Origin of the sequence: Kitasatospora sp. NPDC059827 (assembly GCF_042731675.1) — a bacterium.
In the GTDB taxonomy this organism is placed as follows: Bacteria; Actinomycetota; Actinomycetes; order Streptomycetales; family Streptomycetaceae; genus Kitasatospora.
On record NZ_JBHWIV010000005.1, the window covers coordinates 69,877 to 117,184 of the forward strand.

The 47,308-nt window shown below is 75.0% G+C and carries 30 protein-coding genes (1 of these 30 cut by a window edge); 18 read left to right on the forward strand and 12 right to left on the reverse strand.

What is annotated here, in order from left to right:
- Nucleotides 1-940, reverse strand: the 5' portion of a protein-coding gene (locus ACFV8H_RS04995; RefSeq protein ID WP_380396563.1) for a class I adenylate-forming enzyme family protein. 644 nt of this gene lie to the left of the window's left edge; 940 of the gene's 1,584 nt are visible here — the first part of the coding sequence; the start codon lies at nucleotides 938-940; its stop codon lies off the left edge, out of view.
- 567 nt (nucleotides 941-1,507) lie between these two features.
- On the opposite strand from ACFV8H_RS04995, the gene ACFV8H_RS05000 reads away from it, so the two are divergent.
- From ACFV8H_RS05000 to ACFV8H_RS05050, 11 genes are all read left to right on the forward strand, one after another.
- A complete protein-coding gene (locus ACFV8H_RS05000) occupies nucleotides 1,508-2,848 on the forward strand; it encodes a KamA family radical SAM protein (protein ID WP_375887229.1) in 1,341 nt (446 codons plus the stop codon).
- Nucleotides 2,841-4,556, forward strand: a complete 1,716-nt coding sequence (locus ACFV8H_RS05005) for a class I adenylate-forming enzyme family protein (protein WP_380396564.1) — start codon at nucleotides 2,841-2,843, stop codon at nucleotides 4,554-4,556. Before ACFV8H_RS05000 ends, ACFV8H_RS05005 begins: the two co-directional genes overlap by 8 nt.
- Before the next feature lie 108 nt (nucleotides 4,557-4,664).
- Entirely contained in the window at nucleotides 4,665-6,539 is a 1,875-nt protein-coding gene (locus ACFV8H_RS05010; RefSeq protein WP_380396565.1) for an FAD/NAD(P)-binding protein, read from the forward strand.
- Between the two features lie 166 nt (nucleotides 6,540-6,705).
- Nucleotides 6,706-8,097 (forward strand): adenylosuccinate lyase family protein, encoded by a 1,392-nt coding sequence (locus tag ACFV8H_RS05015; protein WP_380396691.1) that lies wholly within the window; start codon nucleotides 6,706-6,708, stop codon nucleotides 8,095-8,097.
- A gap of 10 nt (nucleotides 8,098-8,107) precedes the next feature.
- Nucleotides 8,108-9,376: an MFS transporter gene (locus ACFV8H_RS05020; RefSeq protein ID WP_380396566.1), complete on the forward strand. Its 1,269-nt coding sequence runs from the start codon at nucleotides 8,108-8,110 to the stop codon at nucleotides 9,374-9,376.
- 69 nt (nucleotides 9,377-9,445) lie between these two features.
- The gene (locus ACFV8H_RS05025; protein ID WP_380396567.1) at nucleotides 9,446-10,993 is read left to right on the forward strand and encodes an amino acid adenylation domain-containing protein; all 1,548 of its coding nucleotides are present in this window, start codon (nucleotides 9,446-9,448) and stop codon (nucleotides 10,991-10,993) included.
- Nucleotides 10,994-11,009: 16 nt separating this feature from the next.
- Nucleotides 11,010-11,243, forward strand: coding sequence for a phosphopantetheine-binding protein (locus tag ACFV8H_RS05030; RefSeq protein ID WP_360237721.1), 234 nt, complete (start codon nucleotides 11,010-11,012; stop codon nucleotides 11,241-11,243).
- Entirely contained in the window at nucleotides 11,240-12,559 is a 1,320-nt protein-coding gene (locus ACFV8H_RS05035) for a flavin monoamine oxidase family protein (RefSeq protein ID WP_380396568.1), read from the forward strand. Before ACFV8H_RS05030 ends, ACFV8H_RS05035 begins: the two co-directional genes overlap by 4 nt.
- Before the next feature lie 110 nt (nucleotides 12,560-12,669).
- On the forward strand, nucleotides 12,670-13,140 hold the full coding sequence (gene paaI, locus ACFV8H_RS05040) for a hydroxyphenylacetyl-CoA thioesterase PaaI (RefSeq protein ID WP_380396569.1): 471 nt from the start codon (nucleotides 12,670-12,672) through the stop codon (nucleotides 13,138-13,140).
- Nucleotides 13,137-13,844 (forward strand): TIGR03086 family metal-binding protein, encoded by a 708-nt coding sequence (locus ACFV8H_RS05045; protein WP_380396570.1) that lies wholly within the window; start codon nucleotides 13,137-13,139, stop codon nucleotides 13,842-13,844. The genes paaI and ACFV8H_RS05045 overlap by 4 nt, the downstream gene beginning before the upstream one ends.
- A complete protein-coding gene (locus ACFV8H_RS05050) occupies nucleotides 13,841-15,118 on the forward strand; it encodes an MFS transporter (RefSeq protein WP_380396571.1) in 1,278 nt (425 codons plus the stop codon). Before ACFV8H_RS05045 ends, ACFV8H_RS05050 begins: the two co-directional genes overlap by 4 nt.
- Here ACFV8H_RS05050 and ACFV8H_RS05055 read toward each other — a convergent pair.
- Nucleotides 15,079-16,044, reverse strand: coding sequence for a LysR family transcriptional regulator (locus tag ACFV8H_RS05055; RefSeq protein ID WP_380396572.1), 966 nt, complete (start codon nucleotides 16,042-16,044; stop codon nucleotides 15,079-15,081). The genes ACFV8H_RS05050 and ACFV8H_RS05055 overlap by 40 nt on opposite strands.
- A gap of 476 nt (nucleotides 16,045-16,520) precedes the next feature.
- Between ACFV8H_RS05055 and ACFV8H_RS05060 the strand changes: the two genes are divergently transcribed.
- From ACFV8H_RS05060 to ACFV8H_RS05070, 3 genes are read left to right on the forward strand one after another with little or no spacing between them, the layout of a single operon-like run.
- Entirely contained in the window at nucleotides 16,521-25,889 is a 9,369-nt protein-coding gene (locus tag ACFV8H_RS05060; RefSeq protein ID WP_380396573.1) for a type I polyketide synthase, read from the forward strand.
- Nucleotides 25,890-25,946: 57 nt separating this feature from the next.
- The gene (locus ACFV8H_RS05065) at nucleotides 25,947-32,723 is read left to right on the forward strand and encodes an amino acid adenylation domain-containing protein (RefSeq protein WP_380396574.1); all 6,777 of its coding nucleotides are present in this window, start codon (nucleotides 25,947-25,949) and stop codon (nucleotides 32,721-32,723) included.
- Nucleotides 32,720-33,898: an acyl-CoA dehydrogenase family protein gene (locus ACFV8H_RS05070; RefSeq protein WP_380396575.1), complete on the forward strand. Its 1,179-nt coding sequence runs from the start codon at nucleotides 32,720-32,722 to the stop codon at nucleotides 33,896-33,898. Before ACFV8H_RS05065 ends, ACFV8H_RS05070 begins: the two co-directional genes overlap by 4 nt.
- Nucleotides 33,899-33,970: 72 nt before the next feature.
- Here the strand turns inward: ACFV8H_RS05070 and ACFV8H_RS05075 are convergent, their stop codons facing one another.
- On the reverse strand, nucleotides 33,971-34,549 hold the full coding sequence (locus tag ACFV8H_RS05075) for a TetR/AcrR family transcriptional regulator (RefSeq protein WP_380396576.1): 579 nt from the start codon (nucleotides 34,547-34,549) through the stop codon (nucleotides 33,971-33,973).
- Between the two features lie 88 nt (nucleotides 34,550-34,637).
- On the opposite strand from ACFV8H_RS05075, the gene ACFV8H_RS05080 reads away from it, so the two are divergent.
- Together ACFV8H_RS05080 and ACFV8H_RS05085 are read left to right on the forward strand one after the other, a co-directional pair.
- The gene (locus tag ACFV8H_RS05080; protein WP_380396577.1) at nucleotides 34,638-35,084 is read left to right on the forward strand and encodes an anthrone oxygenase family protein; all 447 of its coding nucleotides are present in this window, start codon (nucleotides 34,638-34,640) and stop codon (nucleotides 35,082-35,084) included.
- Nucleotides 35,085-35,177: 93 nt separating this feature from the next.
- The gene (locus ACFV8H_RS05085; RefSeq protein WP_380396578.1) at nucleotides 35,178-35,642 is read left to right on the forward strand and encodes a DUF4267 domain-containing protein; all 465 of its coding nucleotides are present in this window, start codon (nucleotides 35,178-35,180) and stop codon (nucleotides 35,640-35,642) included.
- Between the two features lie 75 nt (nucleotides 35,643-35,717).
- On the opposite strand, the gene ACFV8H_RS05090 is transcribed toward ACFV8H_RS05085, so the two are convergent.
- From ACFV8H_RS05090 to ACFV8H_RS05130, 9 genes are all read right to left on the reverse strand, one after another.
- Nucleotides 35,718-36,257: a cysteine hydrolase family protein gene (locus ACFV8H_RS05090; protein WP_380396579.1), complete on the reverse strand. Its 540-nt coding sequence runs from the start codon at nucleotides 36,255-36,257 to the stop codon at nucleotides 35,718-35,720.
- Between the two features lie 44 nt (nucleotides 36,258-36,301).
- Entirely contained in the window at nucleotides 36,302-37,330 is a 1,029-nt protein-coding gene (locus ACFV8H_RS05095) for a 3-oxoacyl-[acyl-carrier-protein] synthase III C-terminal domain-containing protein (RefSeq protein WP_380396580.1), read from the reverse strand.
- Nucleotides 37,331-37,445: 115 nt separating this feature from the next.
- On the reverse strand, nucleotides 37,446-39,086 hold the full coding sequence (locus ACFV8H_RS05100; protein WP_380396581.1) for an FAD-dependent monooxygenase: 1,641 nt from the start codon (nucleotides 39,084-39,086) through the stop codon (nucleotides 37,446-37,448).
- 102 nt (nucleotides 39,087-39,188) lie between these two features.
- The gene (locus ACFV8H_RS05105; protein WP_375887277.1) at nucleotides 39,189-40,196 is read right to left on the reverse strand and encodes a 3-oxoacyl-ACP synthase III family protein; all 1,008 of its coding nucleotides are present in this window, start codon (nucleotides 40,194-40,196) and stop codon (nucleotides 39,189-39,191) included.
- A 223-nt stretch (nucleotides 40,197-40,419) separates the two neighbouring features.
- Nucleotides 40,420-40,887, reverse strand: a complete 468-nt coding sequence (locus ACFV8H_RS05110; RefSeq protein WP_375887278.1) for a MarR family winged helix-turn-helix transcriptional regulator — start codon at nucleotides 40,885-40,887, stop codon at nucleotides 40,420-40,422.
- Between the two features lie 67 nt (nucleotides 40,888-40,954).
- On the reverse strand, nucleotides 40,955-41,440 hold the full coding sequence (locus tag ACFV8H_RS05115) for a MarR family winged helix-turn-helix transcriptional regulator (protein ID WP_380396582.1): 486 nt from the start codon (nucleotides 41,438-41,440) through the stop codon (nucleotides 40,955-40,957).
- A gap of 102 nt (nucleotides 41,441-41,542) precedes the next feature.
- Nucleotides 41,543-42,514 (reverse strand): aldo/keto reductase, encoded by a 972-nt coding sequence (locus ACFV8H_RS05120; RefSeq protein ID WP_380396583.1) that lies wholly within the window; start codon nucleotides 42,512-42,514, stop codon nucleotides 41,543-41,545.
- A 95-nt stretch (nucleotides 42,515-42,609) separates the two neighbouring features.
- Entirely contained in the window at nucleotides 42,610-43,560 is a 951-nt protein-coding gene (locus ACFV8H_RS05125; protein ID WP_380396584.1) for an aldo/keto reductase, read from the reverse strand.
- A gap of 170 nt (nucleotides 43,561-43,730) precedes the next feature.
- On the reverse strand, nucleotides 43,731-45,293 hold the full coding sequence (locus tag ACFV8H_RS05130; protein WP_380396585.1) for an MFS transporter: 1,563 nt from the start codon (nucleotides 45,291-45,293) through the stop codon (nucleotides 43,731-43,733).
- Nucleotides 45,294-45,606: 313 nt separating this feature from the next.
- Between ACFV8H_RS05130 and ACFV8H_RS05135 the strand changes: the two genes are divergently transcribed.
- Nucleotides 45,607-46,401 (forward strand): AfsA-related hotdog domain-containing protein, encoded by a 795-nt coding sequence (locus ACFV8H_RS05135; RefSeq protein WP_375887290.1) that lies wholly within the window; start codon nucleotides 45,607-45,609, stop codon nucleotides 46,399-46,401.
- A 79-nt stretch (nucleotides 46,402-46,480) separates the two neighbouring features.
- Nucleotides 46,481-47,170 (forward strand): HAD family hydrolase, encoded by a 690-nt coding sequence (locus ACFV8H_RS05140; RefSeq protein ID WP_380396586.1) that lies wholly within the window; start codon nucleotides 46,481-46,483, stop codon nucleotides 47,168-47,170.
- Nucleotides 47,171-47,308 lie beyond the last annotated feature (138 nt).

Consider the following 47,308-nt stretch of genomic DNA (forward strand, 5'->3'; position numbering starts at 1 on the left):
CCTCGTGCGCGGCGGCGAGGCGGCTGGGCGCCGCCGACGTCCCGCTGTAGCTCAGGCTCCGCAGGCCGGCCAGTCCGGCCGACCAGGCGTCGCGGTGGCCCAGGTCGTCGATGTGGTCGAGCAGCCGGTACAGCTGGGTGGTGGCCATGAAGGTGCGGGTGACGCGGTGCTCGACGACGGCGCGCACCACCTGCCGCGCGTCGAACTCCGGCAGCAGCACGACGCTGCCGCCCACCGCCAGGGCGCCGTCGACCAGGAGCCCGGCGCTGTGGCTCAGCGGGGTGCTGAACAGCGCCGTGATCTCGGGGGCCTCCGCGGGGGTGTCGACCGCGATCCGCACGGTGCCCTCCCAGGACCGCAGCGACTTGCGGATCCCCTTGGGGCGACCGGTGCTGCCGCTGGTGAACATGATGACCGCCAGGTCGTCGGGCTCCCCGCACGCCGGGGCGACGGGCCCGGGGTCGTCGGTGGGCGCCGTCCCGGCGGACCCGTCCTGTCCGGGGCCGACCAGGACCGCCCCGGAGCGCTCGGCCAGTTCGGCGGCCCGCGCCGCGCTGGTCCGGTCGGCGTACAGCACGCTCGCCCCGGTGTCCCGCACGATGCCGAGCTGGTCGGTGAGCGGCAGCATGGCCGTGCTGGTGCCCGGGTTGGTGGAGCGCAGGTAGCAGACCGCGGCGCCGGCCAGGTGGGCGGCGTGCCGCACGCCGAGCATGTCCGGGCTGTTGGGCGCGGTGAGCACGGCGACCACGGTGCCGCGCCCGACGCCGTTCGCCCGCAGGGTGCGGTAGGTGCCGGTGACGGCCCGCAGGTAGTCCGCCGCGGTCAGCTCCGTACCCGGGTAGCGCAGCACCACCTTGCCGGGGTGCGCCGCCAGCGCCTCCAGTACCTCGGGCACGTAGCCGCCCGCGTCCGACCACCAGGCCCCGCCCGCAGTCACCATGCCGCCCTCTCCTCACCGCCCCGCCGAACCCGGCGGTCAGCCGTTGACCTGACACCTGGAGTCTTCTGGTCGCCGACGGCGCGGAACAGGCGTGTTCGGGCAGGTCGGTGGTGCGCCCGGGCGGGCTGTACTACGGGGGTACCCGAACGGGTAGGCCACCCGGTGGCGGCGGCCGCGCTGCCCGTCGGGAGCTCCCCGGGAGGGCGGGAGTGGGCGAATGTGAACAGTATGTGCTGTCGCTCACGGAGGGGGGAGCGGCGCAGAACCGCTGACCTGCAACGATCTGGTGGGCTGATGGATCGATTCGGGAATCGTGCTTGATCGCCGCTCCCGGACGGCGCAGGATCAATCCCGGCAAGGCACCGAGCTGTGCCGTGACACGGGGGATTGAGCGAGCCGTATCTCCTCGGCTCCGAGCGACTTTCACTCACTTTCCTGACGGGATTTCCGACGGGCGGCTTCGGGCCGCTCCTTCCCATGTCACGACCGCGCCGGTTTTTCCCACTACACCGATGTTGCGGGGGAAGTGTGTTGCAACAGCCTTACTCATATCGGTACAGAGCCCTGGTGGAGCCCGACTGGCGGAGGATCCCCGGTTGGCGCGAGGTGACCGAGCAGGAGTGGCACGATCCGCAGTGGCAGCGTGTGCACTGCGTGAAGAACGTCCGCCAGCTCCGGGCGGCCTACGGCGACCTGCTGTCCGAGGAGTTCTACCTCGACGTGGAGCGCGACCAGGCGGAGCGGGCGACCATGTCGCTGCTGCTGCCGCCGTACGTGCTCAGCATGATGGTGCCGCACGCCGAACCGGACGCCGAGAGCATGTACGCGGACCCGGTGCGCCGGCACATGCTGCCGGTGTTCTCCGACCGGGACCCGGAGTGGCCCTCGCACCCCTACGCCTCGCGGGACTCGCTGCACGAGGCGGAGATGTGGGTGGTCGAGGGCCTGACCCACCGTTACCCGACCAAGGTGCTGGCCGAGTTGGTCTCCACCTGCCCCCAGTACTGCGGGCACTGCACCCGGATGGACCTGGTCGGCAACTCGACGCCGCAGATCCTCAAGTTGAAGTTCACGGTCAAGCAGGCCGACCGCCACGACGCCATGCTGGACTACCTGCGCCGGACGCCTTCCGTCCGCGACGTGGTGGTCTCCGGCGGCGACGTGGCCAACGTGCCGTGGCCCCGGCTGGAGTCCTTCGTCTCGGCGCTGCTGGAGCTGGACCACATCCGGGACATCCGGCTGGCCTCCAAGGCGCTGATGGACCTGCCGCAGCACTGGCTCAGCGACGACGCCCAGCGCACCATGGGCCGGCTGGCCGCCACCGCGCGCGAGCGCGGCGTCAGCCTGGCCGTGCACACCCACACCAACTCCGCGCAGCAGGTGACCCCGCTGAACGCGCGGGCCGCCCGGAGCATGCTCGACCTCGGCGTGCGCGACGTGCGCAACCAGGGCGTCATGCTGCGCGGGGTCAACGACACCCCCGAGTCGCTGCTCGACCTGTGCTTCGCGCTGCTCGACGGCGCCGGGGTGATGCCGTACTACTTCTACCTCTGCGACATGATCCCGAACGCCGAGCACTGGCGCCTCGCCCTGTGGGAGACCCAGGCGTTGCAGCAGGCGGTCATGGGGTACCTGCCGGGCTTCGCCACGCCCCGGCTGGTCTGCGACGTGCCGTTCGTCGGCAAGCGCTGGGTGCACCAGACCGAGCACTACGACCGTGAGCGCGGCATCTCGTACTGGTCCAAGAACTACGTCACCTCTCTGGAGCAGGACGACCCGTACGCGCTCGCCAAGTCGTACGAGTACTACGACCCGATCCAGACCCTCGGCGAGGCGGGGCGCGAGTGGTGGCGCTCCCACGTCGCAGTGTCGGAAACCGTCCCGAGCACCAGGAGCTCCCATGAGTGACCTCAGCCCCATCGCGCCGCTCCCGGTGCGGCAGAAGTTCCTGGTCGATCCCGACCTGGGGGCCGGCAACTTCCTGGAGTACGCCCTCAAGTACAACCCGAACACCGACGTGCCGCTGGTCTACAGCCACCGGACGGACGAGCGCGGGCAGGTCGCGCTGCGCGGGTACAGCCTGAACGAGCTGGCGGCCATCCGCGACCAGTACGCCCGCTGGTACTGGGCGAACGGCGTGCGCCCCGGCGAGCCGGTCGCGCTCTACATCGCCGAGGGCCTCCAGCCGATCCTGCACTTCCTGGCGCTCACCGCGCTCGGCGCCGTCCCGGCGCTGGTCAACGACGCGATGCCGATCGCGACGGCCAAGCGCTACCTGGACCACGTCGGCGTGGTCGGCCTGGTCGCGGACGACCCGCGGCTGATCTCGGCGGCCTACAAGCCCGGCCAGCCGCGGCCCCGGTTCATCGTGCCGTCCGCGGAGATCCGCGCGCACGACCCCGAGTCGGGCACGCTGCCGGACGTCTACCCGTTCCGGCACACCGCCGAGGACGTGGTGGGGCTGATCCACTCCTCCGGCACCACCGGCACCCCCAAGTCCACCATGGTGGCCCACCGCCAGTTCTGGGTCGGCAAGGAGACGCGCATGGTGCGCTTCCCGGCCGAGCCGTACGACCGGCTGCTGTCGCTGATGCCGCACACCCACGCCGGCGGTCTCAGCTACCTGCTCACCACGATCCTGCTGGGCCTGCCCACCCTGACCATGGGCGACTGGCGGCGCACCGCGGTGGAGCCGGTGATGAAGGCCTTCCAGCCCACCATGGTCGCCTCGTTCGCCCGCACCTTCGTCGAACTCGCCACCGGCGAGGCCCCGGTGGAGGCCGCCGCCAAGGTGCACACCTGGTTCAACACCGGCGACTCGGCGCACTTCGGCCACATCCGCCGGCTGGTGCGGCTCGGTGAGCGCCCCTCCGGCCTGATCCAGCCCTGGCTGCTCCCCGAGGGCGCCGCCGGCCAGGCGGTGCTGCCCGGCTCCCGGTTCGTCGACGGCCTGGGCTCCTCCGAGATGGGCATGGCGCTGTTCGGCCAGGTCACCACCCCGGAGACGCCCCGCGACGACCGCTGCGTCGGCCTGCCGGTCGAGGTGGTCGAGCACGCCGCCGTCCTGGACGACGACGGCAACGAGGTGCCGGACGGCACGGTCGGCTACCTCGCGGTCAAGACCCCGTCCCGCACTCCCGGTTACTGGAACGACCCGGAGCTGACCAGCAGCTTCGAGCTGGCCGGCTACTGGCTGACCGGCGACATCGCCCGCCGCACCGAGGACGGCCGGTTCTACCACCTGGACCGCACGGTCGACGTGATCAACACCGCCGCGGGCCCGGTCTACAGCCTCCCGCTGGAGGAGGTGCTGATCGCCGACTGCGAGGACCTGGTGATGGACTGTTCGGTCATCGGCGTGCCCGGCGCGCTCGGTGACGGCCAGCAGCCGATCGCCGTGGTCCGGCTCCAGCAGGGCGCGCTCGGCACCGACCCGGCCAAGATCCTCGACGCGGCGAACAAGGCCATGGCGGCGGCCGGCCTGGCCGAGCTGGCCGCGGTCTTCGTGGCCGAGCAGGAGGGCGACTTCCCGACCGGCCCCACCGGCAAGGTGCTCAAGCGCGAGCTGCGCACCCGCTACGCCACCGCGCTGACGGCCGATGCCGCCCAGCAGTAGTCCGGCTCCACCTCCACTCCTTCACGGCTACCAGGAAGAGCTATGTCAGGAGAGAAGCAGACACGTGTGATCGGCGTCATCGGCGCCGGTCCCCGGGGGCTCTCCGTCGTGGAACGGTTAACCGTCAACGCGACGGAGGGCGGCCACCCGGTCGTGATCCACGTGGTGGATCCGTTCGTCGGCAGCGGCGGTCGGGTCTGGGACATCACGCAGCCGACCGAACTGCTGATGAACACGGTGGCGTCGCAGGTCACCATGTTCACCGACCCGAGCGTCACCTGCGAAGGCCCGATACGTCCGGGACCGAGCCTGTACGAGTGGGCGAAGCTGGACATCGAGCTGGAGCCCCTCGAGTACCCGGGGTGGGTGAGCGAGGAGGCCGCGGCGCTCGGCCCGGACTCCTACCCCTCCCGGGCCTTCTACGGCCACTACCTGGTCTGGGTGCTCGACCGCCTGATCAGCACGGCCCCCGACCACGTCTCGATCCGGCTGCACCGCAACACCGCGGTCAGCCTGACCGAGGCCGAGGACGGTTCGCAGATCGTCACCCTGGACGACGGCAGCGGACTGCTGCTGGACAGCGTCGTCCTGGCCCAGGGGCACCTGGACATGCCGCCGAGCGCCGGCGAACTGGGCCTGGAGGGCTACGCCCGGGCCCAGGGCCTCGGCTACCTGCCGCCGACCAACCCGGCCGAGGCGGACCTGGACTTCGTCGCCCCCGGCCAGCCGGTCGCGCTGCGGGGGCTGGGGCTCAACTTCTTCGACTACCTGACGCTGCTGACCGCCGGCCGCGGCGGCACCTTCGTCCGGGAGGGCGAGCGGCTGCGCTACCGCCCGTCCGGCCGGGAGCCGTTGATGTACGCCGGCTCCCGGCGCGGCATCCCGTACCACGCGCGCGGCGAGAACCAGAAGGGCGCCTTCGGCCGCCACTGGCCGGGCTCCCGCACCATGGAACGGATCAACGTGCTGCGCGAGCAGCGCCGGCTGGGCGCGGAGGTCGAGTTCACCCGGCACATCTGGCCGCTGGTCGACCGCGAGGTCACCGGGGTCTACTACCACGCGCTGATCTCCGAGCGGCGCGGCGGCGAGCAGGCCGACGCCTTCCTGCGGGAGTACGGCGACCGGCCGCCGGGCGCGGACGACGAGGAGCTGCTCGGCAGGTTCGGCCTCGGGCCGGCCGACCGCTGGGACTGGGACGCGATCGCCCGGCCGTACGGGGAGCGCAAGTTCCTCGGCCGGGTCGAGTTCCAGGACTGGCTGCTCGGCCACCTGCGGCAGGACCTGGTGGAGGCCCGGCGCGGCAACGTCGGCGGGGCGCTGAAAGCGGCCCTGGACGTCATGCGCGACCTGCGCAACGAGGTCCGCCTGCTGGTCGACCACGCCGGGATCACCGGCGAGTCCTACCGCGACGAGCTGCAGTCCTGGTACACCCCGCTCAACGCCTACGTCTCGATCGGTCCGCCGCCCAGACGGATCGAGGAGCTGATCGCCCTGGTCGAGGCGGGCGTGGTGACCATGCTCGCCCCCGGCATGCGGGTCACGCCCGCACCGGCGGGGGCCGGGTTCACCGTCGACTCCACGTCCGTCCCGGGCGGGGAGGTCGAGGTGACCGCGCTGATCGAGGCGCGGCTGCCCGAGGTGGACATCCGGACCACCGAGGACCCGCTGGTCCGCAACCTGGTGGACCGCCGGGCCTGCCGGCCGTACCTGATCCCCACCGGCACCGACGGGCACGTCGAGACCGGCGGGCTGACGGTCACCGAGCGCCCGTACCGGCTGGTCGACGCGGCGGGCCGGGTGCACCCGTACCGCTACGCCTTCGGGGTGCCGACCGAGACGGTGCACTGGGCGACCGCGGCCGGGATCCGGCCCGGGGTCGACTCGGTGATCCTCGGCGACGCCGACGCGATCGCCCGGGCCTGCCTGTCGGCCGAACCGGGCCAGCGCTCGCCGTCGGCGGCGCGGGTGCGGGTCACCCTCTGAGCGCCGGGCTCCACCGCACCACCCGGTGGCCCCGGCCGCCGGTCGTACCGAAAAGTCCCCTGAGAAAGTCCTGAGTTGAACCATCCAGAAGGAGGACCGCGCAGTGCCCGAACAGGCCGCGTCCGATTCGACCGTACGCCGACCGAGCGGCAGTGACCGCGCACCGGTGAGCGTCGACGCCGGACTGCTCTCACCGGTCTGGGCGGGCACCGACGCGCTCCGAACACTGGGCGACGAGGCATGGGTCGCCGCGATGCTGGAGACCGAGGTCGCGCTGGCCCGTGCCCAGGCGTCCCTCGGCGTGATACCCGCCGACACGGCGGGAGCGATCGCGGAGGGCGCCGCGAGAGCCCGGATCGACGTCGCCGAGCTGGCCGCCGAGGCCCGCGGCGCCGCCAACCCGGTCGTCGTCCTGGTCCGGGAACTGACGGCGGCGGTCGCCGCCGTCGACCCCGCCGCCGCCGGGTACGTGCACCTCGGCAGCACCAGCCAGGACATCCTGGACTCGGCCGCGATGCTGCTCGGCGCGAGAGTGCTGGCGGACATCCGGCAGAACCTCTCCCGGGTGGCCGCGGCGCTGGCGAAGCTCGCCGACGAGCACCGCAGCACCCCGATGGCCGCCCGCACCCTGGCCCAGCACGCCGTCCCCACCACCTTCGGGCTGAAGGCGGCCGGCTGGCTGGACTCGGTGCTGGACACCCTTGAGCGGGTCGACCGCACCGCCGCCCTGCTGCCGGCCCAACTGGGCGGCGCGGCCGGCACGATGGCGGCCTACCAGGAGTACGCCAGGGCCACCCCGGCCGACCGGCCCGGCCACGGGATCGAGCTCGCGGCGCGCTTCGCCGCCGAACTCGGCCTGCGCGAGCCGTCCGCCCCCTGGCACAGCCTGCGCGTCCCGCTGAACGACCTCGGCTGGGTGCTCAGTTCCGTCACCGGGACGCTGGGGAAGTTCGCCCTGGACGTCCAGGGGATGTCCCGCACCGAGGTCGGCGAGGTCGCCGAACCGGCCGCCGCGGGCCGCGGCGTCTCCTCGGCGATGCCCCAGAAGCGCAACCCGGTGCTGGCCACCCTCATCATGGCGGCCGCCCGTCAACTGCCCGCCCACGCGCTGATCCTGGCCCAGAGCATGGTGGCCGAGGACGAGCGGGCGCCCGGCGCCTGGCACGCCGAGTGGCAGCCGCTGCGCGAGGCGCTGCGGCTGGCCTCGGGCGCGGCGTACACGGCCGTGGAGCTCGCCGAGGGCCTGGAGGTCTTCCCGGAGCGGATGCGGGAGAACCTGGCGCTCACCGGCGGCTCGATCGTCTCCGAGCGGCTGAACGTCGCCCTCGCCCCGCTGCTGGGCAAGGCCGAGGCGAAGAAGCTGCTGGCCGAGTGCGCCCGCCGGTCCGCCTCCGGCACCGCCTCGTTCACCGAGGTGATGGAGGCCCGGGCGGACCTGGTGGCCAAGCTGCCGGCCGGCGTCACCGTCCAGGACCTGCTGGCCCCCGAGGGCTACCTGGGTGCCGCCGAACAGCTGGTGGACCGCGTGCTGCGGCGCCACCAGGAGAACCACGCGTGAAGGAGCCAGCATGAGTGACCACCTCTCCCCGGCGGTGCGCCCCCGCGGGCTGCACGGTCCGGTGGCGTTCTGGCTGATCGCCACCACCCAGTGCCTGCTGCTGTTCGCCTCCAGCGCGCCGTCCCCGCTCTACGTGGTCTACCAGGCGAAGTGGGGCTTCTCCTCGATCACCCTGACCGAGGTGTTCGCGGCCTACGCGATCGCGCTGCTGGTCGCGCTGCTCGTGGTCGGCGGACTGTCCGACTACATCGGCCGCAAGCCGGTGCTGCTCGGCGCGCTCGTCGTCGAGGTGGCCAGCATGGCGCTGTTCATCCGCGCCGACGGCGTCGCCTGGCTGATGGCCGCCCGGATCGCGCAGGGCCTGGCCACCGGCGCCGCGACCGGGGCGACCAGCGCCGCGATGCTGGACCTCGCCCCGCAGCACCGGCCCCGGCTCGGCCCGCTGGTCAACAGCGCCGCGCCGATCGTCGGCCTGGCGCTGGGCGCGCTCGGCGCGGGCCTGCTGGTCCAGTACGCGCCGCACCCGCAGACCCTGGTGTACGCCCTGCTGCTCGCGGCCTTCGTGCTCTGCGCGCTGGGCGTCCCCGCGCTCGCCGAGACCTCGCCGCGCCGGCCGGGCGCGGTGGCCTCGCTGACGCCGCGGATGGGCATCCCGCGCGCGGCCAGGCCGATGTTCCTGGTGGTGGTGCCCTGTCTGTTCGCGGTCTGGGCGCTGGGCGGCCTCTACATGTCGCTCGGCCCGTCGATCGCGGCCGGCATCCTGCACATCTCCAACCACGTCATCGGCGGCCTGGTCATCTTCGCGCTGACCGGGACGGGGGCGGTCGGCTCACTGCTGCGCCGCAACCACCCGCCGCGGCAGACCATGACCCTCGGCTTCGTGGCCTTCTTCATCGGGGTCGGCGCCACCCTGGGCGCCCTGGCCACGGCCTCCACCCCGCTGTTCTTCGTCGGCACGGTGATCGCCGGGTACGGCTTCGGGACGGGCTTCCTGAGCGCCTTCCAGACCGTCGGGCCGCTGGCCGGACCGGACGTCCGCGCCGAACTGATCGCCAGCATGTACGTCGTCTGCTACCTGGGGTTCAGCCTGCCGGCCGTCGCCGCCGGGGTGGCCGTGGGCCACATCGGGTTGAAGTCCACCGCGACGGTGTACGGCATCGCCGTGATGGTGCTCGCGGTGGCCGCCACCGCCGGTCTCCAGGTGCAGCAGCGCAAGGAGCAGCGCCGGCAGAACGACGGGAGCGAGCCGGTGCCCGTCTCCGGGTCGGCGCGCCGTTGACCGACCGTCCACGCCCCCCGCTCACGTCCAGGTTCACGTCCAGGTTCACGTCTACCCGAGGTGCTTCCCATGACTGACGACAACCGGCCGGCCGGCTACGACCCGGCCGAGGTGGACGTCCTCCGCCGGTTCCTGCTCACCGCCCGGCGCGACCCGGACGCCGTCGCCGTCGTCGACGACACGTCGACCGTGACGTACGGCGAACTGGAGCGCCGGGTACGGCGGATCGCCGCCCGGCTCGGCGCGGACCGCGGCACGGTGGCCGTGCTGACCTCCCGCTCCGCGGACACCGTGGCGGCGCTGCTCGGCGTGCTCGCGGCCGGCGGCACCTACTGCCCGATCGACCCGGCGTTCCCGCCGGAGCGCACGGCCGCGCTGCTGGCGGCCGCCGAGGTCCGCGGCGCGATCGCCGCGGACCCCGGGCGGCTGCCCGCCGGGCTGCCGGTGCTGGACCCGTCCGACGCCGCGGGCAGCGAGGAGCCCGAGGGCTTCCCGGAAGGCCGGCTGCCCGAGCCCGACCCGGCCGCCCCCGCCTACCTGCTGTTCACCTCGGGCTCCACCGGGCAGCCCAAGCCGGTGGTCACCCCGCGGCGGGCGATCGGCGCGTCGGTGGCCTCGCTGGCCACCCTGTTCGCGGTCGCCCCCGGTGACCGGGTGCTCCAGTTCGCCTCGCTCAACTGGGACACCTGCTTCGAGGAGATCCTGCCCGCGCTCACCGTCGGCGCGACCCTGGTCTTCGACGCGGACGCCTACTCGGCCTCCTTCCCGCGCTTCCTGCGGATGGTCGAGCGGCACCGGATCACCCTGCTGGACCTGCCCACGGCGTTCTGGCACGAGTTCGTCAACCACCTGACCGAGGAGCGGGCCGCCCTGCCGGAGAGCCTGCGCACCGTGGTCATCGGCGGCGAAGCGGCCCGGCCGGCCCGGATCGACGACTGGTGCGCGCTGCCCGGCGCGGACGCCGTCCGCCTGGTCAACACCTACGGCTGCACCGAGACCACCCTGGTCACCCACGCGATCGACCTGCACGGACCGCTCGCCGGCCCGGCCGTCGCCGCGGGGGCCGCCCGGGTCGTCCCGATCGGCCGGGCGCTGCCGCACGTCCGGGAGCAGATCGGCGAGGACGGCGAGCTGCTGATCGGCGGGGACGGGCTGGCGCTCGGCTACCGGGGCCTGCCGGAGGTCACCGCCGAGCGGTTCGCCGAACTCGACCTGCCCGGCGCGCCGGGGCGCTACTTCCGCACCGGCGACCGGGTCCGCCGGGAGCCGGACGGCGTCCTCGTCCACCAGGGCCGCCTGGACGACGAGCTCAAGGTCCGCGGCATCCGGGTCAGCCCGGGCGAGGTCGAGGCGCAGATCTGCGCCCACCCGGACGTGGCGGCCGCCGCCGCCACCGGCGCCGCGCTGGGCGACCACACCGTCCTGGTCGCCTATGTGACACCCCGTCCGCACGCCGACGCCGACACCCTCGCGGCCGGGCTCGCCCGGTACCTGCGCACGTCGGGACCGAGCCACCTCGTACCGTCCCGGATCACCGTGGTGCCCGAACTCGTCCTCACCGCGAGCGGCAAGGTCGACCGGCGCCGGACCCACCAGATGTACACAACCAGCAACTGACGCAAGGAGAATGACCGTGTCCACCGTTGGTACCGTCGACAGCGTGATCGGCATCTTCGGCCGGGTCCTGGAATCCGACCAGGTGACCGCCGACTCGGACTTCTTCGACCTGGGCGGGGACTCCCTGCTCGCCACCCGGGTGCTCAGCGGGGTCGCCCGCGAGTTCGGCGCGGAGTTCGGCATCGCCGAGTTCATCGACGCCCCGACCCCGGCCGCCCTGGCCAAGCTGATCGAAGGTGCGGCCCGATGAGCGTCATCGTTGTCGGAGCCGGCCTGGCCGGACTCACCGCCGCCACCGAACTGGCCGCCAGAGGCGTCGAGGTGACCGTCCTGGAGGCCCGCGACCGGGTCGGCGGCCGCACCCACGGCCTCGAGGTCGCCCCCGGCCAGTGGGCCGACGCGGGCGCCGCCTACCTGGGCGAGCGCCACACCGAGCTCAAGGCGCTGATCGAGCGCCTCGGCCTGGCCACCGCGCCCACCACCATGCTCGGCCGGAGCCGGTTCTCCCTGGGCGGCGACCCGGAGAGCACCGACGGCCGCTTCCCGCCGCTCAGCCCGATCGCCCTCGGCGAGATGTTCGACCTGCTGGACGAGGTCACCAAGGCGGTCCGCGCGGACGCCCCGCACCTCACCCCGGACGCGGAGCGGCTGGACCGGCTCACCGTGGCCGAGTGGATCGAGCAGAACGTCCAGCACCCCGACGCCCGGCTGTTCTTCCCGCTGTTCCTCGGCGAGATGATGGCCGCCGACCCGGCCGACGTGTCGGTGCTGCACATGGCCTTCTACCTGAACTCCGGCGGCGGCATCCGCTACCTCAACGCCTTCCAGGGCGGCGCCCAGGAGGAGCGGGTCGACGGCGGCGCGCACCGGCTGAGCGAGCTGCTGGCCGACAAGCTCGGCGACCGGGTGCTGCTCTCCCGGCCGGTGCGCCTGGTCGAGCAGATCGGCGACCGGGTCCGGGTGCACACCGACCAGGGCGTGCACGAGGGCGACAGCGTGGTCATCGCGCTGCCGCCGCTGCTGGCCGACACCGTCGAGTTCCGGCCGGAGCTGCCCGCGCCGCGGTCGAGCGAGGTCACCGCGCGGGGCTGCGCCGTCAAGGTCCACCTGATCCACCCCAAGCCGCTCTGGCGCGACCACGGGCTGTCCGGCTGGTCGGTCAGCTCCGACGGGCCGCTGCTGTCCACCGTGGACGACTCGCCCCCCGGTGAGGGCGTCGGCATCCTGACCGGCTTCGTCACCGGCAGCGAGGCCAAGACCTTCGCGGCCCTGCCCGCCGAGGAGCAGCGCACCGCCGTCCTGGCCCAGGCCCGGCGGCTCTTCCCGCAGCTGCCCGAACCGATCGGCTACCACGTCACCGACTGGGTCAACGAGGAGTACAGCCGCGGCTGCTACGCCGCGCTGTTCGGGCCGGGCGACTGGCTCGCCCAGGGCCCGCAGCTGACCGAGCCGTTCGGCCGGGTGCACTGGGCCGGCACGGAGACCAGCACCGAGTTCTTCGGCCTGATGGAGGGCGCGATCCGCTCGGGCCTGCGGGCGGCGGAGGAGATCGCTCCGGCCGGCTGACCGGCCCCGAGCGACTGATATATCGTCACATCGCTGTGGTGGGTGCCGGTACCGATCGTGGTACCGGCACCCATCCGCGCCCAGGACCCGACAGCCCCAGGAGCCCACCCATGACCAGTGATTCGGCGGCGTCGGAGGCGGAGGCCACCGCCCGGCGCTGCGCGGAGGCCATGTACGCCGACGACCGGACCTGCCAGTCGCTCGGCATCACCATCGACCAGGTCGGCCCCGGCCGCGCCACCGCGCACCTCAAGCTCGCCGACACCATGGTGAACGGCCACGGCACGGCGCACGGCGGGTACCTGTTCCTGCTCGCCGACGCGGCCTTCGCCTACGCCTGCAACACCCACGACGTCGCCACCGTGGCCCAGGCGGCCCAGGTGACCTTCCTGCGCCCGGCCTCGGCCGGGGACGAGCTGGCCGCCGAGGCGGTGGAGCGCTCCCGGTTCGGCCGCAGCGGGATCTACGACGTCACGGTGCGCCGGGCGGACGGCAAGGTGATCGCTGAGTTCCGCGGCCAGAGCCAGTCGCTGCCGGGGCAGCGCGTCACGTCGTCCGGCCCGCAGTCGAAGGACAGGTGATCCCCATCGACACCGCACCCGACACCACCGCACCCGACATCCGGGCCTGGGACCGGCGGGCGCTCCGGATCACCGAGGAGATCATCGACCGGGTCGAGGCCACCGACCTCGACCGGCCGACCCCCTGCTCGGAGTGGACGCTGCACAAGCTGCTGGCCCACATGATCGGCCAGAACCACGGCTTCGCCGCCGCCGCCGAAGGCGTGCGGACCGAGCGCGCCGACTGGGCGGACCGCGAGTTCGGCGACGACTGGGCCGGTGCCTTCCGGGCCTCCGCGGCCCGGGTGGGCCGGGCCTTCGCCCGGGAGGGCGTGCTGGACACCGAGTTCTGGCTGCCCGAGGTGCGCGGCGGGCAGATGTTCCCGGCCCGTACGGCGATCGGCTTCCACTTCGTCGACTACGTGGTGCACGGCTGGGACGTGGCCGCCGCGATCGGGGTGCCCGTCGAGTACGGGCCCCACCTGCTCGACGCGGTGCTCCCGTACGTCGAGGAGGTGCCGGACGGGAGCAACCGGCTCCAGCCCGGGTCCTCCTTCCGGCCGGGGCTGGCCACCGGCAGCACCGACCGGCTGGACCGGATCCTGGCGATGCTCGGACGCTCGCCCCGTTGGCCGGCCGAACCGGGCGACCCGGCCGGCGCGGTCGAAGCGGCCGCACCGCTGTCCGGCTCCGCGGAGCCGGGGGAGCCGGGCGCCGGGGCGTGACCCGCGCGCGCAACCTCCCCCTGCTGCTGGCCGCGACCTTCGCCGTCTTCTCCGACTACGCGCCGCTGCTCTCGGTGGTGCCGCTCTGGTCCGCGACCGGGGGCTCCTCGGGCGTCGGCGCCGGGGCGGCCACCGGGGTGACCATGGGCGCGGGCATCCTGGTGCAGCTGTGCATGGGCCGGCTGGTCCCGGCGCTCGGTCTGCGCCGGCTGCTGATGACCGGCTCCCTGCTGCTCAGCCTGCCGACGGCGGCCTACCTGCTGTCGCCCGCGCTGGGGTGGGTGCTGGCCGTCTCGGCCGTCCGGGGCGCGGGGTTCGGCATGGCCGCCGTGGCGGGCAGCGCGCTGGCCGCCGAACTGGCCCCGCCGGGCCGGCGGGCCGCGGTGGTCGGCTGGTACGGGGCCGCCGCGGGGCTCCCGCAGGTGGTCTGCCTGCCGCTGGGGGTGTGGTGCGCGCAGACCTTCGGCTTCCCGGTGGTGTTCCTGGGGGCGACGGTGCTGGGCGGGCTCGCGGTACCGCTCGCGTGGGCGCTGGTGGTGCCGGCCGCGGTGCCCGCCGCGGTGCCCGCCGACGGGCCTGCTGCGGTGGAGCCTGCCGTGCTGGCGCCGACGGCTCCACCGCACCCGCCGGCCGGCGGATTCGCCCCGCTGGTCGGCCTGTTGGCGCTGCTGGCCGCGAGCGCGGCCGCGGTGGGCGGCGTCACCTCGTTCGTGGCCTTCGCGCTGCCGGCCCCGGGAGCGGCGGCGGTGGTGCTGTTCGCGCTGTCCGCCGCGATGATCCTGGGCCGGCTGGCGGCGGGCGGGCTCGCCGACCGGTTCGGCGAGGGCCGCACGCTGGTCCCGGCGGTGATCGCCGCGGCCCTCGGCACGGGCGGCATCGCCGCGGCGGTGCTGCTCACCGCTGCGGCGACGGTCCCGGCGGCCCTGGCGGCCGCGGTCTGCGGGGCGGGGTTCGGGGCGTTGCAGAACGAGACCCTGGTGCTGGTGTTCGCCCGGACCGGACCGGCCCGCCGCGGTATGGCCAGCACCGCCTGGAACATGGCGTACGACGTGGGCACCGGGGCCGGCTCCCTGCTGGTCGGTGTCGCCTCCCGGCTGGTCGGGGTGGGTGGGGCCTTCCTGCTGTCGGCCGTCGCGGTGGCCGCGGTGCTGCCCGCGGCGTGGGCGCGGCCCGGGCGGCCCCGGTCGGGTCGGGTGCCGCTGGGGGAGTCGCAGCCCGGCTCCTCGCAGCCCGGTCAGACCGGCGCGGGGACCGGGACCCGTCGGCGGACCTGACCGGGAACGGTGGCGTCCGCCAGTCGGGCCGCGCAGTCCGCGATCGCCCGGATCCGGGCGTTCTCCTCGGCGGTGCGCCAGATCAGCGCCACCGGCGCCGGTGGCAGGTCGTGGATCGCGACGAACGCCACGTCCGGCTGGGCGTAGTAGCGGGCCACCGACTCCGCCAGCGGCGCGACCCCCTTCCCGGCGGCCACCAGGGACAGGATCTCCTGGCAGGTCTGCACCTCCTGCCCCCGGCGCAGCACGTGCCCGGCGGGCGTCGCCAGCGGCAGGTGGAAGTCCCGCCAGTAGTCGGGCGCGGTGTTCGCCAGGGCGAACACCGTCTCGCGCGCGATCTCCTCGATCGAGATCGACTGCCGCCCGGCGACCGGATGGTCCAGGGCGACCGCCAGCATCCGCGACTCCAGGCCGATCACCGGCCCGACCGTGATGTCCGGCTCCTCGATCGGCAGCCGCACCACCAGGGCGTCCACCTCGCCCCGGCGCAGCGGGCCGAGCAGGTCGCTGCAGGCCACCTCGTGCAGGGTGATGTCGCACTCCGGCGCGTACGCCTGCCCGGCGCGTATCAGGCCCGCCGCGTACGACCCGCCGGCCGCGCCGGTGAAGCCCAGCCGCAGCTGTCCGTCGACGCCGCAGGCCTGGGCCACCGTCTCGGAGTACGCGGCGGTCATCTCCTGGTAGAGCGGCTTCAACCGGTCGACCAGGCCCACCCCCAGCTTGGTCAGCCTGACCTGACGGCTGGTCCGCTCGAACAGCTGGCCGCCGATGCGCTGCTCCACGTCCCGCAGCGTCTGGCTGACCCTGGACTGCGACACGCGCAGTCTCTTGGCGGCCTGCCCGAAGTGCAGTTCCTCCCCGAGTGTCAACAGTGTCCGTACCTCGCGCAGATCCAGCACCGGAACCGCCCCCTCCCGAATAGACATGTCTGCCTCAACAGATCGCACGGTCCTTACAATGCCTCATGACCAGCCGCCTGTTCGGGTAATCCTCAGTCTCCCGAACCCGGAAGCGTCGGTTCACGCAGTGGCCGGATTCGTGCGGTGGCGGCCGACTTCCGGTGTGGCGGGCGGGCGCCCGGACCACCCCTGGCATGACCGGCGTCATGGGGGTGCGAGGGGTGGCGGAGTGTCCGGAGGCCCCCGACCCGACGGCCCGAGTGCGTCCATTCCTGACGGTTCCGATACTCGATGAGGTGTTGACGCGACTAAGGACGCTGATACTCTGTCGATCACGCAGACAGCTCAGGGGTGCATGCCGACTACGGGGAACGGGTCGGCGGCGGCCGGAGCTGGACCGGGTGACGGTGCATCAGGCCACTTGAGGGAGTGGCCCGTTGTGCCGTGCCCGGTCGCCTGCGGTCCGATTGTCCGGGGTTCACGGGGGTGCATCGATGCAGGGCATGGCTGGGCGCGAAGCGGACGGTCTCCCGCCCCGGGCGGTCGCGGTGGTCGGGATCGGCTGCCGCTTCCCGCAGGCGGACGGGCCGGAGGCGTTCTGGCGGCTGCTGCGCGCCGGCGGGGACGCGGTCACCGGGCGCCGCGGCGACCGGGGGCCGGCCCGCGGCGGCTTCCTCGACCGGGTGGACGGCTTCGACCCGGAGTTCTTCGGCATCTCCCGCCGCGAGGCCGTCGCGATGGACCCGCAGCAGCGGTTGGCGCTCGAACTGGCCTGGGAGGCCCTGGAGGACGCCAGGACCGGACCGGCCGGGCTCGCCGGGAGCCGGACCGGCGTGTTCCTCGGCGTGATCGCCGACGACTACGCCGCACTGCTGCACGGCCTCGGCCCCGAGGCGGTCACCGGGCACACCCTGACCGGACTGCAGCGCGGGGTGACCGCCAACCGGATCTCCTACGCGCTGGGCCTGCACGGGCCGAGCCTGGTGGTCGACACCGGGCAGTCCTCCTCGCTGACCGCCGTGCACCTGGCCTGCGCCAGCCTGCGCAGCGGCGAGTCCGAACTCGCGCTGGCCGGCGGGGTGAGCCTGATCCTGGCGCCGCAGAGCACCCTGGCCCTGGAGCGGGCCGGGACGCTCTCGCCCGCCGGGCGCTGCCACACCTTCGACGCCCGCGCCGACGGCTACGTCCGCGGCGAGGGCGGCGGGATCGTCGTCCTCAAGCCGCTGGAGGCCGCCGTCCGGGACGGCGACCGGATCCACGCCGTCATCCGCGGCAGCGCCCTGAACAACGACGGGGCGACCGAGACGCTGCCCACCCCCGGCCGGGCCTCGCAGCGGCGGGTGCTGCTCGCGGCCTGCGCCGACGCGGGCGTCGAGCCGGGCGAGGTCCAGTACGTCGAACTGCACGGCTCGGGCACCCGGGCCGGGGACCCGGTCGAGGCCGCCGCGCTCGGCGCGGCGCTGGGCACCGCCCGGGCGGCGGGCGACCCGCTGCTGGTCGGCTCGGTCAAGACCAACATCGGCCACCTGGAGGGCGCGGCCGGGATCGCCGGGCTCATCAAGGCCGTGCTGTGCGTCGGCGCGCGCGAACTCGTGCCCAGCCTGAACCACACCGGGCCCGGCGCCCGGATCCCGCTGGACGACCTCAACCTGGCGGTCAACACCGGACTCCGGGACTGGCCGGCGCCCGAGCGGCCGCTGCTCGCCGGGGTCAGCTCCTTCGGCATCGGCGGCACCAACTGCCACGTGCTGCTGGCCGACTGGCGCGCGGGCGAGCCCGCGCCGGCGGGCGGCGGGGGCGCGGCCGGGGCGCTGCCCTGGGTGCTCTCGGGGCGGGACGAACCCGCGCTGCGGGACCAGGCGGAGCGGCTGCGCGCCCGGGTGGCGGAGCGTCCGGAGCTCGGACCGGCCGCGGTGGGCCGCTCGCTGGCCCTCACCCGCAGCACCTTCGAGCAGCGCTGCGTCGTCGTCGCGGACGACCGGGACGCCTTCCTCGCCGCCCTGGCGGCACGGGTGGCCGGGCAGCCGTCGGCGGCCGTGGTCGAGGGCCGGCACGACGGGCCGCCGGTCCGTCCGGTCTTCGTCTTCCCCGGCCAGGGCTCGCAGTGGGCCGGCATGGCGGCGGAACTGCTCGACGGATCGCCGGTCTTCGCCGAACGGATCGACGCCTGCGCGCAGGCCCTCCGCCCGTACGTGGACTGGTCGTTGACGGACGTGCTGCGCGGCGCCGAGGGAGCGCCGGCGCTGGCGGGCGACGAGGTGATCCAGCCCGCGCTGTGGGCGGTGATGGTGTCGCTGGCCGCGCTGTGGCGCTCGGCCGGGGTGGAGCCCGCCGCCGTGGTGGCCCACTCCCAGGGCGAGATCGCCGCCGCCACCGCCGTGGGCGCGCTGTCGCTGGCGGACGGCGCGCGGATCGTCGCGCTGCGCAGCCGGGCGCTGAACCGGATCGCCGGCCGGGGCGGCCTGCTGTCCGTCGAACTGCCCTCCGGGGAGGTCGGGTCGGACCTCGCTGCGGTGCACCCGGCGCTGTCGGTCGCGGCCGTCAACGGCCCCGCGCACACCGTGGTGGCCGGCCCGCCCGACGCGCTTGACGCACTGGCCGCCCACTACGGGCCGCGGGTGCGCACCCGCCGGGTGCCGATCGACTACGCCTCGCACAGCGCGGCCGTCGAGGTCCTGCGGGAGGAACTGCTCGCCGCCTTCGCCGGGGTCGCCCCGCGCGCCGTCGACGTGCCGTTCCACTCCACCGTCACGGCGGCGCCCGTGGACACCGCGGAGCTGGACGCCCACTACTGGTACCGCAACCTGCGCGAGCCGGTGCGCTTCGGGCCGGCCGTCGAGCGGCTGCTGGACGCGGGCCACACCGCCTTCCTGGAGATCAGCCCGCACCCGGTGCTGGCGCTGGGCCTCCGGCAGGCGATCGACGCGCGCGGCGGTGCGGGCGCGGTGCTCGGCACGCTCCGGCGCGGGCGCGGGGACCGCCGCCGCTTCCTCACGGCGGCGGCCGAGGCCTTCGTCCGGGGCGTCGCGGTGGACTGGGCGGCGCTGCTGCCCGGCACGGCGCCGCTGGTCGACCTGCCGACGTACCCGTTCCAGCGGCGCTCCTGCTGGCCGGCGGGGCTGCCGGGGGCGACGCCGGAGGAGAGCGGGGACACGGCGGACGCGGCCGTTCGAGCGGCGGTCCACCCCGCCGCGTACCCCGCTGCGCCCGTACCGCAGGCGCCCGTCACACCGCAGGCCCCCGTTACGCCGCAGGCCCCAGCCGTGGACCAGCGGGCGCTGCTGGAGCTGGTCCGGAGCCACACCGCCGTGGTGCTGGACGCCGGCTCGGCCGCCGAGGTCCGGCCCGGCCGGACCTTCCGGGAACTGGGCCTGGACTCCGCCATGGCGCTCGAACTGCGCGACCGGCTGTCGGCCGCGACCGGCCTGGCGCTGGAGAGCACCGTCCTGTACGACCACCCCAGCCCGGCCGCCCTGGCCGGCGCGATCGGGGCGCTCCGGGCCGGCCCGGAGCCGGTGGCGCAGCCCCCGGAGGCAGCCGTGACCGGTGCGCCGGGGACCGACGCGGCGCCGGAGCCGGACGAGGACGACCCCGTGGTCATCGTCGGCATGGCCTGCCGCTACCCCGGCGGGGTGCGCTCGCCCGAGGACCTGTGGCGCCTGGTCGACACCGGGACGGACGCCACCGGGGACTTCCCGGACGACCGCGGCTGGGACCTGGCCGCACTCTTCCACCCGGACCAGGACCGGACCGGGACCTCGTACGTCCGCCGGGGCGGCTTCGTCCGGGAGGCGCCGGACTTCGACGCGGAGTTCTTCGGGATCAGCCCCCGCGAGGCCCTCGCCATGGACCCGCAGCAGCGGCTCCTGCTGGAGGTCGCCTGGGAGGCCCTGGAGCGCGCCGGGATCGACCCGACGGCACTGGCGGGCAGCCGGACCGGCGTGTTCGCCGGCGCGATGCACGCCGACTACGGGCCCGGCATGGAGACGGCCGGCCCCGGCGTCGCCGGGCACCTGCTGACCGGCACCAGCGTGAGCGTGGTCTCCGGCCGGATCGCCTACCTGCTCGGCCTGAACGGCCCCGCGCTGACCGTGGACACCGCCTGCTCGGCCTCGCTGGTGGCGCTGCACCAGGCGGTGCGCTCGGTGCGCTCCGGGGAGTGCACGCTCGCCCTGGCCGGCGGCGTCACCGTGATGGCCACCCCCGGCATGTTCGTCGAGCTCTCCCGCCAGCGGGTGCTGGCCGCCGACGGCCGCTGCAAGGCGTTCTCCGCGCAGGCGGACGGCACCGGCTGGGGCGAGGGCGCCGGGATGGTGGTGGTCGAGCGGCTCTCCGCCGCCCGCCGCCACGGCCACCCGGTGCTGGCGGTCGTCGCGGGCAGCGCCGTCAACTCCGACGGCGCCTCCAACGGACTGTCCGCGCCGAACGGCCTCGCCCAGCAGCGCGTCATCGAGGACGCCCTCGCCGACGCCGGGCTCACCCCGCGCCAGGTCGACGCCGTCGAGGCGCACGGCACCGGCACCGCGCTGGGCGACCCGATCGAGGCGAACGCCCTGCTCGCCGCCTACGGGCAGGACCGGGACGGGCGGCGGCCGCTGTGGCTGGGCTCGCTCAAGTCCAACATCGGGCACGCCCAGGCGGCGGCCGGCGTCGGCGGCGTGATCAAGATGGTGCAGGCGATCCGGCACGCCACCCTGCCCGCGACCCTGCACGTCGACCGGCCGTCCCCGCACGTGGACTGGACGGCCGGAGCGGTGGCCCTGCTCGACCGGGCCCGGCCCTGGCCGCGGACCGGCGGGCCCCGGCGCGGCGGCGTCTCCTCCTTCGGGATCAGCGGCACCAACGCGCACGTCATCCTCACCGAGCCGCCCGTCGTCGCGGCCGGAACCGAGGCCGGAACCGAGGCCGGAACCGACGCCGGAACCGCGGAGCAGCCGCAGCGCCCGCCCGTGGTGCCCGTGGTGCTGTCCGCCCGCACCCCCGAGGCGCTGCGCGAGCAGGCCCGGCGGCTGGCCGCCGCCCCGCTCGACCCGACCGCGGCCGCACCGGCCCTGACCGCCCGTACGGCCTTCGACGAGCGCGCCGTGGTGATCGCCGCCGACCGCGCCGAGGCCGACCGGGCGCTGGACGCCCTGGCCCGCGGCGAGGAGAACCGCGCCGTCGTCACCGGCCGGGCCGGCGAACCCGGGCGGACCGTCCTGGTCTTCCCCGGCCAGGGCGGCCAGTGGCAGGGGATGGCGGCGGCGCTCGCCGCCGAGAGCCCGGTCTTCGCGGCCCGGCTGGCCGAGTGCGAGCGGGCGCTCGCGCCGTACGTGGACTGGTCGTTGGCGGACGTCCTGGCCGGGGCGCCGCTGCTGGACCGGATCGACGTCGTGCAGCCCGCGCTGTGGGCCGTGATGGTGTCGCTGGCCGAACTGTGGCGCGCCGCCGGGGTCGTCCCGGACGCCGTGGTCGGCCACTCCCAGGGCGAGATCGCCGCCGCCGTGGTGGCCGGGGCGCTCTCGCTGGAGGACGGCGCCCGCGCCATCGCGCTGCGCAGCAGCGTGGCGATCGAGCTGATGGGCAAGGGCGCGATGGCCGTCGTCCCGCTGCCCGCCGCGCGGGTGCGGGAACGGCTCGTCGAGCCGCTGGCCGTCGCCGCGGTCAACGGCCCCGGCAGCACGGCCGTGGCCGGGCCGCCGGCGGCGATCGCCGAACTGGTCGACGGCTACCGGGCCGAGGGCGTCGAGGCCCGGGTGATCCCGGCGGCCTTCGCCTCGCACTGCCCGGCGGTCGAACCGATCCGGGAACGGATCCTGGCCGGGCTGGCGCCGCTCACCCCGCGCGGCGGCGGCACGGCGCTGATGTCCTCGGTCACCGCCGACTGGCAGGACGGCGCCGGGCTCGACGCCTCCTACTGGTACGCCAACCTGCGGCACACCGTGCGCTTCCAGGAGGCCGTCGAGGCGCTGATCGCCGCCGGCCACACCACCTTCGTCGAGGTCGGCCCGCACCCGGTGCTGGTCGGCAGTATCGGCCGGATCCTGGAGGAGGCCGGAGTCGAGGGGACGGTGACCGGCTCGTTGCGCCGCGAGGACGGCGGACTGCGCCGCTTCCTCACCTCCGCCGCCGAGGCCTACGTCCGGGGCCTGCCGATCGCCTGGGACCGGCTCACCGGCGCCGGTACCGGCACCGCCGCCGACCGCCCCGAGCTGCCCACCTACCCCTTCCAGGGGCGCCGCTACTGGCTCACCGCCACCGCCGGACCGACCGGCACCGCCGGCCTCGGCCAGGCCCCGGCCGACCACCCGCTGCTCGGCGCGGCCGTCGAACTCGGCGACGGCGAAACGGTGTTCACCGGACGGCTGGCGACCCGCAGCCACCCCTGGCTGGCCGACCACGCCCTCGCCGGTGCGGTCGTGCTGCCCGGCAGCGCCTTCCTGGACCTGGCGCTGCACGCGGGTGCCCGGTCCGGGGCGGCAAGGATCGAGGAACTGACCGTCACCGCACCGCTGGTGCTGCCCGCGGACGGCGCCGTCGACCTGCGGGTCCGGATCACCGGCGAGAACGGCGCCGGGCTGCGGACCTGCCGGATCTCCGGCCGGGCGACCGGCGGGGAGTGGACCGAGCACGCCACCGGCACCCTCGGGGCCGCTGGAGCCGTACCGTTCGAGGAGGCCGGGGAGGCCGGGGAGTGGCCGCCGACCGGTGCCGTGCCGGTGCCGCCGGAGCGCGCGTACCAGGACCTCGCCCTGCACGGCCACGCGTACGGGCCGGTGTTCCAGGGGCTGCGGGCCGCCTGGCGGCGGGACGGCGAGCGGTTCGCCGAGGCCGTCCTGCCCGAGCCGGCCGCCGAGGCCGCCGGGGCCCACCACCTGCACCCCGCCCTGCTCGACGCCGCCCTGCACGGGCTGATCGCCGACGCGCTGGGGCAGCAGGGGCGGCGCACCCAGCCGCTGCGCTGGCGCGGCGTGTCGCTGACCGGCGGTGCCGGCCCGACGGCCCTGCGGGTGCACGCGGTGCCCGCCGCGGGCGGAGGCCTCCGGCTGACCCTGCGGGACGCCTCGGGGGCCGCGGTGGGGCTGGTCGAGTCGGTCGAGCTGTGCCCGGTCGCGGAGACCGGCGGCTCGGTCGATCCCGAAGCCGCCGCGCGGGACTCGCTGTTCGCGCTCGACTGGGAGCAACTCGATTCCCTCGAAGGCAATCTGACGGAACATCATGGATCTGTTCCGGGGGACGCCCTCGATCTGGAGGCGCTGTGCACGGCGGCCGAGCCGCCCGCACACGTCCTGGTGGACTGTCCGGCGGGCGCGGACGGGACCGATCCGGCGACGGCGGCCCGTACCGTGACCCGTCGGACGCGCGACCTGCTCGGCCGCTGGCTGGCCGAGGAGCGGCTCGCCGGGGCCCGGCTGGTGCTGGTGACCCGCGGGGCCGTCGCCGTCCGAGGCGGCGAGACCGTCCGGGACCTCGCCCAGGCGGCGGCCTGGGGGCTGGTGCGGACGGCCCAGGTCGAGCACCCGGGCCGGTTCGTCCTGGTCGACCTCGGGCCGGAGACGGCCGGGGTCCCGGCCGAGGCGTTGATGCCGGAGGAGCACCAGCTGGCCGTCCGGGACGGATCCGTCCTGGTGCCCCGGCTGCGATCCGCGGCGGGGGAGCGCGCGTTGACGATCCCGAAGGACGCGGTGGACTGGCGGCTGGACCTCTCCGAGCCCGGCACCCTCGACGCCCTGGAGCTGCGCCCCTGCCCCGAGGCCGCCGCCGCACCGGGCCCCGGCCTGGTCCGGATCGCGGTCCGCGCCGCCGGGCTCACCTTCCACGACGTCCTGGGCGCGCTGGACCTGCACACCGGGGACCCGGGCCCGCTCGGGCTGGAGGGCGCGGGCGTGGTCACCGCGACCGGCCCCGGGGTCACCGGGCTGACCGTCGGCGACCGGGTGATGGGCCTGTTCCCCGCCGCCCTCGGCACCGTCGCCCACGCCGACCACCGCACCCTGGTGCGGATCCCCGAGGGCTGGTCCTTCACCCGGGCCGCCGCCGTGCCGGTCGCCCACCTGGCCGCCCTGCACGCCCTGGTCGAACTGGGCGGGGTGCGCGCGGGCGACGCCGTGCTGATCCACGCCGGGGCGGGCGGTGTCGGCACGGCCGCCGTCCAACTCGCCCGGCACCTGGGCGCGGAGGTCTTCGCGACCGCCGCCCCCGCCAAGTGGCCCGCCCTGCGCGCCCTCGGGCTGGACGACGCCCACCTGGCCTCCTCCCGTGAGCCCGGCTTCGGCGCGCGCTTCGCCGAACTCCCCTCCGGTGCACGGGGGATGGCGCTCGTACTGAACTCGCTGACCGGTGCGGCCGTGGACGAGTCCCTGCGGTCGCTGCGCCCCGGCGGCCTGCTGGTCGAACTCGGCCGGGCCGACCGGCGCGACCCCGCCGAGGTGTCCGCCGCCCACCCCGGGGCCCGCTACCGGGCGATGAACCTGCTGGAGCTGCCGCCCGAGCACCTCGGCCGGCTGCTGCGCCGGGTGGTCGAGCTGTTCGCCGAGGGCGCGTTCGGCCGGGCGCCGGTGACCGACCTGGACGTGCGGCGCGCACCCGAGGCCTTCGGGCTGCTGAGCCGGGGCGGGCACGTCGGCAAGGTCGTGCTGACCGTGCCGCCGGTGCTCGACCCGGACGGGACCGTCCTGATCACCGGCGGCACGGGCGCCATCGGCCGGGCCCTCGCCCGGCACCTGGTCACCGCCCACGGTGCCCGACGGCTCCTGCTGGCCGGACGGCGCGGCGCGGACGCGCCCGGCGCGGCCGAACTCGCCGCCGAACTCGCGGAGTCGGGCGCCGAGGTGCGGTTCGCCGCGGTCGACGTCGCCGACCGGGCCGCGGTGGCCGCGATGATCGCCGCCGTCCCCGAGCGGCACCCGCTGACCGCCGTGGTCCACGCCGCGGGCGTCGTGGACGACGCGCCGATCACCTCGCTCACCCCCGACCGGATCGACCGGGTGATGCGGACCAAGGCCGACGGCGCCTGGCACCTGCACGAGTTGACCGCCGGCCACCCGCTCACCGCCTTCGTGCTGATCTCCTCGGTGATGGCGACGCTCGGCGGCGCCGGGCAGGGCGGCTACACCGCCGCCAACGCCTTCCTGGACGCGCTCGCCCGGCACCGCCGCACCCAGGGCCTGCCCGGGCTCGCCCTCGGCTGGGGCCTGTGGGACGACCCGGACGGCATGCTCGGCGGGCTCGGCGCCGCCGACCGCGCCCGCTTCGCCCGGGCCGGACTGGTCGCGATGGCGCCCGAGCTCGGCCTCGCCCTGCTGGACGCGGCCCTGCTCTCCCCGCACGCCGCCCTGCTGCCCGCCCGGCTGGACCGCGCGGCGCTGCGCGAGCTCGGCGGCGACCTGCCGCCGGTGCTGCGCTCCGTCCTGGCCGCCGCCGGGCCGCAGCGGCCCGGGAGCGCCCCCGGGCGGCGCAACCGGCCGCTGCGGGAGGAGCTGGCCGGGCTGGGCGCCGACGAACGCGCCGAGCTGCTCGCCGAGTTGATCCGCACCCAGATGGCCGCCGTCCTGGGCTGCCGGCCCGAGGCCGTCCCGGCCGACCGGCCGTTCGGCGAGCTCGGCTTCGACTCGCTCACCTCGGTCGAGTTCCGCAACCGGCTCGGCGCGGCGACGGAGGTCAAGCTGCCCGTCACCCTGCTGTTCGAGGCGCCGACCCTGCCGGAGCTGGTCGCGGTGCTGGACGCCGCGCTCGCACCGGCCGAGGCGGCCGATCCGGAACCCGTGACGGCGGCGGCGGAACCGCAGGTGGTGGCAGCGGAGACGGCCGATCCGGCGGAGGACGTGGCGGCGCTGATCGAGGCCGCCACCGCCGAGGAGCTGTTCGCCTTCATCGACGCCCAGCTGACCTGACACCGCCCCCACCCCCCCACCGGCCACCCCCACCCTCCCCGCAAGGACCGATCCGTCATGGCATCAGCAGCAGTGACACCGGCAGCCGACGAGAAGCTGCTCGGCTACCTCAAGCGCCTCACCGTCGACCTGCACCAGGCCCGTGAGCGCCTGCGCGAACTGGAGGAGGGGCCGCAGGAGCCGATCGCGATCGTCGGCATGGCCTGCCGCTACCCGGGCGGCATCGACTCGCCCGAGGCCCTGTGGCGGCTGCTGGCCTCCGGCGGGGAGACCGTCGGCGCGTTCCCCCGCGACCGCGGCTGGGCGGAGGGCCTGCACGACCCCGTCGGAGGCGCGGGCCCGAGCCTGACCGGCTCCGGCGGCTTCCTGCCCGACGTGGCCGACTTCGACGCGGCCTTCTTCGGCATCAGCCCGCGCGAGGCGCTCGCCATGGACCCGCAGCAGCGGCTGCTGCTGGAGACCGCCTGGCGGGCCTTCGAGGACGCCGGGATCGACCCGGAGTCGGTGCGCGACAGCGAGACCGGGGTGTTCACCGGGCTGTCCTGCCTGGACTACGGGCAGGGGCGCGGCGAGGTGCCCGAGGAGGCGGAGGGCTTCCTGACCACCGGCTCGGTGGGCGGTGCCGCCGCCGGCCGGATCTCGTACACGCTGGGCCTGCGCGGTCCCTCGCTGACCGTGGAGACGGCCTGTTCGTCCTCCCTGGTGGCGCTGCACCTGGCTGTGCAGTCGCTGCGCCGCGGCGAGTGCGCGATGGCGCTGGCGGGCGGCGCGACGGTGATGGCCACCCCGCAGCTGTTCACCGAGTTCACCCGGATGCAGGGGCTGTCACCGGACGGCCGATGTCGCCCGTTCTCCGCGCAGGCCGCGGGCAGCGGGCTCGCCGAGGGCGTGGGCGTGCTGCTGGTGGAGCGGCTGTCGGACGCCCGGCGGCTGGGCCACCCCGTACTGGCCGTGGTGCGCGGCAGCGCGGTGAACCAGGACGGCGCCAGCAACGGCTTCACCGCGCCCAGCGGCTCGGCCCAACAGCGGGTCGTCCGGCAGGCGTTGGCCGACGCCCGGCTCTCGCCCGGCGACGTCCAGGTGGTGGAGGCGAGCAGCACCGGCACCCCGCTCGGCGACCCGATCGAGGCCCGCGCCCTGCTGGCCGCCTACGGGCGCGACCGCGACCCCGGGCAGCCGCTGCGGCTCGGCTCGCTCAAGCCCAACATCGGGCACACCCAGGCGGCGGCGGGCGTCGCCGGGGTGATCAAGACCGTGCTGTCGATGCGGTACGGCCGGCTCCCCGCCACCCTGCACGTCGCCGAGCCCACCCCGCACGTCGACTGGTCGGCGGGCGCGGTCGAGCTGGTCGCCGAGGCGAGCGACTGGCCGCCGAGCGCGGGGCCCCGGCGGGCCGGGGTGTCCTCGCAGGGCATCACCGGCACCAACGCCCACGTGATCATCGAGGAGGCCCCGGCGGCCGCCCCCGGCGACGGCGCGGAGGCGGCACCGGACCGTCCGGAGCTGCTCACCCTGTCGGCGAAGACACCGGCCGCCCTCGCCGAACTCGCCCTTCGCTACGCCGAGTTGCTCGATTACGGGCTCGCCGACCGGTCGCTCGCGGAGATCTGCCGGACCACCGGCCTCGGGCGGGCGCACTTCCCGCACCGGCTCACCGCCGTCGCCTCCTCCACCGCCGAGCTGCGCGGGCTGCTCGCCCGGACCGGCCCGGACGGGGAACGGCCCGCCGGGGTCCGCCGCGGGGCCCGTACCCCGGAGGGCGGGCGCGGCCCGGTGTTCCTGTTCACCGGCGGCCCGGAGGGGCGGTTCGCCGACGCGGCGGCCGAGTTGGCCGCGACCGAGCCGGTCTTCCGCAGCGCCCTGGAGCGGTGCGCCGAGCAGCCCGGGGACCGGCCCTCGGCGTCCGCCGTCCAGTACGCGCTGGCCGAGCTGTGGCGGTCCTGGGGCGTGCAGCCCGCCGCCGTCCTCGGGCACGGCGCCGAGGGCGAGGCGCTGGCCGCCCGCGTCGCGGGCACGGCGAGCCCGGCCGCCGCCGGCACCGCCGCTACCGCCGATACCGCCACCGAGGCGGACCGGCGGTTCGCCGAGGGCCTCGCCGCGCTGCTGCGCGAGGGGCACCGCGCCTTCGTGGTGCTCGGCCCCGCCTCCCCGCTCCTCGACCGGGCCCGGGCAGACGCCGGGGACGCCGGGGACGCCGGGTTCCTGCCGTCGCTGCGCGCGGGGGAGGACGCCCGCCGCACCCTGCTGGACGGTCTCGGCGCGCTGTACGTCCGGGGTGCCCGGATCGACTGGGCGCGGGTGCACGGCGAGCCCGTCGGCCCGCCCGTGCCGCTGCCCGGCTACCCGTTCCAGCGCGAGCGCTACTGGCTGTGGAACGGCGACCCCCGGCCGGAGGGGACCCCGGCGCACGGCGGCGGGCCGCTGGTCGCCCAGGTGCGGCTGGTCGGCGCCGACGGTGCGCCGGTGGCCCTGGCCGAGGGCGTACGGCTGGAGGCGGTGCCGAGCGCCGTCGCGCGGCCGGAGCGGGCCGTACCGGGACAGGCCGTAGCGGAGCAGGCCGTACCCGGGGACCGGGACGTCGACGTCGCCGCGCTGGTGGTCGGCATCGTCGGCCGGGCGCGCGGCGCGGCCGTCACCGGCGAGGACCTGCACCGACCGCTGCGCAGCCTGGGCGCCGACTCGCTGATCGCGATGGACATCCGGCAGACCCTCGCCCGGCGGCTCGGCGTCGACCTCCCGCTGCCCGAACTGCTGGACGGCCGGAGCGTCGCCGAACTCGCGCAGCGCGTCCGGGCCTCGTACGGCGGTGCCGCCACCACCCCGGCGGAGCGGCCCGGTGCGGTGCTGGTCGCCGACCCGGCGGCCCGGTACGAGCCGTTCCCGCTCACCGACCTCCAGCAGGCCTACCTGGTCGGCCGGACGGACGCCTTCGAGCTGGGCAACGTCGCCACCTCCTTCCTGGTCGAGCTCGACCTGACCGACACCGACCTCGACCGGCTCGCCGCCGCCCTGCGGCAGCTGATCGACCGCCACGACATGCTCCGCGCGGTGGTCTCCCGGGACGGGTACCAGCGGGTGCTCGCCGAGGTCCCCGCGTACCGGATCGCCACCGCCGACCTGCGGACCCTCGACGCGGCCGAGCGGGCGGAGCGCCTCGCCGCGACCCACCGGGAGCTGCGCGACCGGGTGTTCGACACCGAGGCCTGGCCGCTGTTCGACGTCCGGGCGACCCTGCTGGACGAGCGCACCACCCGGCTGCACCTCACCTTCGACGCGCTGATCGTCGACGGCCGCAGCTCCGGCGTGCTGTTCCGGGAGTGGGCGCAGGCCTACCGCGACGGCGCCCCCGCGACGCCCGCCCCCGGCGTCAGCTACCGCGACTACGTGCTCGCCGCCGCCCGCACGGACGCCGAGCGGCGCGCGGAGTCGCTCGCCTACTGGCAGGCCCGCCTCGCCACCCTGCCGTCCGCGCCCCGGCTGCCGCTGCGCCCCGGGGCGGTACCGCGCCGGCCGGTGTTCACCCACCGCACGGCCCGGATCGAGCCGGCGGCCTGGCAGCGGTTCCGGGCGAACGCCGACGCGGCGGGCGTCTCGCCCTCGGCGGCCCTGTGCGCCGCGTACGCGCAGGTGCTGGGCGCCTGGAGCGAGTCGCCGCGCTTCACGCTCAACCTGCTGGCCTTCCACCGGCGGCCGCTGCACGAGGACGTCGCCCGGGTCCTCGGCAACCTCAGCGCGACCACCCTGCTGGAGGTCGACGCCGCCCCCGCCGAGTCCTTCGCCACCGGCGCCCTGCGGCTCCAGCGCCAGTTGCTGACCGACCTCGACCACGGCTACGTCAGCGGCGTCGAGGTGCTGCGCGAACTCAACCGCACCCGGGCCGGGACGGGCCTGGCGAGCATGCCCGTGGTGTTCACCAGCACCATCGGCTTCTCGGCGCAGGACGCCTCCGGCGAGGGTGGCGGCGCCCTGACGGCGCTGACCGGGCTCGGCCGCTCCGGCCGGCTGGCCTCCAGTTCGGTCCGCACCCCGCAGGTCTGGCTCGACCACCAGGCCCTGGAGGAGGCCGGTGAACTGGTCCTGAACTGGGACGTGGTCGAGGAGGTGTTCCCCGACGGCGTGGTCGACGGCATGTGGGAGGCCTACCGGGAACTGGTCCGGGAGCTGTGCGGCGAGGGGGCGTGGCGCCGGCCGGCGGCCGTGCCCGTGCCCGCCGCCGACCTGGCCCTGCGACGGGCCGCCAACGCCACCGACGCCCCCGTCCCGGCCGAGCTGCTGCACGACGGCTTCCTGCGGCAGGCCGCGGCCCGGCCCACCGCCCCCGCCGTCATCACCGCCGACCGGACGCTGAGCTACGGCGAGCTGGACCGCCGCTCCGACCGGATCGCCCGCCGGCTGATCGCGCACGGCGCGGGCCCGGGCGTGCCGGTCGGCATCGTGACGGACAAGGGCTGGGAGCAGGTGGTCGCCGCGCTGGGCGTCCTCAAGGCCGGCGCCGCCTACGTGCCGGTGGACGCCGCGATGCCGGCCCGCCGGCTGCGGATGATCGTCGAGGCCGCCGGCATCGGGCTGGTCCTGACCCGCTCGGCGCTCGCGGAGACCCTCGAACTGCCGGACGGCACACAGCTGGTGAACGTCGACACCGAGCCGGAGGAGGACGGCTCCGGCGAGCCGCTGCCGCCCTCCCCGGCCCGGCCCGAGGACCTCGCGTACGTCATCTTCACCTCGGGCTCCACCGGCGTGCCCAAGGGCGTGATGATCGAGCACACCGGCGCCGTCAACACCCTCCGGGACGTCAACGACCGGTACGGCGTGAGCGCCGAGGACCGCGTCCTCGCCCTGTCCGCGCTCAACTTCGACCTCTCCGTCTACGACGTCTTCGGCCTGCTCGCGGCCGGCGGCGCCCTCGTCCTGCCCGACGAGGCCGCGCGGCGCGAACCGGCCGCCTGGCTGGAGCTGGCCGAACGGCACCGGGTGACGGTCTGGAACAGCGTCCCCGCGCTGATGGAGATGTTCACCGACCACCTGCGGGCCGTCGGCGGCACGCCCCCGCTGCGCCTGGTGCTGCTGAGCGGCGACTGGATCCCCGTCACCCTCCCCGAGAGCGTCGCCGAGCTGCTGCCCGGCGCCCGCGTCCACGCCCTGGGCGGCGCGACCGAGGCGTCCGTCTGGTCGATCCAGCACCCGGTCGAGCGGACGGACCGGGAGCGGGCGAGCATCCCGTACGGCCGGCCGATGCGCAACCAGCGCTTCCACGTGCTGGACGAGGCGCTGCGGCCGCGCCCGGCCCTCGTCCCCGGCGACCTGTACATCGCCGGCACCGGCCTGGCCCGCGGCTACCTCGGCGACGAGGCCAGGACCCGCGCCGCCTTCCCGCACCACCCGGTCACCGGCGAGCGGCTCTACCGCACCGGCGACCTCGGCCGCTACCTGCCGGACGGCGAGATCGAGTTCCTGGGCCGCGCGGACTTCCAGGTGAAGATCCAGGGGCACCGGATCGAACTCGGCGAGGTCGAGGCCGCGCTGCTGCGCCGACCGGGCGTGCGGGCGGCCGCCGCGGTGGCCGAGGGCGAGCCGGGCGGGCCCCGGCGGCTGCTCGGGTACGTGGTGGGCGACACCGCGTCGGCCGAGCTCCCGGAGGAGGAACTGCGGGCGGCGCTCGGCCGGGAACTGCCCGGCTACATGGTGCCCGCCCGGATCGTCCGGCTGGACGAACTGCCGCTGACCGACAACGGCAAGGTGGACCGCCGACGCCTGCCCGCGCCGGGGGAGACCGCCCCGCGCTCCGCCGCGACCGTCCCGCCGCGCGACGCGGTCGAACGTCAACTCGCCGGAATCTGGGCCGAGTTCTTCCCGAACACGGCCACCCGGGAGCTCGGCGTCACCGAGAACTTCTTCGACCTCGGCGGCGACTCGATGCTCGCGGTGCGGATGATGGCCCGGATCCACCGGGACACCGGCCGCTCGCTCCCCGTCGCCACCCTGCTCGCCCGCCCGACCGTCGAGTCGCTCGCCGAGGTGCTGCGCGAACGGCCCGCCGACGAGGGCCGGGCGGCGCTCGTCCCGATCCGGTCCACCGGCAGCCGGCCGCCCCTGTTCCTGATCCACCCGGTCGGCGGCGACGTGCTCTGCTACGCGGGGCTCGCCGCCCTGCTGGACCCGGACCAGCCGGTGCACGCCCTCCAGTACCCCGACCCCGAACCCGCTCCGACCGTGGCCGAGCTGGCCGCCCACTACGCCGACGCGATCACCGCGCGCTTCCCCGACGGCCCGTACCGGCTCGGCGGCTGGTCCATGGGCGGCGTGCTCGCCCTGGAGGCCGCCGCGCTGCTCACCGCCCGCGGTGCCACCGTCGAACTCGTCGCGGCCGTCGACCTGTTGGAGCCGCCCGGCCCGGCCGGGCCGCAGTCCGACGCCGACCTGCTCGCCCGGTTCGCCCACGACCTCGCCGGGCTGGCCGGACGCGACTGGCACCCCGGCCCGGAGGCCTTCGCGCCCACCGGCGACCGCACCCCGACCGCGGAACTGCTCACCCGGGCCCGGCGGGCCGCCGTCCTCCCGGACGACGTCGACCCCGCCACCCTGGACCGGCTCGCGGGCCGCTTCCTGCACCTCAGCCGCGCCCTGGCCGAGCACCGGCCCACCCCGTACCGGGGCCGGGTCCGGCTGCTGCGCGCCATGGACGGCGCCACCACCGGCACCACCCGCCGGTGGCTGGACCTGCTCGGCGACGCGGCCGAGGCCGTCGACCTGCCCGGCGACCACTACACCGTCATGCGCCCGCCCCACCTCCCCGCCCTGGCGGCCGAGCTCGACAAGGCGCTGGGCGACCTGTGACCGACACCCACCGGCCGGACCGGCCGAGCTTGGAGGACGAGCGGATGACCGTCGTCGAACTGCCGCCCCGGGCCCCCGGATCGGGGCCCACCGCCGGCGAGGTACTGGACCGGGTCCGGGCCTTCGCCGCGACCCTGCCGGCCCGCGCGCCGGAGGTGGAGCGGCGGGGGCGGATCCCGGCCGACCTGCTCGACGGCCTCAGGGCCACCGGACTGCTGCGCGCCGCCCTGCCGCCCGCCCTGGGCGGGGTCGAGCTGACCGCGCCGCAACTCACCCGGGCCGTCGACCTGTTGGCCGAGGGCGACGCCTCGGTCGCCTGGTGCGCCGCCGTCGCGCTCAACGCCTCGCTCGCGGTGGTCTCGCTGCCCGCCGAGGTGTTCGCCGAGCTGTTCCCGGACCCGGACCTGATCACCGCCACGGTGCTGCCGCCGCTCGGCCGGGCCGTCCGGCACGACGGCGGGTACCTGCTGTCCGGCCGGTGGACGTACGCCAGCGGGATCACCCACGCCGACCGGCTGCTGGCCGGGTTCCTGGCCCCCGACGGCGCCCCGCGGGTCGCGGTCCTGGACGCCGCGGACGTCCGGGTGCTCGACACCTGGCACACCACCGGGCTGCGCGGCACCGGCTCCCACGACGTCGAGGTCGCCGACCTGTTCGTCCCGGACCGGCACACCTTCGCGCCCCCGGCGGCCGGCGCCCCGCAGCCGCTCCACCTGCGCGCCGACAACCTGGCCCTCAAGATGGCCGGCGTCCCGCTCGGCATCGCCCGCTCCGCGCTGGCCTGCGCCCGGGAACTGCTCACCGCCCGCGGCCCCGCCCTGCCCAGGCCCTCCGCCCCGGCCGACCTGGCCCACGCGGAGGCCCTGATCGGCGCCGCCGACGCCTACGTCTACACCACCCTGGAGCGGGCCTGGGCCGCCCAGGCCGCGGGCCGCGCCCCCGAGCGCGGCACCGCCGCCCTCGCCCGCCAGTACGCCCACCGCGCCTGCCGGGAGGCCGTCCAGCACCTCTACGACCTGGTCGGCTCCGCGGCCGTCTACACCGAGCGCACCCCGCTCGACCGCTGCCTGCGCGACGTCATCACGGCGGGCCGGCACGTCGCCTCCGCCGAACGCGTCCTGGACGCCGTCGGCGAGCTCCGCCTCGGCGGCGACCCGTCCTCGTCCCACCTCTGACCTGCGCGAACCGATGGACCGGGCGCCGTCCTCCGGACGGCGCCCGGCGGCGGTTCAGAGCACGGCGGCGGTTCAGAGCCCGGCGAGCCGGTCCACCAGGAGCTGCACCCGGCGCCCGGTGTCCTCCGGGGGGAGGCGCCGGGCCCTGGTCAGGGTGGCCTGTCCGTGCAGGGCGGCCCAGAACACCTCGGTGAACAGGCCCGGGTCCACGCCCTCCCCGGCGACGTCGGCGAGGGTCTCCAGCAGGGCGGCGAAGCCGTCCTTCAACGGTTCGGGAGTGTCCTCCTCGGCGAAGGCCAGGCCGCCGTCGAGCTGGAACAGGGCGTCGTAGACCGCCGGGTTGCGGGCGGCGAAGTCGAGGTAGGTGCGGGCCAGGGCGGTGACCCGGGCGCGCGGTCCGTCCGCGGCGCGGGTCGCGGCCCGCAGCGCCGCGGCCATCTCGGTGACGCCCTCCAGGGCGACGGCACCGATGATCTCCCGTTTGCCGCGGAAGTGGCTGTAGAGGACGGGCTGGCTGTACTCGATGCGCTCGGCGAGCCGGCGGGTGGTGACCGCCTCCCAGCCTTGCTGCTCGGCGAGTTCACGGGCTGTCGCCACGATGAGGCGTTCACGTTCCGCCCGGTCGCGCTGCTTTCGTTCCTGTACCGACATGACTCGATCCTAGCACCGCTAGACATTCAAGCGGCAGTAGGTCTAGCATCGACACGTCAGCTAGCAGCGCTAGAAACCAGGGGGAATCATGCTCGACGCACTCAAGGTCCTCACCACCGTGGAACTCGGCGTGATGGTGGGGGTGGAGTTCGCCGTCGCCGTCGTCCTCAACCGGATCCTCAAGGCGCTCCCCGAGGACGCCGGCCAGCTCGGCCGCGCCCACGGCGGGCGGATGCTCGGTGCCGTGATGCCGTTCTGGTACATCGGCTCGCTCGTCCTGGTCGCGGTCTGGGCCGTCGCCGACCGGCACCACCACGGCACCTGGCTCCTCGTCACCGCCGGCGCGCTGCTGATCGTCAGCGTGCTGATGTCGGTCCTGCTGCTCGTCCCGATCAACAACCGGAGCAAGACCTGGACCCCGGAGAACCGTCCCGCGGACTGGCAGGAGCAGTCGGACCGCTGGGACCGCTACCACTACGCCCGGGTCGCCGTGATCGTCGCCGCCTTCGCCCTGCTGGTCACCGCCCTCGTCTGAGCCCGCCGGTCCGACTCCCGCACGCCCGACCCCGGCACGCCCGACCCCGGCACGCCCGACTCCGGCACGCCCGACTTCCGCAAGGAGACCCCGATGTCCCTCAAGACCGTGAACACCGCCCTGACCACCGCGGGCATCCTCTTCGTCCTCTGGTTCGGGCTGACCTTCGTGCTGGCCCCCGGGACCATCGCGCCGACCTTCGGCCTGCCGAGCTGGCCCGCCGGCGACGGCGGCGGCTTCCTGGTCCTCAAGGGCGTCCGCGACGTCGCGAACGCCCTGATCCTGGGTGTGCTGCTGCTGACCGGTCAGCGCCGCGCCCTGGCCTGGGTCCTGCTGGCCGGGTCCGTCATCCCGTTCGGCGACATGGCCACCGTGCTCGCCCACCACGGCTCCGCCGGCGCCGCGTTGGGCGTCCACGGCCTGACGGGGGTGGCGATGGTCGTCACCGGCCTGCTGACCCTCCGGGAGACGCGCCGGCTGTCCGGTGCCCCGACGTCCGCCCCGTCGTCTGCCCCGACGTCCGCCCCGGTCCCCGTTCCGGCCCGCGCCGCGGGCTGAGCGTGGGAGCGCGCGGAGCCCCCGCCCGGGGAAGGTCCCGGGCGGGGGCTCGGTGGTGCGGGTGCGTGGGGGCGCTCAGCCCGCGGGGGTGAGCAGGGGGTCGGTGCGGGTGAGGGTGACGCCCATGCGGTGGAAGGCGTCGACGGCGGCGGTGTGGCCCTGGGGGGAGAGGGCGGCGACGGCGTCCTCGACGACGGTGGTGGGGTAGCCGAGGTTGACGGCGGTGCGGACGGTCTCGCCGACGCCGTACTCGGTGGCGATGCCCGCGATGACCAGGTCGGTGGCGCCGAGGCGGTTGAGCCGGTCGGCGAGGTCGGTGCCGGCGAAGGCGTCGATGCCGTACTTGGTGACCACCTCGTTGCCGGGGCGGGCGGCGACCTCGGGGGCGAAGCGGTTGAAGGCGGAGTCGGGGCCGCCGTCGCTGCCGTCCATCCGGGCGTAGCGGACCAGGACGACGGGCCGGCCGGCGGCCTCGAAGGCGGTCTTGAGCCGGGCGGCGGAGCGGACCACCTCGGGGCCGCTGAGCGGGGCGACCGGGCGGCTGACGATCCACTGCTGGAGGTCGACCAGCACCAGGACGGTGCCGGGGGTGAGGGCGGCGGGGGAGTTGGGCATCGGGGTTCCTCGGTGGTCGGTCGTGACGGGTGGCGGCCGGTCGCTCACTCGGCGGCGACGAGCAGGGCGGTCCAGGTGAAGCCGGCACCGGCGCTCAGCAGGATGGCGATCCGGCCGGGTTCGAGCAAGCCGCGGGTGTGCAGGTGGGCCAGGCCGGCGGCGGCGTCGCCCGCGCCCAGGTGGCCGGTGCGGGTGCCCAGGTCGAGCACCTCGACGCCGGTGAGTCCGAGGCGCTCGACGGCCGGGAGGTAGGCGGTCTCCAGGACGGTGCGGCCGAGCCGGGGGAGCAGCAGGTGGCCGAGCCGGGGGTCGTCCGGGGCGAGGCCGGCGTCGGCGAGGGCGCCGCGGACGGCCCGGGCCACGCCCTCGCCCGCGGTGGCGGCGAAGTGCGGGCCGAGGCCGTCGCCGAGGAAGGCCTTCTTGGTGCGCCGGATGTCGAGGGTCTCGCCGTTGGCGCGGGGCGCGGGGGAGAAGGCGTCGTGGCCGCGGTGCATGGACTCCAGGTCGGGGGCGGCGGCGGTGTGCGCGGCGAGCAGCCGGTACGGGCCGCGCTCGCGGTCCAGCACGAGCGCGGTCGCGCCGTCCCCGTAGGCGACCCCGTAGTCGCCCTGCCAGCGGTCGAAGCCGGGGGCGGCGAAGCGGTCGCCGGTGGTGACCAGGGCCCGTTCCAGGGCCGGGTCGGCGGCCAGCCGGACGGCCGCCAGCTCGACCGCGGTGGCCCCGCCGTTGCACATCTGCTGGACGCCGAGCGGCACCGCCCGTACGGCGCCCGCGTGTTGGGCGACGTAGTGGGCGGGGGACCAGAAGTCGTGCCCCTGGTGGTAGATCCAGGCGTGGACGACCAGGCCGATGGACTCGGCCGGGCAGCCGGCCTCGCCGATCGCCTTGGCGGCGGCGAGGACGGCCATCTCGGGGCCCGAGGGGCCGTCGCTGACGGGCAGTTCGAGGTAGCCGTCCTTGGCGGCGTTCTCGGCGGTGACCCGCCCCCCGGCGACCGCCGCTGCCGCGGTGTCCGTGGTCGGGGGGAGCCAGTCGACCACGGCGGCGATCCGGGGCGGTGGGTCGAAGCGCATCGGGGCGGTCCTCAGGGGTAGGGGTCGGCGGGCGGGGCCAACGGGCGGGGCCAACGGGCGGGGCCAACGGGCGGGGCCAACGGGCGGGGCCAACGGGCGGGGCCAACGGGTGGGGTCAGCGGGCGGGGTGGTGCAGGGCCTCGTCCAGCAGGGCGGTGACCCGGTGCGCCTCGTGCAGCGGGAGCCGGGCGTGGACGTGCTGGTCGGGGCGGACCAGCACCACGGAGCCGCGACCGGAGCCGCGACCGGACCCGCGGCCGGACGACCCGCGAGCGGGGTCGGGCTCGGCCGGTGCGCCGTCGTGCAGGGTGCCGGTGGCGTCCAGCACCCGGACGTCCAGCAGCCCGGGGTGGCGCTTCTCGGCCTGCTCCAGGGCGCGGGCGACCCGCGGCGGCAGGGCGGTTCCGGGCAGTTCGACCAGCAGGGTGTGCTGGAGGTCGGAGACGGCCTCGCGCAGCGACAGCCGGCGGCCGAGCCGGCGGTCCCAGACCTGCCGGTCGGGGGTGAGCGCCCCGGGCACGAAGCGGTGGCCCCAGAGCTTCCAGCTGCGCAGCCTGGTCTCCCGGCCCTCGCCGTAGACGGTGCGCAGGCCGGCCAGCCAGGGGATGTAGTCGAGGTCGAACAGGCCGAACCGGGAGGCGGTCGCGGCGGCCCGGTCGCGGGCGGTGACCTGGGCGGGCTTGCGCAGCAGCCAGGCGCGGGTCTGCAGGTCGGCCTGGCGGACGACGGCGCGGGCGACCTGGGTGCGCTCGGTGTGGTAGCTGTCGAGCAGCGGCGTGCCGGCCTCGCCGCGCCAGACCAGGGCGAGCTTCCAGGCGAGGTTCTGGGCGTCGGTGACACCGGTGTTGAGGCCCTGGCCGCCGGCCGGGCTGTGGATGTGGGCGGCGTCGCCGACCAGGAACACCCGGCCCTCGCGGTAGCGCTCGGCGTGCCGGGCGTGCACCGCGAAGGTGCTGGTCCAGGCGGAGTCGCGGAGGGTGAGGCCGCCCGGGCCGCGCTCGTCCACGACCTGCTGCATCAGCTCCAGGGTGGCGTCCTCGGGGGCGAGGCCGGGCGGGAGCGAGGTGAAGACCCGGGAGCGGCCGCCGGGCAGTCCGATGATCACCAGCACGCCGCGCGAGGAGCAGAAGTAGTGGGCGGCGTCGTGCTTGAGCGGGCCGTCCACGTAGGCGTCGACCAGCATGAAGGTGTTGGGGTAGGTGAGGCCCTCGAAGCTGAGGCCGAGCAGCTCCCGGACGGTGCTGCCGGCCCCGTCGCAGCCGAGGACGTACGCGTACTCGGCGCGCCGCTCGGTGCCGTCGGCGCCGCGCAGCACGGCGACCACGTGGTCGGGGTGCTGCTCCAGCCCGGTGAGCGCGGTGCCGCGTTCGACCTCGCCGCCGAGCCGGGTGACGGCGGCGCCGAGCAGGTCCTCGATCTCGGGCTGGGGGAGGATCACCGGCTGGGCGCGACCGGTCAGGTCGAGCGTGGCGATCGGGCGGCCCTCGGAGTAGTAGTGGAAGGCGTCGACCGGCAGGCTGCGGGCGGCGGTGCCGGCCGGGTCGGCGAGCCGGCGCAGCACCTCCAGGGTGCGCGGCCACACCAGCAGGGCCTTGGTGAGCGGGGAGGGGGCCGGGGCGCGGTCGACCAGGTGGATGTCGACGCCGCGGCGCAGCAGTTCGGCCGCGGAGGTGAGTCCGACCGGGCCGGCGCCGACGATCAGGACGGGCCGTCTGCCGGTGGGGCGGGGGGCGGTGGGGTCGGCGCTGCTGGTCACGTCTCTTCTCTCGTACGGGTGTCGGGCGGGTGCCGGGCCGGTTGCGGTGCGGGCCCCGTCGTCGTCAGGGGAGGTCGTTCGGGGGCGGGCGGTGCGCCTGGACTACGCGGCGGCGTGCCAGCGCAGCAGGCTGCTGCCGATCGACATGCCGCCGCCGAAGCCGGAGAGCAGCACCAGTTCGCCGTCGCGCAGGGCGCCGGCGCGGTTGGCGGCGTCGAGGGTGATCGGGACGGAGGCGGCGCCGGTGTTGCCGTACTCGGCGACGGTGAGGTGGGTGCGGGCGCGCTCCAGGCCGAGCGAGGGCAGGATCTCGGCCAGCATCTGGCCGTTGGCCTGGTGCGGCACGAAGTGGTCGACCTCGGTGCCGGTGCGGTCGGCCCGGCGGAGCAGCTCCTTGACCGTGAGCGGCAGCCGGTCGGTGACGAACTCGCGGACCTCGCGGCCGTTCATGGCGAACCAGTGGTCGCCCTCGGCCAGGCTCTCGGGCGAGGCCGGTCTACGGCTGCCGCCGGCCGGGACCCGGATGGTGCGGTGGTGCCGGCCGAAGGTCTCCAGCAGGGAGGTCTCGATGCCGTAGCCGGCCGGGACGGGGCCGAGCACGACGGCGCCGGCGCCGTCGCCGAACAGGATCGCGGTGCGGCGGTCGGTGGGGTCGATGATCCGGGAGTAGACGTCGGCGCCGATCACCAGCGCGTGGCCGCCGTCGGCGATCAGGCGGTGGGCGGTGTGCAGGGCGAAGGCGAAGCCGCTGCAGACCGAGTTCAGGTCGAAGGCGGCGGCCTGCTCGGCGCCGATCAGGTCCTGCACGATGGCGGCCGTGGCGGGCTGCGGGTGGTCGGGCGTGGAGGTGGCCACGACGATGTGGTCGAGCTGGCCGGGGCGGATCCCGGCGTCGGCGAGGGCGGCCCGGGCGGCGTGCGCGGCGAGGTCGGAGGTGGCCTCGCCCTCGGCGGCGTAGCGCCGCTCGCTGATGCCGGTCTTGCGGTGGATCCACTCGGCGGTGACGCCGGCCCGGGAGCCGACCAGGGTGTTGTCGACGGCGTTCGCGGGCAGGTGCGACCCGGTGCCGAGGATGCCGATGGACGACGCGTGCTGCTGCGCTGTCTGCATGATCGATACAGTATCAGAGGCCTGACTTAGGTCAATGCCTTGTCCAGTATCGCAATGTTAATGAATGGGTGGACCATAGGCTGTGTCCGAAGCATGAGGCTCCCTGGGCACGGGGCGTCCGGCCCCGGATATGGGAAAGGCCGCCCCCTCGACGCCCCGGGTGGTGATCGGGCGTCCAGGGGGCGGCCTTCCGCCCCGGACTGCGGTGCTGCCGCGGTGCGGCTCAGTCGGTCTTGCGCAGAGCCGCCGCCGAGCGTTCCAGCAGCTCGCGCAGCTGGGCCTGCTCGGTGTCGTCGAAGGCGTCGGTGAGCCGCTTCTCGACCCCGCGGGCCAAGGTGTCGGCCTTCTTCGCCAGTGTGCGGCCGGAGCGGGTGAGCTTGGCCACGAGCACCTTCTGGTGCACGCTCGACGTCTCACGGGTGATGAGGCCCTTGTTCTCCAGATTGGTCAGGATCGTGGTCATGGTCTGCGGCGTGACCATGCACTCCCGGGCCAGCTGCGCCCCGGACATTCCGGAGGACTGCTGGAGCACGAGCAGGGTCACGTACTGCGGAACCGTCAGGTCGACGGTGCGCAGCGCGCGGGTCTTCTCGCCGATCAGCGCCTGCTCGGCCCGCTTGATGGCATGGCCCAGGCGGTCGTGGAAATCGAGCGGAGCTGAGTTCGGCTGGTTGGAGCTGTTTTCGGTCACAGTGATCGCATCCCTGGCTGCCCCCCACGGCGGATTATTCGGACTTTAAGGTACATCAGTGGGCTGATCAGTCGCTACGTACGAACTGATTCGGGCCAACCGGGTCGGCTTCCGGTGCGGACACCGCTGCCACGGCGCGCCGCAACAGTGAGCGGAAAACCACCACCTCCTCCGCCAGGAACGAGCTGACCAGCCGTTGTTCGGCCGTGTGCTCGGCCGCCTCGCCCCGGACCGTCAGGGCCCGGCCCTCCTCGGTCAGCCGCGCGGTGAAGACGTGCGAGTGGACCGAGGAGACCTGCCGGCGGACCAGCCCGCGCCCCTCCAGGGAGGCGAGCCGGGTGGCCATGGTCTGCGGCGTGACCAGGCAGTGCCGGGCCAGCTGCGCCCCGGACGCGTCCGGGTGCTCGGCCAGTACCCGGAGGGTCAGGTACTGCGGCACGGTCAGGCCGACCGTGCGCAGCGCCCGGCCGCGCGCGGCCATCATGGTCTGCTCGCACTGCTTGAGGAGGTGTCCCAGCCTTCGGGAGGGGACGTCCTGGTCGGGGGGAGCCACGGGGCCTCCTCGGTGGTCGGAACCTGAACTGCTACTCAGAACCTTAATACTTCGTAGAGCCCTGATTTACAACTCGGAAAACGAACTCGTCTGCGGGGCAAGTCAGTAGCGGGTTCCGACCGGGGCCGGGAGGGAGTCCAACGCGGCCAGATCGTCGGCGCTCAGCAGGACCTCGGCGGCCGCGGCGTTCTGCTCGATGTGGAGCCGGCGGGTGCTGCCGGGGATCGGCACGACGTGCTCGCCCTGGGCCAGCGTCCAGGCCAGGGCGACCTGGGCGGGGGTGGCGCCGTGGCGGGTGGCGACCTCCTGGATGCCGTCCGAGATCCGCTGGTTCTGCGCCCGCGCCTCCTCCTGGAAGCGCGGCAGCCGGGCTCGGAAGTCGTCCTGGTCAGGCGCGTTCTCGCCGTCGAAGCGGCCGGCCAGGAAGCCCCGGCCGAGCGGGGAGAACGGGACGAAGGCGGCGCCGTTGGCCTTGCACCAGGGCAGCACCTCGGCCAGCGGGTCCCGGCTCCACACGGACAGTTCGGACTGCACGGCGCCGACCGGGGCGATCGCGTGCGCCGCGTCCAGCTGGCCGGCGGAGACCTCGCACAGGCCCAACTGCACGATCTTGCCCGCCTGCTGGAGCTCGGCCAGGGCGCCCCAGCTCTCCACCAGCGGGACCCTCGGGTCGACCCGGTGCAGGTAGTAGACGTCGATCCGGTCGGTGCCCAGCCGGCGCAGCGAGCCCTCCACCGCGGCGCGCAGGTGCTCCGGCCGGCCGTCGGCGGACACCTGCACCGAGCCGAGGTGGGACTCCGGGCCGGCCTTGAGGCCGCCCTTGGTGGCGAGCACGACCTGCTCGCGCAGCCCGCCGCGGAGTGCCTCGCCGAGCAACTCCTCGTTGGTGAAGGGGCCGTAGAGGTCCGCGGTGTCGAGCAGGGTGATGCCGAGGTCGATGGCGTGCCGGATGGCGCCGATCGACTCCTCGGTGCTCTGCAGCTGGGAGGTGTACACCCAGTTCATCCCCATGCAGCCGAGGCCGATCGGGCCGACGGCGGGTCCCTCGGCGCCCAGGGTGCGCTGCTGTGCCATGGAAGGTCTCTCCTCGTGGTTGGTGCGGTTCGGGGGTGGGGGCGTGCGGGCGGGGGTGGTGAAGCGGGCTGGGGAAGAGTGCGGGTGACGAAGCGTCAGTACCGCGAGCCGACCGGGGCCGGCGCGGAGTCCAGCTCGGTCAGGTCGGCGTCGGACAGCCGCAGGTCGGCCGCGCCGGCGTTCTCGGTGAGGTGGCCGATCCGCTTGGTGCCGGGGATCGGGACGACCTGCTCGCCCTGGGCGAGGGTCCAGGCCAGGGCGACCTGCCCCGGGGTGGCGCCGTGCCGCTCGGCGACCCGCCGCAGGGTCTCGACGATGGCGAGGTTGGCGGCGAAGGCCTCCCGGGCGAAGCGCGGGTTGGCGGTGCGGTAGTCGTCCGGCGCGAAGGCGTCCGGGCTGGTGTAGCCGCCGGTGAGGAAGCCTCGGCCGAGCGGGGAGTACGGGACGAAGGCGGCGCCGTTGGCCGAGCACCAGGGCAGCACGTCGGCGAGCACCTCCCGGCTCCACAGCGACAGTTCGGTCTGGACGGCGGCGACCGGGTGGACGGCCTGCGCGGCCGCCAGCTCCTCGACGCCGACCTCGGAGAGGCCGATGCCGCGGACCAGGCCGGCCTCGACCAGTTCGGCCATCGCGCCCCAGGACTCGACCAGCGGGACGTCCGGGTCCACCCGGTGCAGGTAGTACAGGTCGACGTGGTCGGTGCCGAGGCGCTTGAGCGAGGCGCGGATCGAGGCGTGGATGTGCTCGGGGCGGCCGTTGCGGTACATCGGCCGGTCCGGCTCCTGGACCAGCCCGACCTTGGTGGCCAGGACGGCCCGCTCCCGGCGGCCGGCCAGTGCCCGGCCGAGCAACTCCTCGTTGCTGTGCGGGCCGTAGACGTCCGCGGTGTCGATCAGGTTCATGCCCTGGTCGAGGGCGTGGTGGACGACCTCGACCGAGGCGGCCTCGTCGTAGCCGCCGGTGGTGTAGAAGTCGGTCATCCCCATGCAGCCGAGGCCGATGGCTCCGACGTCGAGGCCGGTGGGGCCGAGGTGGCGGCTGTGCATGATCTCTTCCTTCGCGGTGGTCTGGGGGCGCAGCGGGCGGCAGCGGGTGCGGGAGGTGCGGGAGGTGCGGGAGGTGCGGAGGCGGAGCGGTCCGGGCGGGGCGGCGGGTTCACCGCGCCCCTCCCGGACCGGTCGCTCGGGTCTGGCCGTCAGGCCGGTCGAGGCGGGCGTCAGCGCCCGGCGCCGACCGGCTCCGCGGCCTGCTCGGCCTCCGGGGCGGTCACCGCGGAGGCGGCGGCCTTGCGGTCACGGAGCATCACGGCGATCAGCGGGGCGCTGAGCGCGGCCACGCCGGCCAGGATCCACAGCACGGTGCGCAGCGCGTCGGTGTAGCCGTCGGCGAGGAAGGTGTGGAAGGCCTGGCGGCCGGCCTCGGCGACACCGGACTCCGGGTCGGCCAGGTTGCCCTGGGCGACCTTGGCGGCGAGGCCGTCCGGGTTGCCGGTGAAGCCGCTGCCGTAGGAGTCGAGGTTCTTGGAGACGTTGGAGCTGACCAGGCTGACCAGGACGGAGCCCATGCCGGCGATGGCGATCGCCTCGCTGGCCAGGCGCATGGTGTTGAACATGCCCGCGGCCATGCCGGCCCGCTCCGGCGGGACGGAGCCGATCGCGGCGCCGTCCAGCAGGCCGAAGGAGATGCCGACGCCGGTGCCGATGATCAGGAACGGGCCGATCAGGCCGGCCACGCCGATGCCCGGGTGGATGGTGGTGAGCCAGGCGGCGCCGCCGGCGACCAGCAGCAGGCTGACGGCCAGCAGGGTGCGGACCGAGATCTTCTGGGCGAGGCGACCGGCGATGATCGGGAAGACCAGCACGGGGGCGGTGAGCAGCAGCATCACGGCGCCGGCCTCGGAGCTGCTGAACCGGTTGGCGCCCATGAAGTAGGAGGGCAGGAAGACCAGCAGGCAGACGAAGCCGAAGGCGAGCGCGACGGGGACGAAGCAGATCGCGACGAAGCGGCCCTGGGTGAACAGGGTCATGTCGAACATCGGGCGCTCCTGGCGCAGTTCGACGATCACGAAGAGCGCGAGCAGCAGCACGAAGCCGGCCAGCAGGCCGAGCACGACGGGGCTGGTCCAGCCCTGCTGGGGGCCCTCGACCATGGCGAGGGTGACCAGCGCGAGGCTGGTGGTGAAGGTGACGGTGCCGCCCCAGTCGACGCCGCGGGCGTCCGGGTCACGGGATTCGGTGATGCGCGGGAGGGCCAGCAGCAGCGCCAGGTCGATCGCCGCGTGCAGCAGGAAGACCGAGCGCCAGCCGAAGGAGGAGACCAGCAGGCCGGAGGTGGAGGGGCCGAGGGCGAGTCCGACGCCGAAGGACGATCCGAGGACGCCGAAGGCCTTGGCCTGGGCGGGTCCGGAGAAGGTGGTGGCGAGCACCGCGCTGCCGGCGGTGAGCACCGCGGCGGCGGCCGCGCCGGCCAGCAGGCGGGCGCCGTCCAGCAGGTAGATGTTGCTGCTCAGGCCGCTGACCAGGGAGCAGAGGCCGAAGAGCGTGATGCCGATGCCCAGCATTCTGCGGCGGCCGACCAGGTCGGCGATGGCGCCGCAGGCGAGCATGAAGCTGGCGAAGGTCAGGTTGTAGCCGTTGACCACCCACTGGAGCGGTCCGAGGCCCGCGCCGAGGTCGGTGGCGATCTTCGGCAGGGCCACCGAGGCGCCGGTGAGCGAGGCGGGGAGCAGCCCGCCGGCGATGCACACCGCGGCGAGCGTGGTGCGTGGGTAGCTCTTCATGGGTCGAGGACTCCGATGTCGAAGGTGTCGATGAGTTCGATTAGCAGCAAGAACCCTGGTCGGTATCAGGGTTCTTACTCATGGCAGAGGACGCTATAGGTTCGCCGTGGCGGCCGTCAAGGCGGTCGGTTGACCTCGCATCGGGATTCTTGGGGAAGTCTTGATATGAGACAGGGTCGTAAGCTGTCTACGAATGCTGATACTGTCCTGGGCAGCTGGCCTCCCGTCAGGAAGGCGGGAGAGGGCTGCAATTCAGCCTTTTGCCTGTTCAGAGACGCGCGCCACGCGCACTTCATGTGATGGGGGCATTGACATGACGCATCGGACCGAGGTTCTGTACCTGGTCGGCGACCGCTTCGGCGCTCTGGCCACGAACGACGGGGTGGCCACCGCGGGTGGGTTCGTCAAGGAGCTGCGGGCGGGGCGCTACAGTGACCCCGAGCTCCGCCTGACGCTGATCAACGGTCAGGGCATGAGCTCTTACGAGTGGGACTGGGTGGCCCGCGAGATCACCCGCTACGGTGCGGCCGAGCGCATCTCGGTGCCCGAGCTGCAGCCGAGCCTGGCCTACCGGGACGAGGCGCACAAGCACCGCGAGCAGAACGTCCTGATCGCCGGCCTGCGCCAGATCGACGCGCTGCGCTACCAGGCGGACCTGAGACTGGACAACGACAACGAACTGCTCCTGGACCACACCACCGGCCAGCACATCCAGGGCATGATCATCATCGAGGCGGCGCGGCAGATGTTCCTGGCCGTCACCGAGCGGTTCTACGCCTCGGCCTGGCCGGAGCGGCAGTACTACTACGTGATCAAGAGCTTCGACACGGACTTCGAGAACTTCCTGTTCCCGCTGGACGCCACCGTCGACTACGAGATCCTCAGCGCGAGCATCGACAACCCCGAGCGGCTGTCCTTCGGCGTCGAGATCGCCGTCCACCAGGGCGGTGCCCGCGCCTCGCTGTCCCGGGTCGAGTTCACCGCCTTCGAGAGCGACGTCATCTCGCAGAAGGAGGGCAAGCGCGCGGCCCGCACCGTCGAGCAGGTCCGCCTCGCCCGCACCGAGCAGGAGCGGGAGGGCGAGCTGGTCGTCGCCGGCTCGCGCTGACCCACCCCACCCGGCCCGACCGGCCGCGGACGCATCCCGGACGGACCCCGGACGCCATGACGAACCCCAGGAGCACCCAGTGACCCGCCCGACCGGCCCCGCGGCCTTCTTCGACGTCGACGAGACCTTGATCAACGTCAAGAGCATGTTCGACTTCCTGGCCTTCCGGTACCGGGTCGAGGGCCGCCCGGAGTCCGACTACGCGCGGGACCACGGCGCCCTCCGCCGGCTGGCGGACGGCGGCGTGCCGCGCGAGGAGGTCAACCGGGCGTACTACCGGCTGTTCACCGGCGTGCGGGAGGCCGACCTCGCCGAGCAGGGCGAGCAGTGGTACCGGCAGCGGACCGGGGAGGGGGAGCTCTTCCACGCCCCCGCCCTGGCCGCCTTCCGCCGGCACACCGAGCAGGGCCACCACACCGTCCTGGTCTCCGGGTCCTTCCCCGGCTGCCTGGACCCGATCGCCCGGTACGTCGACGCCGGCACCGTCCTGTGCAGCCGCCCGCTGGTGGCCGACGGGATCCTCACCGGTGAACTGGAGCGGCCGATGATCGGCGCGGCCAAGGCCGTCGCCGCCCGCGAGCTGCTCGACCGGGGCGGCTTCGACCCGCGGGAGTGCCACGCCTACGGCGACCACTCCTCCGACCTCGACCTGCTCCGACTCGTCGGCCACCCCACGGTGGTGGGCGACGACCCGGTGCTGACCGAGCACGCCGACCGCGGGGGCTGGAGCCGGCTGCCCGGCCTCGGCCACGGCGCGGCGCAGCACTGACCGACCGACCGTCCCACCCCCCTGGGGGGGGGGCGGGGGGGGCCCCCCCCCCCCGGGGGGCCCCCCCCCCCCCCCCCGCGCCGGGGGGGGGGGGGGACCGGCCCCCCGCGCGCCGGGAGCCGGGGGGCGGCGGGGCGG

Bases quoted from the DNA above. Each gene is read 5' to 3' on its own strand.
- ACFV8H_RS05005 (WP_380396564.1), top strand. From the start codon at position 2,841: ATGAGTGACCTCAGCCCCATCGCGCCGCTCCCGGTGCGGCAGAAGTTC.
- ACFV8H_RS05020 (WP_380396566.1), top strand. From the start codon at position 8,108: ATGAGTGACCACCTCTCCCCGGCGGTGCGCCCCCGCGGGCTGCACGGT.
- ACFV8H_RS05025 (WP_380396567.1), top strand. From the start codon at position 9,446: ATGACTGACGACAACCGGCCGGCCGGCTACGACCCGGCCGAGGTGGAC.
- ACFV8H_RS05035 (WP_380396568.1), top strand. From the start codon at position 11,240: ATGAGCGTCATCGTTGTCGGAGCCGGCCTGGCCGGACTCACCGCCGCC.
- paaI (WP_380396569.1), top strand. From the start codon at position 12,670: ATGACCAGTGATTCGGCGGCGTCGGAGGCGGAGGCCACCGCCCGGCGC.
- ACFV8H_RS05055 (WP_380396572.1), bottom strand. From the start codon at position 16,044: ATGTCTATTCGGGAGGGGGCGGTTCCGGTGCTGGATCTGCGCGAGGTA.
- ACFV8H_RS05060 (WP_380396573.1), top strand. From the start codon at position 16,521: ATGGCTGGGCGCGAAGCGGACGGTCTCCCGCCCCGGGCGGTCGCGGTG.
- ACFV8H_RS05065 (WP_380396574.1), top strand. From the start codon at position 25,947: ATGGCATCAGCAGCAGTGACACCGGCAGCCGACGAGAAGCTGCTCGGC.
- ACFV8H_RS05075 (WP_380396576.1), bottom strand. From the start codon at position 34,549: ATGTCGGTACAGGAACGAAAGCAGCGCGACCGGGCGGAACGTGAACGC.
- ACFV8H_RS05080 (WP_380396577.1), top strand. From the start codon at position 34,638: ATGCTCGACGCACTCAAGGTCCTCACCACCGTGGAACTCGGCGTGATG.
- ACFV8H_RS05085 (WP_380396578.1), top strand. From the start codon at position 35,178: ATGTCCCTCAAGACCGTGAACACCGCCCTGACCACCGCGGGCATCCTC.
- ACFV8H_RS05090 (WP_380396579.1), bottom strand. From the start codon at position 36,257: ATGCCCAACTCCCCCGCCGCCCTCACCCCCGGCACCGTCCTGGTGCTG.
- ACFV8H_RS05095 (WP_380396580.1), bottom strand. From the start codon at position 37,330: ATGCGCTTCGACCCACCGCCCCGGATCGCCGCCGTGGTCGACTGGCTC.
- ACFV8H_RS05105 (WP_375887277.1), bottom strand. From the start codon at position 40,196: ATGCAGACAGCGCAGCAGCACGCGTCGTCCATCGGCATCCTCGGCACC.
- ACFV8H_RS05120 (WP_380396583.1), bottom strand. From the start codon at position 42,514: ATGGCACAGCAGCGCACCCTGGGCGCCGAGGGACCCGCCGTCGGCCCG.
- ACFV8H_RS05125 (WP_380396584.1), bottom strand. From the start codon at position 43,560: ATGCACAGCCGCCACCTCGGCCCCACCGGCCTCGACGTCGGAGCCATC.
- ACFV8H_RS05130 (WP_380396585.1), bottom strand. From the start codon at position 45,293: ATGAAGAGCTACCCACGCACCACGCTCGCCGCGGTGTGCATCGCCGGC.
- ACFV8H_RS05135 (WP_375887290.1), top strand. From the start codon at position 45,607: ATGACGCATCGGACCGAGGTTCTGTACCTGGTCGGCGACCGCTTCGGC.